Source organism: Pseudomonas pichavaramensis, assembly GCF_050473265.1.
Lineage (GTDB): Bacteria > Pseudomonadota > Gammaproteobacteria > Pseudomonadales > Pseudomonadaceae > Aquipseudomonas.
On sequence record NZ_JBJKFJ010000003.1, the window covers coordinates 56522 to 112278 of the forward strand.

Genomic DNA, 55757 nt, shown 5'->3' on the forward strand with positions numbered 1-55757 from the left:
GCCGGCTTGCGCGTGGTCGATGCCTCGATCATGCCGACCATCACCTCAGGCAACACCTGCTCACCGGTGCTGATGATCGCCGAGAAGGCTGCGCAGATGATTGTCGAGGATGCGCTGCGTCCTGTGCTGCCGGCCGTGCAACTCGAGCGCGTATCCAATTGAGATGACGGCTGGCTGCGCAATTGCAGGTTCGCGGCGAGGCGCCGCTCCTACGGGATGCGTGAGCTGCTTTGTGTAGGAACCCCCGCCTCGGGGCGAAGCTGTTGGCTTTGTGCCGTCCTTGGCGCGGTGGCGTGCCAAGAACTGCACCGTTGATCCAGAGATCGCCGATTGATCAGCCTGAACGGGCTGCCAGCCCGTGTCGGCTCGGGTATAATCGCCGGCTTTTCCGTCCGATTTGCCGCGAGCGCTGACTACCATGGAAATCAATCCGATCCTCAACGCCATCAAGGACCTGTCCGAGCGAACCCAGTCAATTCGGGGGTATCTTTGACTACGATCACAAGCATGATCGTCTGGTCGAAGTAAACCGCGAGCTGGAAGACGCCAGCGTCTGGAACAAGCCCGAGTACGCCCAGGCCCTGGGCCGCGAGCGCGCCATGCTGGCGCAGATCGTCGAGACCATCGATGACCTCACCGGCAGCCTGGCCGACTCCAAGGACCTGCTGGACATGGCCGCCGAGGAGAACGACGAAGGCGCGGTGAACGACATCGTCGCCGAAGTCGAGCGCCTGCGCGAGATCCTCGAGAAGCTGGAATTCCGCCGCATGTTCAGTGGCGAGATGGACCCCAACAACTGCTACCTCGACATCCAGGCCGGCTCCGGCGGTACCGAGGCGCAGGACTGGGCCAACATCCTCCTGCGCATGTACCTGCGCTGGGCCGACAAGCGCGGCTTCAGTGCCGAAATCGTCGAGCTGTCCGAGGGTGAAGTCGCCGGCATCAAGGGCGCCACCGTGCACATCAAGGGCGAGTACGCCTTCGGCTGGCTGCGCACCGAGATCGGCGTGCACCGTCTGGTGCGCAAGAGCCCGTTCGACTCCGGCGCGCGTCGCCACACCTCGTTCTCGGCGGTGTTCGTCTCGCCCGAGATCGACGACAAGGTGGACATCGAGATCAACCCGTCCGACCTGCGCATCGACACCTACCGCTCCTCGGGTGCCGGTGGTCAGCACGTCAACACCACCGACTCGGCGGTGCGTATCACCCACGTGCCGACCAACACCGTGGTGGCCTGCCAGAACGAACGTTCGCAGCACGCCAACAAGGACACCGCCATGAAAATGCTGCGGGCCAAGTTGTACGAGCTGGAAATGCAGAAGCGCAACGCCGCCTCGCAGGCGCTGGAAGACAGCAAGTCGGACATCGGCTGGGGTCACCAGATCCGCTCCTACGTGCTCGATGACTCGCGCATCAAGGACCTGCGTACCGGCGTCGAGCGCAGCGACTGCCAGAAGGTCCTCGACGGCGACCTCGACGGCTACCTCGAAGCCAGCCTCAAGCAGGGCCTCTGACCTTGCCGCGCCGCGCATGCCCAGGCATGTGCGGCGCCGGACGAGCAGGCAGGCAAGCAATAATTATTGAAACAGGCGACCGATCGCCGACTCAGGAACCACCAAGATCATGAGCGACCAACAACTCGACCAGAACGAACTGCAACAGGAAGAAAACAAGCTGATTGCCCAGCGCAAGGAAAAGCTTGCTGCCGTCCGTGAGCAGGGCATTGCCTTCCCCAACGATTTCCGCCGCGACAGCCTGTGCGCCGACCTGCAGAAACAGTACGAGGGCAAGAGCAAGGAAGAGCTGGAGGCCGCGGCCATCCCGGTGAAGATCGCCGGGCGCATCATGCTCAACCGTGGCGCCTTCATGGTGCTGCAGGACACCTCCGGCCGTCTGCAGGTCTACGTCGACCGCAAGGGCCTGCCGGCCGAGACCCTGGAAGCGATCAAGACCTGGGACCTGGGCGACATCATCGCCGCCGAAGGTACCCTGGCCCGTTCCGGCAAGGGCGACCTGTACGTGCACATGAACAACGTGCGCCTGTTGACCAAGTCGCTGCGCCCGCTGCCGGACAAGCACCACGGCCTGACCGACACCGAGCAGCGCTACCGTCAGCGCTACGTCGACCTGATCGTCAACGACGAAGTGCGTGACACCTTCCGCGTGCGCTCGCAGGTGATCGCTCACATCCGTCGTTTCCTCAATGATCGCGGCTTCCTCGAAGTGGAAACCCCGATGCTGCAGACCATCCCCGGTGGTGCCGCGGCCAAGCCGTTCGAGACTCACCACAACGCACTGGACATGGCCATGTTCCTGCGTATCGCCCCGGAGCTGTACCTCAAGCGGCTTGTTGTTGGCGGCTTTGAGAAAGTGTTCGAGATCAACCGCAACTTCCGTAACGAGGGCGTGTCGACCCGCCACAACCCCGAGTTCACCATGCTCGAGTTCTACCAGGCCTACGCCGACTACCGCGACAACATGGACCTCACCGAGGAGCTGTTCCGCGAGCTGGCCCTGGCCGTGCTGGGCAGCACCGATGTGCCTTACGGCGACAAGGTGTTCCACTTCGGCGAGCCGTTCGTGCGCCTGTCGGTGTACGACTCGATCCTCAAGTACAACCCGGACATCACCGAGGCCGATCTCAACGACGTCGACAAGGCTCGCGCCATCGCCAAGAAAGCCGGCGCCAAGGTGCTCGGCCACGAAGGCCTGGGCAAGCTGCAGGTGATGATTTTCGAGGAGCTGGTGGAGAGCAAGCTGGAGCAGCCGCACTTCATCACCGAGTACCCCTTCGAGGTTTCGCCGCTGGCCCGTCGCAACGACCAGAACCCCAACGTCACCGACCGCTTCGAGCTGTTCATCGGTGGCCGCGAGATCGCCAATGCCTACTCCGAGCTCAACGACGCCGAAGACCAGGCCGAGCGCTTCCTCGCTCAGGTGGCCGAGAAGGACGCCGGTGACGACGAAGCCATGCACTACGACGCCGACTTCGTCCGCGCCCTGGAATACGGCATGCCGCCGACTGCCGGTGAAGGCATCGGCATCGACCGTCTGGTCATGCTGCTGACCAACTCGCCGTCGATCCGCGACGTGATCCTCTTCCCGCACATGCGCCCGCAGGCCTGATGCAGGAATCGAGAAGCCGCCTCCGGGCGGCTTCTTGCTATCCATTGCACGTCGGGTTCGTTCAAGCTGCGACAGGCTGAGGCATCAGCCCTGTTGGTCGGCCGGCGAACCCAGTACGCTGCCAGTCATAATCAGAACGTAGAGGTCCGCCCGCCGTGAGTCCTGTGCCTGCGCCCAAGAATGCCAGTCAGGCGGCCAACGCCGTTGTCGAAAGCGTCCAGTATCAGGGGCGCAAGGCCAGCCGACAGGGCAGCGAGCAGCGTCGCCAGGCCATTCTCGACGCCGCCATGCGCATCATCGTGCGCGAGGGGGTTCGCGCGGTGCGTCATCGCGCGGTAGCGGCCGAAGCCCAGGTGCCACTGTCTGCCACGACCTACTACTTCAAGGACATCGATGACCTGATCACCGATACCTTCGCTCAGTTCGTCGAGCGCAGTGCGGCGTACATGGCTGCGTTCTGGGCGGGTATCCAGGGCACGCTGCAGGAGATGGTCGGCCGTCTGGATGGCAGCGAGGCTGCCCGCCGTCGATTGGCCGACGAGATCGCCGAGCTGGCGCTGCAGTACGTTCAGCGTCAGTTGCGTGATAGCCGAGATCATCTGATCGCCGAGCAGGCGTTCCAGCAGGAAGCGTTGCTCAATCCTCGGCTCAGCGAGCTGGTGCGGGCTCATCGGCAGATCCTGCAGCAGGGCGTGACTCAGTTTTTCGAGGTGCTTGGTTCACGTCAGCCGGAGCAGGACGCGGTGTTGTTGACGGCCACCATCGTGCGGATGGAGTATCAGGGTTTGCTGGACGGCGTCGAGCATCTGGACAGCCAAGGAATGCTGGCCATCCTTAAACGCTACATGAACCTGGTTCTGGGGTTGTAAGTCTTCGATCTCGCGATCGAGCGGTTTTTCACAAGGAGAGCGAAATGAAAGCCTGGCGCGCACTGGTCGCCCTGTCCTTCCTGCTGTTGAGTGGTTGCCTGGTTACTTTCAAGGATCCGATCCCGGCCAACGAGGCAGCGCCCATCCCGCTGCTCGGGGAGTGGAGCCGCGAAGACGAGTGGGGCGATCAGCTGTTTCTGGAAATCACCCGCGCCGGCTCCAACCTCTACGAGGCGCGCATCTATGAAGGCAGCCCAGACAACGAGGACAGCTTCGAGGAGTTCGGCTTCACCGTCGCCCATCACGGCCGTCGCTGGTACGTCTCGGCCGGGTTGCCGAAAAGCCTGGGCGCCAATTTCGCCATCGCCGGTTTCGAGCTGACCCGGGACAACGAACTGGTGGTGTACAACCTCGATACCGACCGTATTCTTCAGGACATGGACAAAGGCCTGCTTGAAGGCCAGACGGTCTCCATGCCCGAAGCCGATGGGGCATTGATCACCAGCCCGCTGGACAAGGTGTTCGCCTATCTCGATGATCCGGCCAATGCCGACCTGTTCGTCGAGATTGCACGTTATCAGCGGGTTGCCGAGTAGGGAGCGTAATGAACAGCCAGCAGAAACTGGATGACTATCAACTCTGTATCCGCGCCCTGAGCGACCGTATCGTCGAGGCGCAGACACCGATCCGCGTGCTCGACGCGGTGAAATGGGACGACGGCATTCGCGACGGTTTTCTCAAGGCCAAGGGCAAGCAGCCGCCGGCCATCGACCGCGCCTACTACCAGGGCCGTCCGCTGGGCTTCGATGCTGCGGCCAAGCGCCTGGAGTTCCAGAACATCGAGCGTGATATCACCCGCCAGCTGGGCCAGTTCAGCCCGGTGGGACAGATCATGCGCCGTATGTGCCGCGAGTACCGCATGGTCATCCGCATGCTCGAGGCGCGTGGTACCGAGGATTTCGGCCTGATCAGCCAGGAGCTATACGGCTCGGCCTCGGACGCCTTCCACGCCGGCGACCCGACCCTGGCCGACCTCGGCCTGATGCTCTCCGATTACCTGAACAACATCGATGCCCGTGGCGATCTCGAAGACGAGGCCAAGACCCTCGGCGCCGGCGATGCGGTGAACATCCTCCAGCAGCGCCTGGCCCAGGTGTTCGGTGACGATACGGTACGCGTGCTGGAATCCGACGGTATCCTCGCCGATGCCGCCGCTGGTGCCGACTACATCAAGATCCGCAGTGATGCGCGCTTCAACGAGCGCGACGTCAAGGCGCTGGAGGTGCACGAAGGATTGGTGCATGTGGGCACCACCCTCAACGGCCTCAATCAGCCGATCTGCACCTTCCTGGCCAAGGGCCCGCCTTCGTCGACGGTGACCCAGGAAGGCCTGGCGATCCTCATGGAGGTGATCGCGTTCGCCTCCTACCCGACCCGTTTGCGCAAGCTGACCAACCGCACCCGCGCCATTCATATGGCCGAGGAGGGCGCAGATTTCCTTCAGGTATTCGAGTTCTTCCGTGAGCAGGGTTATGGCCTCGAAGGCAGCTACAGCAACGCCAGCCGGGTGTTTCGCGGCTCCCTGCCGAGCGGTCTGCCATTTACCAAGGACCTGTCCTACCTGAAGGGCTTTATCCTTATCTACAACTACATCCAGTTGGCGGTGCGCAAAGGCAAGCTGGAGCAGATTCCGCTGCTGTTCTGCGGCAAGACCACCCTGGAAGACATGCGCACCCTGCGCAAGCTGGTGGACGAAGGCCTGGTGCTGCCGCCCAAGTACCTGCCGCAGCAGTTCCAGGACATGAACGCGTTGTCGGCGTGGATGTGCTTCTCCAACTTCCTCAACCACCTGAGCCTGGACCGCATTGAAGCGGACTACGCCAACATCCTCTAGCAGGCGGTTGAAAAACTACCTGCGTTGCCATTGCTGCGTTATAAACAGGCTGGAACGCCAGCCCGGTCAAAATGCTCATTCACAGCTCGTAAACTCCACTTTTTCGCCTGTTTTTGCCTTGCACTGGCTGCCTCGGATACGTTTCAACGGCCTGCTAGTGCCTGCGGCCGCCTGCCAGTGGGCGGCCGTTGCTACCTGCCCACTCAAGGAATCCCCATGGCCAGCCATCAACTCGACTACGAAATCCTCGGCAGCTCGGCGCAGTCGGTGGAAATCATCCTCGACCCCGGTGAGACGGTGATCGCCGAAGCCGGGGCGATGAACTACATGACCGAGGGCGTACGCTTCGACACGCGCATGGGCGACGGCTCTTCCAGTGGCGTGCTGGGCAAGCTGTGGAGCGCCGGCAAGCGCATGCTCACCGGTGAGTCGTTGTTCATGACCCACTTCAGCAACACCGGCAAGGGCCAGGCGCGGGTCGCTTTCGCCGCGCCCTATCCCGGCACTGTGGTGCCGATCGAGCTGAGCCGGATCGGCGGCAAGCTGATCTGTCAGAAGGACGCCTTCCTCTGTGCGGCGCATGGCACCCGCATCGGTATCAGCTTCAGCAAGCGCATCGGCGCCGGCTTCTTCGGCGGCGAGGGCTTTATCCTGCAGAAGCTCGAGGGCGACGGGCTGGCTTTCGTTCATGCTGGCGGTACGGTGATTCGCAAGGAGCTGAACAACGAGACGCTGCGACTGGATACCGGCTGCCTGGTGGCTTTCAGCGACGGTATCGACTACGACATCGCCTTGGCCGGTGGCCTCAAGAGCATGCTGTTCGGCGGTGAGGGGCTGCTGCTGACCACGCTCAAGGGCACCGGCAGTGTATGGATTCAGAGCCTGCCATTCTCGCGCCTGGCCGAGCGTGTCTACATGGCGACCGTACAAGCCCGAGAGGAGGTTCGCGCCGGTGGTAAATAGGCTGCGAACCTGGGGCTTGCTGCTGGCCAGTCTGTGGCTGGCCGGTTGCAGCGGTTTGCTGTTCTATCCCGAGCCTGGGCTGCCGATCACGCCCGAGCGCGCTGGCCTGGCTTATCGCGACATTGAACTGCAGGCCGCCGATGGTACCCGTCTGCACGCCTGGTGGTTGCCGGTCAAGGCAGGCACGCCGGTCAAGGGTACGGTGCTGCATCTGCATGGCAACGGCGGCAATCTGGCCTGGCATCTGGGTGGCGTGCACTGGCTGCCGGAGCAGGGCTACCAGGTGCTGATGCTGGACTATCGCGGCTACGGGCTTTCCGCAGGCAAGCCGCGCTTGCCTGAGGTGTATCAGGATATAGACGCTGCATTCGCCTGGCTCGAACAGGCGCCAGAGGTCCAGGGTCAGCCACTGTTCCTGCTGGGGCAGAGCCTCGGCGGCGCCTTGGCCACGCACTACCTGGCCGAGCATCCCGAGCGCCGTGCAGCCTTGCGGGCCATGGCTCTGGATGGTGTGCCGGCGAGCTATCGCGATGTCGCGCAACATGCGCTGAGCACGTCCTGGCTGACCTGGCCGTTGCAGGTGCCGCTGTCCTGGCTGGTGCCGGATGGTGACAGTGCCATTCGCAGCATCGACAAACTCGAGGGCTTGCCGCTGCTGATCTATCACAGTGTTGACGACACGATCGTGCCGCTTTCCAATGGCCAGCGTTTGTATCAAGCTGCGCCCCCGCCACGTGCTTTCCAGACAACCCGCGGCGCACACGTGCAAACCTTCGCCGAACCCATCTGGCGCGAATCGTTGCTGGCGTTCTTCAAAGCGCCGCACGCTTTCCTCGAGCGCCCGGACCCGGCTACCGAATCTGCAATAGAGAGTCCGCAATGACCGAACGCAATCCCATTCCTCTGATTCTCACCGCCATCGGCAGTGTCGTTGGCACCGTTGGCGTGCTCTGGTACTACGGCTACGTGCATTTCGCCAAACCCGAAGATGCCTTGCTGCTGTCCGATTTCACCATGCTCAAGACCATTCCCGGTGAGGACTACAAGGTCTCGCTGAAACCGGCCAATCAGGTCGCTCAATGCGTCGACGGGGTGCTGGTGCTGTTCGATCTGGAGCAGAAGGGCCTGACCGGCGTGCTGGTCGACAGCAAGAAACAGGCGGTGCGCTGCATGGGCCAGGAGACCCCGGCGCTGGAGCAGTAAGAGCAAAGCCCAAAAAGAAACCCGCCATCAGGCGGGTTTCTTCATTGCAACGCTGCTGTCAGGCGCCGGTAGAGGCGCGCGGAGCCACGGGTTGGTTGTCGTTGGAGATGGTCACCTCCACGCGACGATTCTGTGCACGGCCAGAGTCGGTGGAGTTGTCCGCCACCGGATACTCCTTACCGTAGCCCTGGGCGACGATGCGCGACGGCGACACGCCAGCGCGAATCAGCGCGCGGCGTACCGACTCGGCACGACGCTCGGACAAGCCCTGGTTATACGTGGCGGAACCGACGCTGTCGGTATAGCCCTCGACGATCACCTGGCGTTCCGGGTTTTCCTGAAGGAAGCGCGCCAGTTGGGTGACGCTGGGCAGGGCGCTGCTCTTCAGCTCGGCTCTGTTGAAGTCGAACAGCACATCACCGAAGGTCACCAGCGTGCCGCGCTCGGTCTGCTTGGCGTTGAGGCTTTCCTGCAGTTTGCGAATCTGCGCATCGCGAGCATCCAGCAGTGCCTGAGCGCGTTGTGCCGATGCGTTTTTCAGCTCGTCTTCGGCACTACGCAAAACGATGGTCTGCTTCGCGACCTCGACGCGCTGATTGGTCAGGTAAGCCAGTTGGTCGACCTTTTTCTCATCCGCGTCGTTCATGTAGGCCTTGTCGGCCTTGTCCAGCCACTCCTTGGCTTCTTTGGTTTCCAGTGCTGCCAGCTTGGTGGCTTGCGGGTCGCTCTGCAGGGTGGAAAAGTTGCTGCGGGCCGACTCCAGGTTGGCGTTGGGCTGGTGCGAGCAGGCAGCCAGGCCGACACTCAGAGCCAGTAGGGCGGGGATCATCACGTGTTTACGCATGGCGATTCATCCTTATATCTGTCAGCGAATTGGGGAGGTGAGGGCGGCTCACTGTGCGTTGCGCATGCCTTCTTCACGCAGGTCCTGAACACCCTGACGGGCGTCCTGCAGCGCGCGTTCGGCCTTGGCAGCCTCGGCCTTGCGTTCGGCGAGGCGGGCATCCCATTCGGCTTGTTCAGCCAGGCGGCGAGCTTTCTCGTATTCCTCCTCGTGCATGGCGAATTCCGCTTCTTTCAGCTTGTCTTGCGCGGCTTTCATCTCCACCGGAGCAAATTCGGTTCCGCCGGCGCTGATCGCCGAATTCACGGCAGACTCGGTCACGGCGTATTGCTCACTGGGGGGATTGCCCGCGCAGCCGGCGAGCACGAGGCTGCTGGTCAGAGCCAGAGCAGCCAGTTTCAAGCCATGCAGGCGAGTGTGCGGGGTCTTCTCGGTACGGGTCTTCATGGCGGCTAACTCCATTTGAAACACTCCTATGAATGACGATATCCGTGGAAAACGGTGCATCGAGCAGTAGCCCCGTTCGAGGCTGGCATGCCGCGACGACCTGCAGTTGGGACCCGTATGCATCCTCAATGGTTCAGAAAAAAGAACAGGCTGCTTGCTATCTGAGTTCTGCAAGGGGCATCAGCTGGGCGAGTCGTGTCAGTAAGAATGACGCGTAGAAAAGCGAGTGGTGACGCTGAGGTGCCCACTTTTAGAGGGTTATAGGAATATGGTCGGGCTGGGATTGAGAGGGGCAAGGTAGCTAGACCTGCTGTTGCCCCTGTCATCCGCCGCAGAAGTGGCTCGCAAAGAGTCCTATGGTGTGACGAAAATAATGATCGCTGTTCGATATGCTGAACGATCAGTTGCTGGGTCAGGCCTGTTGGCTAACTCGCTCGTCATCTGTCGTGATTTCGCGCAGATATTTGCGTGACAGCGCCAGGAAGCGCGGCGTAGGTCCGACGTCCTCGTAGAGAGGGTCGCCCTGTTCATCCACCGCCACCACCTTGTTGCCCTGTACGTAAGGCAGGCTGGCTTCCAGTTCCTCCAGTGCTGCGCCGATCAATTCGCCCAGCAGTTCTTCGCTGTGATGCTTGGGATACATCTCCGTGAGCGCAGCCAGTCGAGCAGCCGCTTCCACGTCCAGATGAATCTGATAGCGGGTCGATGTCAGGCGTCCCTTGGCATTCTGTTCCCAGTGTTGTGCCAGCTCTCGAATTCTCATGCTGTATCTCCTCGCAGTTGACGCAAGCAGGGGCAAGCCCTGCAACAAGCCTAGACCCAGCGCATCTGTCCGCCGTGGTGCGCGTCGCACCCTTGTAAGAAGTTGGCGCGCTGGGCACTCTGTTGACATCGGTAAGGAGGAGGAGTGCGACATGGCAGAAATTGATGTGCGCCTGCGTGAAGAAGTGCACCTGCTTGGCGAGTTGCTGGGCAAGACCATCAGCACCCAGTTGGGCGATGAGTTCCTCGACAAGATCGAGCGCATTCGCAAGGACGCCAAGGCGGGGCGGCGTGGCTCGGCTACCGACACGGGGCAACTGGCCAGTACGCTGGGCCAGTTGGAGGATGAAGAGCTATTGCCAGTGGCGCGCGCCTTCAACCAGTTTCTCAACCTGGCCAATATCGCCGAACAGCAGCATCGTGTGCGACGTCGCCGTGCAGATGAGCCAGAACCCTTCGAGCTGAGTGTGCTCGATGAACTGCTCGAGCGCCTGCTCGCCGCAGGCCAGGGCCCGGAGGAGCTGGCGCGTCAGCTTGGTCGTCTGGATATCGAGCTGGTACTCACGGCACATCCCACCGAGGTGGCGCGGCGTACCCTGATCCAGAAGTACGACGCCATTGCCGCCCAGCTGACCGCACTGGACCACAGCGATCTGCTGCCCACGGAGCGCGAGCACATCGTCGAGCGTTTGCAGCGGCTGATCGCTGAGGCCTGGCATACCGAGGAGATCCGCCGCAGTCGTCCCAGTCCGGTGGACGAGGCCAAATGGGGCTTCGCCGTTATCGAACATTCGCTGTGGCACGCCGTGCCGCAGTTTTTGCGTCGTGCCGACAGGAGTTTGCAGACCGCCACCGGTCTGCGCCTGCCGCTGGAGGCTGCGCCGATTCGCTTCGCTTCCTGGATGGGCGGCGACCGTGACGGCAACCCCAATGTCACTGCGCGGGTAACGCGCGAGGTGCTGCTGCTGGCACGCTGGATGGCCGCCGATCTCTATCTGCGCGACATCGACCAGTTGGCCGCCGAGCTGTCCATGCAGCAGGCCAGCGCCGAGCTGCGCGCTCAGGTCGGTGACAGCGCAGAACCCTATCGTGCACTGCTCAAGCAGTTGCGCGAGCGCCTGCGTGAGACGCGCCGCTGGGCGCAGCAGTCGCTCGACAGCGACATCGCACCGAGCAGCGCAGTGCTGCGCGACAACCATGATCTGCTGGCGCCGCTGCAGCTGTGCTACCAGTCGCTGCATGCCTGCGGCATGGGCGTGATCGCGGACGGTCCGCTGCTTGACTGCCTGCGCCGTGCGGCCACCTTCGGCCTGTTCCTGGTGCGCCTGGACGTGCGCCAGGACGCTGCCCGCCATGCTGCGGCACTGTCGGAAATCACCGACTACCTGGGGTTGGGAAAATACGCCGAATGGGATGAAGAGACGCGGCTGGGATTTCTCCAGCGCGAGCTGGAGAATCGCCGGCCGCTGTTGCCCGTCGACTATCGTCCCTCGGCAGACACTGCCGAAGTGCTGGCGACCTGTCGTGAAGTGGCGGCGGCCCCGGCGGCATCGCTGGGGTCTTACGTGATCTCCATGGCCGGCGCTGCCTCCGATGTATTAGCGGTGCAACTGCTGTTGAAGGAGGCCGGGTTGCGCCGGCCGATGCGTGTGGTGCCACTTTTCGAAACCCTGGCCGATCTCGACCACGCCGGCCCGGTGATCGATCGTTTGCTCGGCCTGCCGGGCTATCGTGCGCGTTTGCATGGACCACAGGAGGTGATGATCGGTTACTCCGATTCGGCCAAGGATGCCGGTACCACCGCAGCGGCCTGGGCGCAGTATCGCGCCCAGGAGGAGCTGGTGCGGCTGAGCCAGGCGCATCAGGTTGAACTGCTGCTGTTTCACGGCCGTGGTGGTACCGTGGGGCGTGGCGGTGGTCCGGCGCATGCGGCCATTCTGTCGCAACCGCCCGGCTCGGTGGCAGGACGTTTCCGTACCACCGAACAAGGGGAAATGATCCGCTTCAAGTTCGGCCTGCCGGATATCGCTGAGCAGAACCTCAACCTCTATCTCGCCGCGGTTCTGGAGGCTACGCTGCTACCGCCGCCAGCACCGCAACCGAGCTGGCGGGCGATGATGGATCGTCTTGCCGATGTTGGCGTGAAGGCTTATCGCGGCGTGGTGCGTGAGCATCCACAATTCGTCGAATACTTCCGCCAGGCCACGCCGGAGCAGGAGCTGGGGCGCCTGCCGCTGGGCAGCCGTCCAGCCAAGCGACGTGAAGGTGGCGTGGAGAGCCTGCGGGCGATTCCGTGGATCTTCGCCTGGACCCAGACACGTCTGATGTTGCCGGCCTGGCTGGGCTGGGAGCAGGCTCTGGGCCAGGCATTGGCGGGCGGCGATGGTGAGCTGCTGAAAGAAATGCGTGAAGGCTGGCCGTTCTTCCGCACGCGCATCGACATGCTGGAGATGGTACTGACCAAGGCAGACGCCAGTATTGCTGCACTCTACGATGAGCGCCTGGTCGAGTCGGGGCTGCAACCGTTGGGGGCACAATTACGCGACCTATTGTCGCAGGCCTGCTCCGCCGTACTGGAACTGACCGGTCAGTCTCGCCTGCTTGCGCACAACCCGGAAACGCTGGAATCGATTGGTGTGCGCAACACCTATCTCGATCCTCTGCACCTGTTGCAGGCCGAGTTGCTGGCCCGCTGCCGGCGGCGCGAGCAGGCGCCGGAGAGCCCTCTCGAACAGGCGCTGCTGGTCAGTGTGGCAGGTATCGCAGCAGGCTTGCGCAATACCGGCTGAGGCTCCGGAGCAGCCGGGAGACGCATGCTGCGGCAGTGCTGCCGGTTGCTGCAGCTGCGTCGAGCGGAGGGTTTTTATCCGACTTTAGGCGGCTTGTGCGGCTGGGGTGCGCTGTGTATCTTGAGCAGCCTTTTGGCCGCTACAGCTGCCGCACACCTTTCAAGAGATTGGCCCCATGAGGCGAGTCCGACCGATTACTAGATAAATCTTGAGGAGCACATCGATGCGCGTGATTCTGCTGGGGGCGCCCGGTGCCGGCAAAGGTACCCAGGCTCGCTACATCACCGAGAAATTCGGCATTCCGCAAATCTCCACCGGCGACATGCTGCGTGCTGCAGTCAAGGCCGGCACCGAGCTGGGCCTCAAGGCCAAGAGCGTGATGGATGCTGGTGGTCTGGTCTCCGATGACCTGATCATCAATCTGGTCAAGGAGCGCATCGCGCAGGCCGATTGCGCCAATGGCTTCCTGTTCGACGGTTTCCCGCGCACCATTCCGCAGGCCGAAGCCCTGCGTGACGCTGGTGTCGCGCTGGACCACGTGGTGGAAATCGCCGTGGACGACGAAGAAATCGTCAAGCGTCTGTCCGGTCGTCGCGTACACCCGGCTTCCGGCCGCGTCTACCACACCGAGTACAACCCGCCGAAAGAAGCCGGCAAGGACGACGTGACCGGCGAAGAGCTGGTGCAGCGTGAGGACGACAAGGAAGAGACCGTACGTCACCGCCTGTCCGTCTACCACTCGCAGACCAAGCCGCTGGTGGATTTCTACCAGAAGCTTTCCGCCGAGACCGGCACGCCGAAGTGCACGCACATTCCGGGTGTTGGCAGCGTGGAAGAGATTACCGCCAAGACGCTGGCAGCTCTGAACTGAGCAACCTGCTTTGAGCAACAAGGGCCCCTGATGGGGCCCTTGTCGTTTCTGCAGCCTGCATATGCCAGTGAAGGGCGGTCCCTTTTGGCAGGTGGTTTTTTAACTGCCTGTTAGTATCGGTGGGTCAAGCCATATGGAAGAGGGTATTCGATGATCGAGAAACGTATCTGCCTGGGTCTTGCTGCCACGTTGCTGGCTGCGCCGCTGGCATTGGCCGAACCCACTGCACCGGGCAAGGCCGACTGTTCTGTCGCCGAGTTCACCATGGGCCTGCGCTTTCAGCAGCAATCGGCGGAAGTCCAGGCGCTGCAACTGCAGGCTTACAACATCGCCACGGAAAAGCTCGACAAGGCGGTGGCCGCCGCGCAGGACCCAGCCAAGCTGGCCATCGTCACCGACCTCGATGAAACGGTGATCGATAACAGCGCCTTGCTGGCCCGCGACCTGGCCAACTGTCATCAGTTCGATGCCTGGGATACCTGGCTGCCTTGGGAGCGTGAGGGAACCCCGACGCTGATCCCCGGAGCCAAGCAGTTCCTCGAGCATGCCGACAAGCTGGGGGTGACCATTCGCTATATTTCCGATCGCGCCGATGAGCAGAAGAAGTACACCCTGGCCACCCTGAGCAAGCTCGGCCTACCGCAGGTCTCGGAGGAGAGCGTGCTGCTGCTCGGCCCGCCCAAGGTCGAGCGCCGCGCCATCGTCAGTGCCGATCAGCAGATCGTGTTGTTGCTCGGCGATACCCTGCATGATTTCGACGCACGTTTTCGCAAGACCCCGCTCGATGCCCAGCGCCAGACCGTCGCCGACGAGGCGGGTAAATGGGGCACCGAGTGGATCGTTTTCCCCAACGCCGGCTACGGCACCTGGTCCAAGGCGCCGCTCAAGGGCTGGGACGCCGAGCCGGTCATCGAGCCCTGGTAAGGCACCCACCGGTCGCCCGGCGCGGGCCGGGCACCGTCATGGAGCTGGAAAAAAAATCCTCGAGCCGGTCTAATGCCGGCTCTTTTTCTTCAGCTGTCCGAATGCAATGACCACTCTCCTGGCCCTGGATACCGCCACCGAAGCCTGCTCCGTCGCCCTGCTGCATGACGGCCGCGTGCTCAGTCACTACGAAGTCGCTCCGCGCCTGCATGCTCAGCGCCTGCTGCCGATGATCCAGCAACTGCTGGGCGATGCCGGCATCAACGCTTCGGCGCTGGACGCCATCGCCTTCGGCCGTGGCCCCGGCGCGTTTACCGGTGTGCGCATCGCCATTGGTGTGGTGCAGGGCCTGGCCTTCGCTCTGGAGCGCCCGGTGCTGCCGATTTCCAATCTGGCTGTGCTGGCTCAGCGCGCGCTGCGTGAGCAGGCTGCCACTCAGGTTGCGGCAGCCATCGACGCGCGTATGGACGAGGTCTACTGGGGGTGCTATCAGGCCGAGCAAGGCGAGATGCGTTTGCTGGGGCAGGAGGCCGTGCTGCCGCCGGAACAGGCCGAGGCACCGCGCGGCGCGAGCAGCGAGTGGTTCGGTGCTGGCACCGGCTGGGGCACCTTCGCAGCGCGCATCGCACTGCAACCGACAGCGATGGACGGCAGCCTGCTACCGCATGCCGAGGATCTGCTCAGCCTGGCACGCTTTGCCTGGGATCGTGGTGAAGCGCTGCCTGCCGATCAGGCGCAACCGGTTTACCTGCGCGATCAGGTCGCCACACCCAAGGCGCCAGCCGTATGACAGTCGGTCGGATGTAGGCCGTCGACAGGCAGATGATATTTGCCAAGGGCGATACGCACCGCTACATTGCCAGCACCATTTCATATTCAGCCGAGCCTACCGAGCAGTCCTAGATGCGGATCGACGGTTACCTACCTTCCTACTCGCCAGATCGCGGCCCTCGTTCGGGGACTGCGGTCACGCCCTATCGCGAGGCGCAGCGGGAAGTCGAGGCTCAGCGTGAACAGCCGGCCGCTCCGGCCAGCAGCCAAGGGCTGGAACAGACCCCGCAGATTCGTCGGGTCCAGGCCAGCAGCAGTAACAGCGACAGCCTGCCCACGCGTACCCAAGACCTGGGTTATCAACAACCGGCGTTGAGCGGCCGTGCTGCTCAGGCGCTGGCCAGCTACAGCACCACCGCCGCCTACGCGAGCGAGTCCGACGCGCAAGAAGTCCTCGGTCTCGACCTCTACGCGTAACTCCGTTTCACCGCGCTTATCCGCGTCTCTGCCAAGTTGGTTGTATCGACCGATGACTGCTGCGCTTCCCTATTACCTCGGTTGTCCATCCTGGAGCGAAGCTGCCTGGCGCGGCACGCTCTACCCCGACGACACGCGCGCGGCCGACTTTCTCGGCCGCTACGTCCAAGTGTTCAACGTGGTCGAGGGCAATACCACCTTCTATGCCAGGCCCAGCGAACAGACGGTGGCGCGTTGGGCGCAGCAGATGCCGGAGCACTTTCGTTTTTGTGCCAAGCTGCCGCGCGACATCAGCCACAGCGACGATCTCTGCCAGCAGCTGGATGAGGTGGTGCAGTTTCGTCAGCTGCTGGCACCGCTCGGTGCTCGGGTAACACCCTACTGGTTGCAGCTGCCGGCCAGCTTCGGCCCGTCCCGTCTGGCGGAGCTGGCTGCGTTCGTCGAACAGTGGGGCGACATGCCGCTGGCTGTCGAGGTGCGCCATCCGCAGTTCTTCGCCAAGGACGATGCTGAGCGGGCCCTCAATCGCCTGCTGCATGAGCGTGGCATCGAGCGCATCTGCCTGGATTCCCGCGCGTTGTTCAGTTGCGATTCGCAAGCGCCCGCCGTGCTGCATGCGCAAGCCAAGAAGCCGCGTTTGCCGACCCGGCCCACAGCCTTCAGCCAGAGCCCGCAGCTGCGTTTTATTGGCCACCCCGAGTTGCTGGCCAATGACCCGTTCATGAGCCCCTGGCTGGACAAGGTCGCCGGCTGGATCGAGCAGGGACTGCGTCCCTACGTCTTTGCCCATACCTCGGACAACCGCCTGGCGCCCGAGCTGGCCCGGCGTTTTCATCAGCAGTTGATGCAACGCCTGCCGGGGTTGCCGGAACTAGCCGTGTTACAAATCGAGCCGGAACTGGAGCAGCTCGGTTTGCTCTGATAGGACATGAATATGCTGCTACGGATGGTCGGCCGTTTGCTGCTGCTGAGCCTGCTGCTCGGCATGGCGCTGCTGCTTGCGCTGTGGCGCGGCTGGCTGGATGTGCCGCCACGCTACAACCCTTGGGCCACGCTGGACGTGCGTGATGCTCCGAACCTGCTGACCGCTTTCAAGCTCTGGCGCCTGCGCGAGGATCGCACGCTGTGCGATCAGGCCCTGGCGACCACCGACCTGCGTTTCACCCGCCTGCCCGACAGCACGCCGCATCCTGGGTGCCCACTGGAGAATGCAGTGCGCATCCAGGGCGCCAACGTCGGTTTGAGCAGCAGCTTCATGGCCACCTGCCCGCTGGCGGTGAGTTTCGCCCTGTTCGAACGGCATGGCTTGCAGCCGGCGGCGCAAGCGGTGTTCGGCCAACCGGTGAGCCGAGTCGAGCATGTCGGCAGCTACGCCTGCCGCAGCATTGCCGGCAGTCAGCGGCCGAGCCAGCATTCCTACGCCAATGCTCTGGATATGGTCGGCTTTCGCCTGCAAGACGGTCGCCATATCAGCGTGCTGCGCGACTGGCCGGGAGAGGGCGACAAGGCGCGCTTTCTGCGCCTGGTGCAGCAGGCGTCCTGCGACAGCTTCAACATCACCCTGGGACCCGATTACAACGCCGCGCACCGTGATCACTTTCACGTGGACATGGGCGGCTGGCGGATGTGTCGCTGAGGCGCTTGCGATCCGCAGGGCGGACGGCGCAGCCTGCCCGGATGCCGATGTGGCGCGGCTAGCGCTTGGCCAACAGCAGATCGGCCGCTTGTCCGCTGCGCCCGTCGCTGAACTCGAACTGCCCCAGCTGCGCGATCTGATCGTAAGCGCCCAATGCGATGCTGACGTCGCGCGCCTGCAACTCGATGGCACTGACGCCGGCCTGATCGAGCGTCTGCAGTTGCTGGCGGCCCTGAGCGTCGAAGCGCAGCAGGCGTAACTGGTCGAATACCGCGTCGGCGGCATTGATGCGGCCGTCGCCGTTGTCGTCGAAGCGGGCCAGCTCGGCGAAGCCGTTGGCGGCACCATGCTGGTCGCCGAACAGTTCGCGGCCATCGTCGATGTGGCCGTTACCGTTGCGGTCCAGTGCCAGCAACGCATCGTCGCCGGTGGGCACACTGATCGAATCCATGCGCCCATCGGCGTCCAGATCGAAACGCACGGGGCGGCTCAGACCGCTGGTGGAGAAGCCGTTGCCGGCCAGATCGAGCACCAGTGGGTCGACCTGTTGCGGTCTTTGCCCGGCGCTGACGTTGACTTCCAGCGAGCGCTGCTCGACCACGGCCTGGCTGACCACTGCCGCGCCGCTGGCAACCGCAGGCTGTTCAGTCACGTCGTTGAGCTTGCGCGCTATCTCGCCGGGCTGTTGTTGCTCTTCTAGGCCTAGGGTGCGGCGCAGGAGCTGGTAATTCAGGGGTTCGCGCGCCGTGCGGTCCAGGTCGCTGTCGATTGGCTGCGACCGTGCAGGGCTGCTGAGCGGGCGTGGAGCGGAAAGGGCGTCGAACATGTTCACACTCGATGCGGCTGTAAGCGGCCGGGTCTGGCAGAATGCCGCTTCTTCGATATCGGCCGGCAGGTCGATGATTTGAGTGATTCTTGAGCAGATAGAGCCAATGACCGACGAGCGGCATAAAGCCAGTATCCACATGCAAGCCTTGCATCCCCAGTACGCCGAAGCGGCAGCCCAATGGGCGGCGCGCCTGGGACTACCGTTGGGCGGGGAGACCGAGTTCGCCTTGCAGCTGGGTGATGACGGGCTGCAACTGGTCGAGTTGGGCGACAAGGCGCCAGGGCCGGTGCGGGTGGATTTCGTCGAGGGTGCGGCGGCTCATCGCCGTCAGTTCGGTGGCGGTAGCGGGCAGATGATCGCCAAGGCAGTCGGCGTGCAGTCGGGGATTCGCCCGCGGATTCTCGATGCCACCGCAGGCCTGGGTCGCGATGCCTTCGTACTCGCCAGCCTGGGCTGCGAGATGACCCTGATCGAGCGGCAGCCACTGGTCGCGGCGCTGCTGGAAGATGGCTTGCAGCGCGCAGCGCTGGATCTGGATGTGGCACCTATCGCCGCGCGCATGCGCCTGCTCAACGGTAATGCCATCGAGTTGATGCAGAGCTGGCAGGGCGAGGTGCCGCAGGTGATCTACCTCGACCCGATGTTCCCGCATCGCGACAAGAGCGCGCTGGTGAAGAAGGAAATGCGCCTGTTTCGTCCCTTCGTCGGCGATGACTTGGACGCACCGGCGCTACTCGCCGCGGCACTGGCGCTGGCCAGTCATCGCGTGGTGGTCAAGCGTCCGCGCAAGGCGCCGGCCATCGAGGGCAGCAAGCCGGGCTACGTGCTGGAAGGCAAATCCAGCCGCTACGACATCTACCCGAAGAAGAAGCTGGAAGCCTGAGGCATTCAGGATTCTGATGGGCTGCTCCAGCGGCGCTCGATCAGTCCGGCTGAAGCTCGTGACTAATCAGGTTCAGGATTTGCGGTTGGCCGGGCCATAGGCGCGCAGGAACAACTGCACCGCATCCTGTACGTGATGCTCCGCTTCAGTGCCCTGCAACGGTTCACCGCAGCCGATCAGCAGGCGGAAATGCGCGCCGCCCTTGATCAGGCTGAAGAAGTGATCGGCGACCACTCGCGGGTCGTCCAGCGCCAGCAGGCCGCGCTCAGCGGCCTTGTGCAACAGTACCTCCATCTCCTCCTGCACCCGTTTCGGGCCAGCTTCGTAGAATAGCTGCGACAGCTTCGAGCCCTGACTGGCCAGGCTGATCATCATGCGGTGCATTTCCACCGACTCCCGGCTGTTGACCAGGGCCAGAAAGCCCCTGGCGATGCCCAGCAACCGGCTCTCGAATGGCACGTCGTCCGGCAGCTCGAACAGCAACTCGGGCAGTTGCTCCTCGCACTTGGCCTTGATCGCTGCAGAGAACAGCGTCTCTTTGTCGGTGAAGTGGCTGTACACCGTGAGCTTGGACACGCCGGCCTCGGCGGCGATGGCGTCCATGCTGCTGCCGTCGTAGCCGTTGCGCAGGAACAGGTTCTTGGCCGCGTCGAGTATGGCGCGGCGTTTGGCGGGATCCTTGGGGCGGCCGGGGCCGGAAGGTTGTAACAACTTGTCAGGCATTGGCGGATTTTAATACTGGACTGGTGAGTTTGCTATTTTTACTATACCCGGCAGTACAAATATTCCAAAGGGTTCCTCCAGCAGCGTCGGCGTGACAGTCAGCGCAGGACGGAAACAGGCGCAGAAGCTGTTTTGAACCAGCTTCTGGCACTGTCTCCGATGCAGCGGTGACAGCGCAGGCGGCTCTTGCAGGCAGTCCTGAAACCTTCTTCGAAAGGTCTTGCACATGTCTCGCCATCTCCTTCCCCTCGCTACCTCGTTGAGTCTCGTCCTGTTTCTGTCTGCCTGCGGTAATGGCGAGCAGGTCGAGCAGTCGGCTCGCCCTGCCATGGTCGTGCAACCGCAACCGGCGACTGCTCTGGTCGACAGCTACCCGGGCGAGGTGCGAGCGCGCTATGAACCGGAGCTGGCCTTTCGCATCGCCGGCAAGGTGGCCAAGCGTATGGTCGACGTTGGTGATCGGGTGAAGCAGGATCAGGCCCTGGCCGAGCTCGATCCGCAGGACGTGCGCCTGCAACTGGAGGCAACCCGCGCTCAGGTGGTGGCGGCCGAAGCCAATCTGCAGACCGTGCGTGCCGAGCGCGAGCGCTACAAGGCGTTGCTCGAGCGCAACCTGGTCAGCCGTTCGCAGTTCGACAACATCGAAAACCAGTACCGTGCGGGTGCCGCGCGTCTGAAGCAGGTCAAGGCCGAGTACGATGTGGCCCGTAACCAGACCGACTATGCGGTGCTGCGCGCCACGCAAGATGGCGTGATCGCGCGGCGTTCGGTCGAGGTGGGGCAGGTGGTCGCCGCCGGTCAGACGGTCTTCACCCTGGCCGCCGATGGCGAGCGCGAGGTGTCCATCAGTCTGCCGGAGCAGAGCTTCGGTCGTTTCGAGATTGGTCAGGCGGTGGAGGTGGAGCTCTGGTCGCAACCTGATCAACGCTTCCCCGGGCGTATCCGCGAGATGGCGCCGGCTGCCGATCCGCAGTCGCGCACCTTCGCTGCGCGTGTGGCGTTCGTCGAGGGCAAGGTGCCAGCTGAGTTGGGGCAGAGTGCACGGGTCTTCATCGCCAGTAATGGCGTGGTACCGCTGTCGGTGCCGTTGTCGGCGCTCAGCGCCGAGCAGGGCCAACCGTTCGTCTGGGTCGTCGATCCGCAGGAGCACAAGCTGCAGCGCCGTGCCGTGCGCATCGGGGCCTACGGGGACGAGCGGGTACCGGTGCTGGAGGGTTTGAGCGCGTCCGACTGGATCGTCGCCGCCGGTGTACAGGTATTGCGCGAGGGCCTGACGGTACGCCCAGTGGACCGTGACAACCGCAACGTCGAACTGGCCGCCAAGGAGTAAGCCGCATGAGCTTCAACCTGTCGGCCTGGGCGCTGCGCCATCGTCAGATCGTCCTCTACATCATGTTGCTGTTCGCCATCGTCGGCGCGCTGTCCTATACCAAGCTGGGGCAGAGCGAGGACCCTCCCTTCACCTTCAAGGCCATGGTGATCCGCACCAACTGGCCAGGCGCCACGGCGGAAGAGGTGTCGCGGCAGGTCACCGAACGCATCGAGAAGAAGCTGATGGAGACCGGTGAATACGAACGCATCACCAGCTTCTCCCGCCCAGGCGAGTCGCAGGTCACCTTCATGGCTCGCGATTCCATGCACAGCGCGGAGATCCCGGAGCTGTGGTACCAGGTGCGCAAGAAGGTCAGCGACATCCGCCATACGCTGCCGCCCGGCATCCAGGGGCCGTTCTTCAACGATGAGTTCGGCACCACGTTCGGCAACATCTATGCACTGACCGGCAGCGGTTTCGATTACGCCGTGCTCAAGGACTACGCCGACCGCATTCAGCTGCAGCTGCAGCGGGTCAAGGACGTCGGCAAGGTCGAGCTGGTTGGGCTGCAGGACGAGAAGATCTGGATCGAGCTGTCCAATACCAAGCTGGCGACGCTCGGCCTGCCGCTGGCGGCGGTGCAGCAGGCGCTCGAAGCGCAGAATGCGGTGACCGCCGCCGGCTTCTTCGAGACTGCCAGCGAACGCATCCAGTTGCGGGTGACTGGGCGTTTCGAGTCAGTAGAAGAGATTCGCGACTTTCCCATTCGCGTCGCTGACCGCACCTTCCGTATTGCCGATGTGGCCGAAGTCAAACGTGGCTTCAACGACCCGCCCGCGCCGCGCATGCGTTTCATGGGCGAGGACGCCCTTGGCATTGCGGTGTCGATGAAGGACGGCGGCGATATCCTGGTGCTGGGCAAGGCTCTGGAAGGCGAGTTCGCCCGCCTGCAGCAGACCCTGCCGTTGGGCATGGAGCTGCGCAAGGTGTCGGACCAGCCAGCGGCGGTAAAGACTGGCGTCGGTGAATTCGTCAAGGTGCTGGTAGAGGCGCTGGTCATCGTGCTGGCGGTGAGTTTCTTCTCCCTGGGCCTGCGTACCGGCCTGGTGGTGGCGCTGGTGATCCCACTGGTGCTGGCGATGACCTTCGCCGCCATGTATTACTTGGGCATCGGCCTGCACAAGATTTCCCTCGGCGCGCTGGTGCTGGGCCTGGGCCTGCTGGTGGACGACGCGATCATTGCGGTGGAGATGATGGCGATCAAGATGGAGCAGGGCTTCGACCGCTTCAAGGCCGCCAGTTTCGCCTGGACCAGCACGGCGTTTCCGATGCTCACCGGCACGCTGATCACCGCAGCCGGCTTCCTGCCGATTGCCACCGCGCAGTCCGGTACCGGCGAGTACACCCGTTCGATCTTCCAGGTGGTGGCCATCTCGCTGATCGCCTCGTGGATCGCCGCCGTGATGTTCGTGCCGTACCTGGGCGACAAGCTGTTGCCGGATCTGGCCAAGCTGCATGCGGCGAAACATGGTGGCAGCGATGCCGGCCACGACCCCTATGCGACGCCGTTCTATCGGCGGGTGCGGGCGGCGGTGGAGTGGTGCGTACGGCATCGCGTCACGGTGATCCTGTTGACCATCGCCCTGTTCATTGGCTCGGTGGTGGTGTTTCGCTTCGTGCCACAGCAGTTCTTCCCGGCTTCCGGGCGTCTGGAGCTGATGGTCGATATCAAGCTGGAGGAGGGGGCGTCGCTCAGCGCCACCGAGGCCGAAGTGCATCGCCTGGAAAAGCTGCTCAAGGAGCAGAGCGGTATCGACAACTACGTCGCCTACGTGGGTACCGGTTCGCCGCGTTTCTATCTGCCGCTGGATCAGCAGCTGCCGGCGGCGAGCTTTGCCCAGTTCGTCGTGCTGGCCTCGAACATCGAGGAGCGTGAACGTCTGCGCACCTGGCTGATTCAGGTGATGAACGACGAGTTTCCAACCTTGCGCAGCCGCGTCAGCCGTCTGGAGAACGGCCCGCCCGTAGGCTACCCGGTGCAGTTCCGCGTTAGCGGCGAGCATATCGACGAAGTACGTGCTCTGGCGCGTCAGGTGGCCGAGAAGGTGCGCGAGAACCCGCATGTGGTCAATGTGCACCTGGACTGGGAGGAGCCGAGCAAGGTGGTGATCCTCAATATCGATCAGGACCGCGCGCGGGCACTGGGGGTCAATACCGCCGAGCTGTCGCGTTTTCTGCAGGGCTCGCTATCCGGTACCAGTGTCAGTCAATACCGTGAAGGTAACGAGCTGATCGAGATTCTGCAGCGAGGTACGCCGCAGGAGCGCAAGGCGCTGAGCCTGCTGCCGAGCCTGGCTGTACCCACCGACAGCGGCCGTAGCGTAGCGCTGTCGCAGGTCGCCACCCTGGAGTACGGCTTCGAGGAAGGCATCATCTGGCACCGCAACCGCCTGCCCAACGTCACTGTACGTGCCGACATCTATGGCAAGCAGCAACCGGCGACCCTGACTCAGCAGATTCTGCCGACCCTGGAGCCGATCCGTGCCGAGCTGCCTGACGGTTACCTGCTGGAGGTCGGCGGTACGGTGGAGGATTCGCAACGCGGACAGCGCTCGGTGAACGCCGGTGTGCCGCTGTTCATCGTCGTGGTGCTGACCCTGCTGATGCTGCAACTGAAGAGTTTCTCGCGCTCGGCGATGGTGTTTCTTACCGCACCGCTGGGGCTGATCGGGGTGACCCTGTTCCTGCTGATCTTCCAGCAGCCGTTCGGCTTCGTTGCCATGCTCGGCACCATCGCTCTGGCCGGGATGATCATGCGCAACTCGGTGATTCTGGTGGACCAGATCGAGCAGGACGTCGAGCACGGCCTGGATCGCTGGCACGCCATCATCGAAGCGACGGTCAGGCGTTTCCGCCCCATCGTGTTGACGGCCCTGGCGGCGGTCCTGGCAATGATTCCGCTGTCACGCAGCGTGTTCTTCGGGCCGATGGCTGTGGCCATCATGGGCGGTCTGGTGGTGGCCACCGCCTTGACCCTGCTGTTCCTGCCGGCACTCTACGCGGCGTGGTTCCGGGTCAGGGAGAGCGAGGGCAGCTAAAGACTGACCAGGCATCTAGCGGGCATGGCAAGACAACCGGCGGGTGTGGATAATGCGCCGCCGCGGCGTCCCTCACGCCGTGCCCTCTGCCCGGAGTCATCATGTTCAGCCCGCTTGTCACCTTTCCTGCGCTGTATTGCGCCACCTTGCTCATGCTTGCCGGCTCGGGCCTGTTCAGCACTTACATGGGCTTGCGCCTGACCGAGCAAGGGGCCGGTGAAGCCTGGGTGGGTGGCCTGATGGCCGCTTACTATTTCGGCCTGGTGTGTGGCGGCAAATTTGGCCACAGGCTGATTGCCAGCGTCGGCCACATCCGCTCCTATGTGGCCTGCGCCGGTTTGGCCACGGTGATCGTGCTGCTGCATGTGCTGATCGAACGCCTCGAAGTCTGGCTGGTACTGCGCTTCGTCATGGGCGCGGTGATGATGAACCAGTACATGGTCATCGAGAGCTGGCTCAACGAGCAGTCGGAGAACCACATGCGCGGCAAGGTGTTTGCCGGCTATATGGTGGCTGTCGACCTGGGGCTTGTGCTGGGGCAGGGGCTGCTGGCGATGAGCCCGACGCTGGATTACAAACCACTGGTACTGGTGGCGATCTGTTTTGCCTCTTGCCTGATACCGCTGGCAGTCACTCGCCGTGTGCATCCGGCCAAGCTGGTCGCGGCACCGTTGGAAATCGGCTTTTTCTTCAAGCGGGTGCCGCAGGCGCTGGGCAGTATCTTCGTCGCCGGTCTGATGGTCGGCGCGTTCTACGGCCTGGCGCCGGTCTACGCCAGTCGTAACGGCCTCGATACGGCGCAGGCCAGCATGTTCGTGGGGGTTTCCATCATTGCCGGCTTCTGTGCGCAGTGGCCGCTTGGCTGGTTGTCCGATCGCTTCGATCGCAGTCGGCTGATTCGCGGCAATGCCTTGTTGTTGTGCCTGGCGGCGCTGCCGATGTGGGGACTGTTCAGCCTGCCTTACTGGTTGCTGCTGGGTAACGGTTTTCTGGTCGGCATGTTGCTGTTCACCCTGTATCCCCTGGCCGTGGCGCTGGGCAATGATCACGTCGAGCCCTCGCGGCGTGTGGCTTTGTCGGCGATGTTGCTGACCACCTACGGCATTGGCGCCTGTATCGGACCACTGCTTGCCGGCTTGATGATGCAGAACTTCGGTCCGGGAATGTTCTACATGCTGGTGTCGATCTATTCCGCGGTGCTGATTCTCTGGGTGCAGCCCAAGCGGGTGACCGGCTTGCACCGTGTCGAGGAGGCACCGCTCGGCCATGTGCCGATGCCCGATACGGTGAGCCCGATGGCGGCTGCGCTCGACCCGCGTGTCGAGGAAGTGCCGGAAGAGCTGCTGGTCGACGCACCCGCAACGATAGGGCGTTCCGATGGCCAGCCGGACGAGCCGACACAGGTGAAGTGATCTCACTCTGGCTGGCGGGCCAGGCATAAAAAACGGGAGCCGAGGCTCCCGTTTTTGTTGTTGCAGGTACGGCTTATTCGTCCATCTGCGACTGCAGGTAGTTCTGCAGGCCGACGGCTTCGATCAGGCTCAGTTGGGTTTCCAGCCAGTCGATGTGATCTTCCTCGGAGCAGAGGATTTCTTCCAGCAGCTCGCGGCTGGCGTAGTCGCCGATGCTTTCGCAGTAAGCGATGGCGGCCTTGAGATCGCCGTGCGCCTTGTGCTCGATCTTCAGGTCGCACTCGAGCATTTCCTTGGTGTTCTCACCGATCAGGATCTTGCCCAGGTCCTGCAGGTTGGGAATGCCTTCGAGGAACAGAATGCGCTTGATCAGCTTGTCGGCGTGCTTCATCTCGTCGATGGACTCGTGGTACTCGTGCTCGCCGAGTTTCTTCAAGCCCCAGTCTTCATACATGCGGGCATGCAGGAAGTACTGGTTGATGGCGACCAGTTCGTTACCAAGAATCTTGTTCAGGTGTTGAATGACCTTCTTGTCGCCTTTCATGTCTGCTCCTGCTGTTTCAATGACCGTGACAGCGCTGAATTTTCTGCCTCGTTTTAGCGCATGTCAAACCTAAGTTCTTGAAACATAAGTAAAAATTAAACTGAATAAGAATGTTTTTATTCCGCATCATGGCGCCAAGTTATTGAATTAACGCAATAAAAAATTTGCCCTAAGTTCCTTTGCAGTTATTTAGCGCAAGCAAGAGACTGCAATATTTTTTCGGCCCATATGAAAAAGCCCCGCAGAGCGGGGCATCGGGCACGCGAAATATCAGGCGGCGTTGGCTGAATTAGGGCTGCGGCTGTTCAGGTAGTCCTGCAAACGTGTCCGTTGTGCCGGTGTCATGAACAGGCCGAGCTTGCTCCGCCGCCAGAGGATATCGGCGCTGCTGCGCGCCCACTCTTCGCGGCGCAGGTAGTCCACCTCAAGCGCGTACAGCCCGGCTCCGAGGTGTTCGCCGAGGTCGGTCAGGTTGTACACGCCATCGAGCAGGCGCCAGGTGCGGCTGCCATAGCTGCTGGCCCAACGTCTGGCCAGGCTGGTCGGGAGCCAGCCATAGCGTTCGCAGAGTGCTTCGACAAGCGTGCCGAGGTCGTCCAGTTGTTCGCCACCAGGCAGCGGTGCGCTGGCGGTCCAGGCGGGGCCAATACTGCTGAAATAGGGCGCCAGTTGTTGCATGGCGGATTCCGCCAGCTTGCGATAGGTGGTCAGCTTGCCGCCGAATACCGAGAGCAAGGGGGCTTCGCCCGGTGCCGCGGACAGCGACAGGGTGTAATCGCGAGTGATGGCCGATGGCTCATCGGATTCGTCATCGCACAGCGGGCGCACGCCGGCGAAGCTGTGCAGAACATCGTCACGACTCAGTTGCTGCTTGAAGTGGTCGTTGACCACCTTGAGCAGGTAGTCGGTTTCCTCGGCGGTGATCGCAACCTGGGCAGGGTCGCCCTGGTATTCGCGGTCGGTGGTGCCGATCAGGGTGAAGCGCTCCAGATAGGGGATGGCAAAGACGATGCGGCGATCCTCGTTCTGCAGGATGTAAGCCTGCTCGCCGTCATAGAGCTTCGGCACGACGATATGGCTGCCTTGAATCAGGCGGATGCCATAGGGCGACTGCTGCTTGAGGTCTTCGCGGATGAAGCGGGCGACCCACGGGCCGGCGGCATTGACCAGGCCGCGCGCGCGAATCGAGAACAGGCTGCCGTCGGCGCGCTCCAGATGGATATGCCACAGCCCCTTGCTGCGTCTGGCACTGACGCAGCGTGTGCGTGGGTGAATGTGCGCACCGTTCTCCCGCGCGGCCATGGCGTTGAGTACCACCAGACGCGCGTCATCCACCCAGCAGTCGGAGTATTCGAAACCGCGGGCAATGTCCTGTTTCAGCGGACTGCCGGCGCCGAAGCGCAGGCCGCGCGAGCCCGGCAGGCGTTCGCGCTTGCCCAGGTGGTCGTAGAGAAACAGGCCGGCGCGGATCATCCAGGCCGGGCGCAGGTGCGGGCGATGCGGCAGGATGAAGCGCATCGGCTTGACGATATGCGGCGCCTTGGCCAGCAGCACTTCGCGCTCGGCCAGCGCTTCGCGCACCAGGCGGAATTCATGGTGTTCCAGATAACGCAGGCCGCCATGGATCAGCTTGCTGCTGGCCGAGGAGGTGTGGCTGGCCAGGTCATCCTTTTCGCAAAGGAACACCGACAGACCACGACCGGCCGCGTCGGCGGCGATACCCACGCCATTGATACCGCCACCAACGACGGCGAGGTCATAGACTTCTGCAACGGGGCTGGCGAACTGATCGTGGGGCATGGGGCACGCTCGGCTATTGAATTCGAATGTGTGTATGTTCACTTTCGAAAATATGCTAGACGAACATGCGCGACTTCGCTACCCCGACACGCGCTGATGCGCCGAGTGGTCGACTCATGGAAAGTGGAGGTCTGACTGTCGGGTGTCAGACCAGGTCGAGCTGAACTTTGTGGCTGTGCAACAGGCGGGCTATGGCGGCAGAAGGGGCGCTGTCGGTGAAGACGCGATTGACCAGCGCGAGCGAGCCAAGGCGTACCACGGCATTGCGACCGAACTTGCTCGAGTCGGCGGCGAGGAACACCTGGCGGGCGTTGTCGATGATGGCCTGGGAGACACGGACTTCCTGGTAGTCGAAGTCGAGCAGGCTACCGTCATCGTCGATGCCGCTGATGCCGACGATGGCGTAGTCGACCTTGAACTGCTGGATGAAATCCACCGCAGCCTGGCCGACGATACCGCCATCGCTGCGTACGGTGCCGCCGGCCACCAATACCTCGAAGTCGGCCTTGGCGCTGAGCAGGGCGGCAACGTGCAGGTTGTTGGTGATGATCTTCAGGCCCTTGTGATTCTGCAGTTCGCGTGCGATGGCCTCGGTGGTGGTGCCGATGTTGATGAACAATGAAGCGTGGTCTGGTATCTGCGCGGCCACGGCTTCGGCAATCCGTTGCTTCTCCTCGCGCATCTGGCCGGCGCGCATGCCATAGGCGGTGTTCTGGATGCTCGACGATTCACAGGCAGCGCCACCATGGGTGCGGCGCAGCAGGCCGTGTTCGGCCAGTTGGTTGATATCGCGGCGAATGGTCTGCGGGGTCACGGCGAACGCCTGGGCCAGTTCGTCGATGCTGACGTAGCCGCGTTCACGGGCAAGGTTGAGGATGTCGTGCTGGCGGGGAGCGAGATTCATGAGCGCTTCCTGTGATGGTCACTCATTATAGGCTGTAGCTAGCGGGGATTTGAGCCTGCTAATGTAAGGCATCTTTCATTGCGTTTTCACATTCGAACATGACCCCAGCGATCGATCTGTTGAAAAAGGCCAAGGCCGAGCATCATGTGCATAGCTATCAGCATGACCCCAAGTCTGCGTCTTACGGGCTGGAGGCGGCAGAGAAGCTTGGCCTCGAACCCGAGCGGGTGTTCAAGACGTTGTTGGCGGCTACCGAGAAGGGAGAATTGTTGGTGGCGGTCGTTCCGGTAGCCGGTAGTCTCGATCTCAAGGCATTGGCCGCGGCGGCAGGCGCGAAGAAGGCCGATATGGCCGATCCGGCGGCCGCACAGCGCGCCACAGGCTACCTGGTCGGTGGCATCAGCCCGCTGGGGCAGAAGAAACGCCTGCGGACCTTCATCGACGAGTCGGCCCGTCAGCATGCCACCATTCACGTCAGTGGCGGCCGGCGCGGTCTGGAGCTGGAGCTCTCGGCCGATACCCTGGCGCGGCATACTCAGGGACATTTCGCCGCTATCGGCAAAGCCTGACGCGCCTTGCCGCCAGGCCATGAACACAAGGTGCGGTTGCGCGGTCAACCGCTGCGAATTTCAGCGATAACAACAAGGAACCGCCCATGTCTCAATACCTGCTCGCCATCGACCAAGGCACCACCAGTTCTCGTGCGATCATTTTCAGTGCCGAGGGCGTGCCGGTTGCACGTGCCCAGCAGGAGTTCAGGCAGTACTTCCCTCAGGATGGTTGGGTCGAGCACGACGGCGAGGAAATCTGGTCATCGACGCTCGAGGTTTGTCGCAAGGCCATCGCCGAGAGTGACCTGGGCAGTGAGCAGATTGCCGCTATCGGTATCACCAATCAGCGTGAAACCACGCTGGTGTGGGAAGCCGAGACGGGCAAGCCGATTTACCCGGCCATCGTCTGGCAGGACCGCCGTACCGCCGACTATTGTGCCGGCCTCAAGGATGAGGGGCGCGAAGCGATGGTGTCGGCCAGGACAGGCCTGCTGATCGATCCCTATTTCTCCGCCACCAAGCTGCGCTGGATTCTGCAGAACGTGCCGGGGGCACAGGAGCGGGCTGCGCGCGGTGAGCTGCGTTTCGGCACGGTCGACAGCTTCCTGCTGTGGCATCTGACTGGCGGCAAGGTGCACCGCACCGATGCCAGCAACGCCTCGCGCACGCTGATGTTCAATATTCATGAGCAATGCTGGGACGAGCAACTGCTGGAGCTGTTCGGCATTCCTGCCAGCATGCTGCCGGAGGTGCTCGACTGTGCGGCGGACTTCGGCCACACCGAGGCTGAACTGCTCGGTAGCAGCATTCCGGTATTGGGCATGGCCGGTGACCAGCAGGCGGCACTGATCGGTCAGGCCTGCTTCGAGCCCGGCATGGTCAAGAGCACCTATGGCACCGGCTGCTTCATGATCCAGAACACTGGCGAGCAGCCGGTCAGCTCGAAGAATCGTCTGCTCACCACCGTCGGCTACCGCCTCGATGGCAAGGTGACCTATGCGGTAGAGGGCAGCATCTTCGTCGCCGGTGCCGCTGTGCAGTGGTTGCGCGACGGCATCAAGCTGATCAGTCATGCGCGTGACAGCGAAGCCCTGGCCGAGGCTACCGGTGATGCCTGCGGCGTCTATCTGGTGCCGGCCTTCACCGGGTTGGGTGCGCCGTACTGGGACCCCAAGGCGCGTGGCGCTATCTTCGGTCTGACCCGGGATACCGGGATCAAGGAGATCGTCACCGCTGGCCTGCAGTCGGTGTGCTACCAGACCTGCGACCTGCTCGAAGCCATGCGTCAGGATGGCGCTGCAGCGCCCAGTGCGTTGCGTGTCGACGGTGGCATGGTGGAGAACAACTGGGTCATGCAGTTTCTCGCCGATATTCTCGGTGTCAGTGTCGAGCGTCCCGAGGTCACCGAAACCACTGCGCTCGGTGTCGCTTACCTGGCTGGCCTGAAACTCGGCATTTACAGCGACCTGAAGGCGATCGCCAGCCACTGGCATCGCCAGCAGCGCTTCGAGCCGCGCATGAGTGAAGAGCAGCGTGAGCGACTCTACGCCGGCTGGCTGGATGCGGTGAAGCGCGTGCGCAGCGAGCCCTGACGCTTTCCAGAATCGTAGGAGCGACTTCAGCCGCGAATAACCTTGGCTTCGCGGTTGAAGCGCAATGCCGCTCAGCCGTTCCTGCGGACAGGGAACGATCATCTGGAAAACAGCAACTGTATCTGTTGCCGCTTGCTTGGCGAAGGCATGCTGGCGGCTCTCATCTGCCCAGGAATGCAGCATGCCTCTCGAGTTCCATCAAGTCGATGCCTTTACCGATCAGCCTTTCGCCGGTAACCCGGCCATCGTCTACCGCCTCGATACCTGGCTCGATGAAGAGCTGATGCAGCGCATCGCCGCCGAGCACAACCTGGCGGAAACCGCTTTCATGGTCAAAGAAGGGGAGGCCTGGCACATTCGCTGGTTCACGCCAACCAGCGAGGTGCCGCTCTGCGGTCACGCCACGCTGGCTGCTGCCAAAGTGCTGTTCGATATCTATCGGGAGCCCGCCGAGGCCCTGCACTTCACCTGCATTTCCGGTGCCTTGCAGGTTTCCAGGCTGGGCGAGCGTCTGCAGCTGGACTTTCCCGTGCGCCGCGCTGAGAGCGTGACGCAGGACCTGCATGATCAGGCGCGCACTGCCCTCGGGGTCGAGTTGGAGCAGGTGTTGGCACTACGCAACGTCGATGGCAGCGTGCAGGAGCTGATGGTGGTGCTGGGCGGTGAACGCGACGTGCGCAATCTGCAGCCTGACCTGGCCGCGCTGGCCACATTGCCGGGGCTCGGCGTACTGGTTACTGGCGCCGGGCAGCAGCATGATTTCGTTTCGCGCTACTTCGCGCCGAGTATCGGTATCGATGAGGATCCGGTTACCGGGTCGACGCACTGTATCCTCATGCCTTACTGGGTCGAGCGCCTTGGACGTGTGACGCTGAGCGCCTTTCAGTGTTCGGCGCGGGGCGGAGAGCTGCTCTGCAGTCTGCAGGGCGAGCGGGTGAAGATTGCCGGCCATGCGCGGCATATCGCCACTGGCCAACTGATGACCTGATTCAGTCGCTGCTGACCCGACGGACGCCGGGGGAGTCGCTCAGTTGCAGCTGCGCCGCGACGCTGCCCAGGGCCGGGAACGCCACCAGGTGGTCGGCAGCGACGCGAATGCCCACCTCGTCGCCTTGCCGATGGTCGGCGTGGCTGGGAAAGATCGACTCCAGCTGGCTGCCGGTTGGCAGTTGCAGACGGTAGAGCGTCGCGGCGCCAAGGAAGGTCTTGCCGACGATGCGTGCTTTCAGCGCGCTGTCCTCGTCCGGCACGATATCGTCCGGGCGCAGCAGCACGTCGACTGCGCTGCCTTGAGCCCAGGTATAGGCACGGTTGCCGCGGATCAGCCCTAGTTCGGTCTGCACGGCGTCCGGGCTGAGCAACTGGCCGCGGATGAAGTAGCCCTGGCCGATGAAGCTGGCGACGAAAGGCGTCAGCGGCTCATGGTAGAGGTTGAAGGGCGTGTCCCATTGCTCCAAACGACCATCCTTGAATACGCCGACATGGTCGCTGACGGCGAAGGCCTCTTCCTGATCGTGGGTGACCAGAATGGCGCTGGTGCCGCGTGCCTTGAGAATCTCGCGCACCTCATGGCTGAGGCGTCTGCGCAGTTCGCCATCGAGGTTGGAGAACGGCTCGTCGAGCAGCAGCAACTGCGGCTCAGGTGCCAGTGCGCGGGCCAGGGCGACGCGCTGCTGCTGACCGCCGGACAGTTCGTGCGGGTAGCGCTTGGCGAGGTGGCCGAGCTTGACCAGCGCCAGCAATTCTTGGGTGACGCGCTCGGCGTTGGGCTGCTTGCGAATGCCGAAGGCGACGTTTTCCGCCACGCTCAGATGGGGGAACAGGGCATAGTCTTGGAACACCATGCCGATACGGCGTTTCTCCGGTGCCAGGGTGAAGCCGGCGCGCGAGATCAGCTTCCCCGCCAGTTCTATTTCACCTTCGAGTACCGGTTCGAAACCGGCGATGGCGCGCAGGGTCGTGGTCTTGCCGCAGCCGGACGGGCCGAGCAGGCAACCGATATCACCGGCGTTGAGGTGCAGGTCGAGATCCTGCACCACCTTGTGCGAGTGGTAGCCGCAGTTCAGTCCGCGTAGCTGCAGCAGAGGCTGGTTCATGCGTGGTGATAGGCCGGCTCGACCAGCATTTCCAGCAGCGCTTTCTGTGCGTGCAGGCGGTTTTCGGCCTGGTCCCAGGCAACCGAACGTTTGTCGTCGAGCATGTCGAGGCTGATCTCTTCACCACGGTGAGCCGGCAGGCAGTGCATGAACAGCACATCTTCGGCCGAGCCGGCGAGCAGTTCCGGGGTAACCTGATAGGGGCGGAACAACGCCATGCGTTGTTCGGCTTCGTCTTCCTGGCCCATCGAAGCCCATACATCGGTACTCACCAGGTGGGCGCCGGCCACGGCTTCACGTGGGTCACGCACGACCTGCACGCGATCGCCTGCCAGGGCGAGGAAGCGGGCGTCAGGCTCGTAACCCTGCGGGCAGGCGACCTTCAACTGGAAGTCGAACTGGATCGCCGCCTCGATGTAGGAGTTGCACATGTTGTTGCCGTCGCCAATCCAGGCCACCGTCTTGCCGGCAATACTGCCGCGGTGCTCGAGGTAGGTCTGCATGTCGGCGAGCAGTTGGCAGGGGTGCAGGTCATCGGACAGGCCGTTGATCACCGGCACCTTCGACTTGGCCGCGAATTCGGTGAGGTTGCTGTGGGCGAAGGTCCGAATCATCACCGCATCGAGCATGCTCGACATGACGATGGCGGCATCGCCGATCGGCTCACCGCGACCGAGCTGGGTGTCGCGCGGCGAGAGAAAGATGGCCTGGCCGCCAAGCTGGATCATGCCGGCTTCGAACGACAGGCGGGTACGGGTCGAGGCTTTCTCGAAGATCATGCCGAGGACGCGATTCTTCAGCGGCTCGAACAGTACGCCGCGATTGCGCAGGTCCTTCAGCTCGATGCCTCGGCGGATCAGGCCCACCAGTTCGGCCGGTGTGTAATCCATCATCGAGAGGAAGTGTCTGACGCTCATCGTTAACTACCTTTATCACTACAGTTCGCAAGCCTGTGCGCGGTGACAAAACCGACAAAAACAGCAGAGCTTGCGGCGGGAGGCCGCAGGATGCGACGAAACAGGGGAAGGCGCGATCCTATAAGGAAATGACGAGACGGCGCAAGTTGCCACCTGTGCCGGCGCAGAATCATGTTTTACAAGCCTTTTTTGCCAAAGTTCTGACGCCAGTGATATCCGCGGCAGCAGCGCCTGAGTCTTCGAGTGCTCCGCAACTGAATCGGCAGGCATGATGCTGGTCGATTCACGGGACGAACGCTGCTGGCGCTGCTCCCGTGCCCGGCCCATAGTGCTGCTCTGCGACCTGACCGGTCGTCTCGGATCAGAACAAGAGGCCAGGCCATGACCAAGTCCCTCCATTACCGTGCATGCCACCTGTGCGAGGCCATCTGCGGCCTCGCCATCGAAACCGAAACTCAGCCTGACGGCAGCATGCAGATTCGCTCGATCAAGGGCGATGCTCAGGACAGCTTCAGCCGTGGCCATATCTGCCCCAAGGCCGTGGCCTTGCAGGATATTCAGAACGACCCGGACCGCATTCGTCAGCCCATGCGCCGTATCGGCGAGCAGTGGCAGGCCATCGCCTGGGACGAAGCGTTCGAACTGGTTGCCGAACGTTTGAGCGCCATCCAGGCCGAGCACGGGCAGAACGCCGTGGCCGTGTATCAGGGCAATCCCAGCGTGCACAACTACGGCCTGATGACCCACAGCAACTACTTCCTCGGGTTGCTGAAAACCCGCAACCGCTTCTCCGCCACGTCGGTCGATCAGTTGCCTCATCACCTGACCAGCCATCTGATGTATGGCCATGGTCTGCTGATCCCCATTCCGGATATCGATCATACCGATTTCATGCTGATTCTCGGCGGCAACCCGCTGGCGTCCAACGGCAGCATCATGACCGTGCCGGATGTGGAAAAGCGCCTGAAGGCGGTCCAGGCACGTGGCGGCAAACTGGTGGTGGTCGATCCGCGGCGTAGCGAGACTGCGGCGATCGCCGATCAGCACCTGTTCGTGCGCCCCGGCAGTGATGCCGCGCTGTTGCTGGCGTTGCTCAATACCCTGTTCGAGGAGGGGCTGACGCGTGGCAGTCATCTGCCGGTCGAGGGGCTGGAGCAGGTGCGTGCAGCCATCGCCGCTTTCGATGCCGAGCGTATGAGTGCCCGCTGCGGGGTGCCGGCGTCAACCATTCGCCAACTGGCACGTGACTTCGCCTCTGCCGAGCGCGCCGTCTGCTACGGCCGCATGGGCGTGTCGACGCAGGCGTTCGGAACGCTCTGTCAGTGGCTGGTGCAGCTGATCAATCTGGTTACCGGCAACCTCGATCAGGTGGGCGGCGCGCTCTGTACCACGCCTGCCGTGGACCTGGTGGCGAGCACCTCCGGCGGCCATTTCAATCGTTGGCGCAGCCGCGTTTCCGGGCTTCCCGAATATGGCGGCGAGCTACCTGTTTCGGCGCTGGCCGAGGAGATGCTCACCGAGGGGGAAGGGCAAATTCGCGCACTGGTGACCGTGGCCGGTAATCCCGTGTTGTCCACGCCGAATGGCCGGCAGCTGGAGCAGGCCCTCGACGGGCTGGATTTCATGCTCGCCGTGGATTTATACATTAATGAGACCACGCGCTACGCCGACCTGATTCTGCCGCCCACTGCGCCGCTGGAGCACGATCACTACGACACCACCTTCAATGTATTCGCTGTACGCAACGTCACGCGCTTCAACGAGGCGATCCTGGCCAAGCCGGAGGGCGCCTTGCACGACTGGGAAATCTTTGTCGGCCTGGCCAGGGCCTTCGCCGCGCGCAATACCGTGGAGCTGAAGCCGACCCTGGCTCCTGAGCAGATGATCGACATGGGGCTGCGTTTCGGTCCGTACGGTGAACGTAGCGAGCAGAAGCTCGATCTGGGCACGTTGCGCAAGCATCCCCACGGGCTGGATCTGGGAGCGCTGCGGCCGAACCTGGCAGCGCGCCTGAAAACGCCTGAAAAGCGTGTGCAGGCCGCACCTGATGTGCTGCTGGCGGATCTGCAACGTTTCGCCGGGGAGCAAGCCTCTGCTCATGAACTGCTGCTGATCGGCCGGCGCCATGTGCGCAGCAACAATTCCTGGATGCACAACTACCATCGCCTGGTGAAGGGCAAACCGCGTCATCAGTTGTTGATGAACCCGCAGGACCTGGCCAGTCGTGGCCTGGCAGACGGTCAGCGGGTGCAGGTGCGCTCGCGCGTCGGCAGCATCGTAGTGGAGGTGGCTGCGAGTGACGAGGTCATGGCCGGTGTGGTCAGTCTGCCGCATGGCTGGGGCCATGCGCGGCCAGGGGTGCAGATGGACATTGCCCGTGCCCAGCCGGGGGCCAGTGCCAACGACTTGACCGACGAGCGCCAGCTCGACGCGCTGTCGGGCAATGCCGTGCTCAATGGTGTACCAGTAGAGGTGGTGGCCGCGTAGCTGAATGCGATATCGGGTCGTATTGAGGCAATGTGGCGACGGCAAGGCCGAGCATTATGCTCGGTTTTTCGCTACAATCGCGCCACCGTGGCGACCGTCGGGTCGCAAAGTCTATGCTGAGGTGCCCCATGGATATCATCGAAACCATCAAAGAGCAGATCGCCAACAACACCGTTCTGCTGTACATGAAAGGCTCGCCCAATGCCCCGCAGTGTGGCTTCTCCGCCCGCGCTTCGCAGGTGGTGATGGGTTGCGGCGAGAAGTTCGCCTACGTCGACATCCTGCAGAACCCGGAAATCCGCGCCAATCTGCCGAAGTACGCCAACTGGCCGACTTTCCCGCAGCTGTGGGTGGGCGGCGAGCTGGTCGGCGGTAGCGACATCCTCACCGAGATGTTCGAGAAGGGCGAGCTGCAGACCCTGATCAAGGACGCCGTGACCAAAGCCGGCGCCTGATCGCTACAACTGCAGACAAAAAAGAACCCGCCTCGGCGGGTTCTTTGCGTTTTGGCCTCTGTCGGGCGCTTTCTACTTCTGCACCCACTGGCCGCCGAGCTGGATGAATTGGCCTTTGGGTGTGCGGTCGATGGCCTTCTTGCCGGCGATGGCTTCCACATCGCTCAGGCTGATGCCATTGTCCTGCGCCACTTTCTGGTACTCGGCGCGGCGCGCTTGATTGATCAGGCGGGCAATCTCGTCGGCCTGGCCGGCGGACTTGACCACGCCGAGATAGCCATTGGGCTGCTCGCCCAGCTGGCCGCTGGCCTTGGCGTCGCCCAGGGCGCTCATCGCCTGATTGAGGGTCAGGGCGTAGGCCGGCAGGCTCAGGGTCAATGCCAGCAGCAGGGTCGAAAGGTATCGAATCATCATGTATCTCCTTGCGCAAGCGCCGTTGTACCGGGAGCTCCGCGTAGTCGGCAATTCAGGTGCTACGGCAGTAGCGAAACATCCTCAGAACAGACCGCTGTCCTCGTTGAAGACATTGTCCAGTGCCTTGTCCACCTTGATATAGATTTCGTGCTCGACCTTGACGTTCAGGTTGATGTTGATCGGCTCGTTGGGCATGGCCAGTTGCACCGTCGGCGTGCAAGCCTGGCACAGCAGTCCAATACTCAGGACGGCGAGGAGGCGATATACGTGCATGGCGCTACTCCTGGGGCTTCTGTGGGACACGCTGACGCATCCACTGCTGAATTCGTTGCTGGATAATGTCACTGACCTTGTCGGTCAGCTGCAAACTGGCCAGCAGACTGGGAATGTCTTCCTGCAGATTGATGTTGAAGTTGATGGGGCGGCCCTGTTCGATGGCCGGATTCTGCCCGTGCAGGCGCAGGCCCAGCTGCAGTGTGCCGGACGCGTTGTAGTCGACGCTACCGTCCAGCAGATCGTAATGGAAGTCTTCCAGCGCGTCGGTGACCAGTTTCATCCCCGGATTGGCCTGACCCATGGCGCGAATGCGTGGCGAGTGAAAGCGTAACTGCCCTCCCGGGGAGCGGGCTTCGATATGTCCCTGCTCGATGCTGATGCTCTGGCCGACGCGCAGTGGCAGGTTGCCGTCGATCAGACCATTGCCTTCGAGACCCTCGGCCGGATAGGTGCGAAACAGTTCCTGCAGATCCAGGCCACTGAGTCGCAGTGGCAGCAACTGGCTGGGCCGCTGCAGTTCCCAGGTTGCTGGCGCCAGGCTCAGACTGCCGCCCAGGATGCCCAGCTCGGCATGTCGATGCACCAGGGTGCCTGTCGTCGGCTGTGCAAGGCTGGCGCTGTAGCTGCCCTGCAGCTCTAACGGGCCGAGGGGGATGCCAGGGTCGATCTGCCTGGCGCTCAGATTGGGCAGCTCCAGGCTCAGACGGTCGCCGTTGACTCGTAACTGTACTTCGCCCTCGATACCGCTCAGTGTGCTGCGGTCATAGATGCCGGCCAGGTTGCGCCCGCTCAGATTGGCTTGCAGCGTCATGGGTTTGCCTCTGGGCAGACGCATCTGTGCGCTGCCCTGCATGCGGCCGTTATCCAGAGTGAGCAGGGCGGGCCAGCTCGATAGAAGCTGCCGCAGCGGGTTGCCGGCACGCAGGAACAGTTCGTCCAGCGTGGCGTCGACGCGCAACTCATCGAGCGTGTTGTCCAGATTTAGTGCCATGCTCAGGCCCGAGTCCGCCAGCACTGCGCCTTCGAGCGCCTGCCTGCTTTCATTGGCCTGCAGCTGGCCCTGCCATTGCCAGCCTTGTGGTAGCAATTGTGGGTGTTGCAGGCGTTGGGCACGTAACGTCAGTAGCCCGGATAACTGTGGTGACGCTGGCGCGCCGCTGAGCTCCATATCGGCGAGGCTGGCCTGGATGCGCTGCAGCTCCAGCTCATCTGCCCGCAGGCGCCGGACGTCCAGCCGGGAGTCTTTACCGAGGCGGAGCTGCAGCTGCTGCGCCGTCGCGTTGCCGGTTAGCGAGAGAGCCAGCTGCAAATCGTCGACCCGGTTGCTGGCGAGATCCAGGCGCTTGCTGTGAGCCTGTAATTGCAACTGTGCGACTTCGAGCGCCCAGTCGGGGTATTGGCGCAGGCCAAGCTCGGCGTTGGCCTGCAGTTCGAGTGGCCCTTGTGTGCTGAGCTTCAGCTCGAGAGCGAGCTCGTTTTCGGCTGCGTCTGGCAGAGGTGCAATCTCCAACCTCACCTGTTCTGGCTGCAAGCCGGCGGGAAGAGCCTGTAGCCAGGACGTGTTTTGGGGCGTGAGGAGCAGTTCACCTTGAGCCTGTCGAGCCTGCCAGCGAGTGTTGTCGTTGCGCAGTTCGAGTGTCAGGTCGCCGCTGATCAGGCCAAGGCCAGGCAGCGGCCAGGGGCTTGGCAGGTGCGCGTCGATATTCAGCCAGCCAGGAGCGCTCATCATTTCAGCGAGCTGCCGGGTCGTGCGCGGCAGGTGCAGCTGCCACTGCGTATTCACGCCGGCTTGCTGCGGCGTTGCGGGCAAGTCCTGGGGGGCGAGTGGTAGCCACTCACTGAGCCAATTGCTGACCCAGGCAATGTCCGGGAGGGGAGCGATTTGCAGATTGCCACTCCATTGCAGGGCCTCGTTGCGCGGCGACAGATCGCTGTGCAGTTCCAGTTGCTGTTGATCGTCCAGCTGCACGGCAGCGTGTAGCTGGCGCACGCTGTCCAGTGTGGTGCCGAGTCCATTCAGTCGAGCCTGGAGGCTGGCATGGTGGGTATCACGTAGCAGTTGCAGACGCACCTGCAGGGCATCGTCCAAGTGTTGCGCGAGGAGATCGCCACTGAGGATGCATTGGCCGCTCGCGCAGGGGAGGTGTGCTGTGGCGCTGCGCACTTCGATCTGCCGCGGTAGCCAGGGCAGTGCGGCTGCCAGGCTTTGCAGGGCATCGCCCGGGCCATTGTCATGCGGCTGCGTTTCGTTTGTTTGCGCGGGTTGCCAGTTCAGCTGCAAGCCTTGCGCGAGCGCGCGATAACGCGGTGTTTCGCTGGCCAGCCAATAGAGCTGCAGTTGCTCGCTCTGTAGGTGCAGCTCGCCCTCGAGGCGTTGCGTCAGGCTCACGTCGTGCAGCAGTACGCCTCGCCAGGACAGGCTCAGGGAGCGCCAGTCCAGCTCGATCCGCTGTTCCTCAAGCAGTTGCTGCAGCCGGTAGCCGCTAAAGCAGATCAGCAACGACAGCAGCATCAGTAGCGCTACGCAGATGCTCAGCCAGAAACGCCGGCGGCTCATGAGTTCTCCCAGCTCGATGCCCAGCAATGGACGGTAACCCATGCTTTCGCGAGTGCCAAGCAGCATTCCGTGCTATTGTTTGTTTACAGCTTTTAATATTCATTTTGTTTGAAAAGAGCTGAGGTGATCTTGATGAGTGCACTGATTCACAGCCAGCCTGAGGCCGATGCGGTGCTGGCCAAGGCGTTGCTCAACACCCGCGAGCAACTCGGGCTGACGCAACAGGAACTGGCGGATATCGTCGGCGTGCATCGCAGCGCCATCAGTCGTTGGGGCGAGCAGGGCGGTTTGCGTCCGCAGAGCAAGACCGGCGAGCTGGCGCTGCTGCTGATTCGCGCCTACCGTGCGCTGTTCGCCCTGTTTGGCGGCAATCTGCAGGACATGCGCCACTTCCTGCGCACCGAAAATCGTCACCTGGCTGGCGTGCCTCTGCAGCAGATGAGTCAGGTGCAGGGGTTGGTGAGGGTGGTCGAGTATCTGGACGCCATTCGCGGCAAGGTCTGAGAGCCCACTCAAAGCCTGCTGCGTTAAAACAGGCTCTAGCTCGCGATGCTTTGAGCAGGCTCTACGCTTTAGGAGTGATCGCCATGGACATCTGGCAACAATGCGCGGGCGAACGGCAGATTCGCCCGTTACACGGCAAGTTGCTACGCATGGTGGAAAGCCAGGCGCAGGTGGCGACCTCGCAACTGGTGGACAATCTGGCAGAGCAGGCGTTGCTCGAAGAGCTGCTGGAAGCAAGTAAACCGCCGTTGCCCGACGCCGCTGAACCACTGCATTACCTGCTCAAGACGCCATTTCGCTATCCGCCGCTGCGCTGGGGTTCGCGTTTCGGCACGGTGCATGAGCCGAGTCTGTTCTATGCCGCGCTGCGGCTGGAAACCGCGATGGCCGAAGCGGCCTATTATCGCTTCGTCTTGTGGAACGGCATGCTCAGCCCGCCGCCCAGCGGGCGAATACTCTCTGAACACTCCACCTTCGAGGCACGTTATCGCGTCGAGCGCGGTATCCAGCTGCAGTTGCCGCCATTCGATCAGTTTATGGCGTTGCTGGCTCATCCCAGTGATTACAGCGAGCCTCAGGCGCTGGGGGCGGCCATGCGTGCAGCGGACATCCAGGCATTCGAATATCGCTCGGCGCGTTGTCCTGAAGGCGGGCGCAATGTCGCCCTCTACGTGCCGCAGGCGTTCGCCGAGAAACGGCCGCGTAACCTCACCGCCTGGCTGTGCGAAACCACAGGTGATTACGTTGCCTTCAAGCCTGCTCAGGTGCCTGGGCAGCCGCGACTGTTTCGCTGGGAGCAATTTCTGGTGCAAGGACAGTTGCCGCACCCCGCATGAATGCTGTTGCGCTACTGCCGATGCCCCGAAACAGAGCGCTGCGCGGATATGTCGCACAGAGTTGTGCACAATGCTGAAGCAGTCTGTTATCTCACTGTCAGAATCGCCGCTAAACGTTTGATTTTTCGTGGTTGATTTTTAAGTCAATGAAAAATATGAAATTTTTTCATTGGTGAAAAAATCGTCAGTTTGACTGAGGCGCCCATGGTATCTGGCCTGACGCCTCTTGCGCCCAAGTTGTTCACGGAGTTATCCACAGGATCTGTGGATTGTGTGCCGGCCTATGCGCGGCGCCTCGATGCAATCGCCTGGCGGGGCTTTACCTCGGCAAAAAAAGGAGTAGAGTGGCGCGCCCCGGCAGTTACCCCCGTTTTTCTTATGCCTCGCGCTCTACCGTCGTCATCCTCCACCGCCCGTCCAAGCTCTTCTCGTCTGCCCATGCGCGTCGCGCTGTGGCTGCTCGACAATCCACGCCTGGGCAAGACGCCGAGCGTCAAGCGTATCGCCGGCAATCTGCTCAAGCAGCCTGCGCGCAAGGGCTGTGTGCAGGCGCAGAGTCGCCTCGGGCAACTGCTCTGCCGCGACTGCGGCAACACCCGCGACCGCCGTATCGGCTATGAATTGCTGCGCCAGGCTGCCCGCGCGGGCGACCGGGGTGCTCAGCAGGAGCTGGCGCGTCTGTCGCGCTGACTGCGTACTGGCCCCGTGTGAATCGTCGGCTGGGTATACTGCTCGGCGGTCAAACATGGAGCGTCTATGCCAATCGATCCCCTCTCTCTTGCCATCGGTGCTGCCGCTGCGTTGGTGCCACTGCTGGCTGGCGTCTGGTCGTTGCAGCGCCGGTTGGCGCGCGAGCAGAGCGAACAGGCCTTGTTGCAGGAGCGCCTGGAGCACGCCCAACTGAGCCAGGCCGGTGTGCTCGCGCAGCTCGATGCCTGCCGCGCCGAGTTGGCTGAGGTCAGTGAGATCAAGGTCGATCAGCAGACTGAGCTCGCCGGTCTGCGCCGTGAGAACGAATTACTGCAGCAGGAACGGCAGATTGCCCGTGAGGCTGCACAATCCTGGAACCTGCAGCGCGAACGCAACGAGGCCGAACTGCGCCGGCTGACCGCCGAGTGTGCGGCGCTGGCCGCCGAACTGCAGGAGAATCGCGACAACCAGCAGCAGCGCCTCGATGACTTGCAGGGCGCGCGCAATGAGCTGCGCGCGCAGTTCGCCGAACTGGCTTCATCGATATTCGATGAGCGCGAGCAGCGTTTTGCCGAGACCAGCCAGCAGCGCCTGGGGCAGTTGCTCGATCCGCTCAAGGAGCGCATTCAGGCGTTCGAAAAGCGTGTGGACGAGAGCTATCAGCAGGAGGCGCGCGAGCGTTTTTCCCTGAGCAAGGAGCTCGAGCGCCTGCAGCAACTCAATCAACGCCTGGGCGATGAGGCGACCAACCTGACACGTGCGCTGAAAGGTCAGAAGACCCAGGGCAACTGGGGCGAGCTGGTGCTCGAGCGGGTGCTTGAGCATGCCGGCCTGGAAAAGGGGCGCGAATATCAGACTCAGGTCAGTCTCAAGGGCGCTGGTGGCGAGCGCTTCCAGCCCGATGTGTTGATCCGTCTGCCTGGTGACAAGCAGGTGATCGTCGATGCCAAGGTCAGCCTCAGTGCTTACCAGCAATACGTTTCGGCCGCAGACGAGGTGCTCCGTCAGCAAGCGCTCAAGCAACACCTGGTTTCCTTGCGCAGCCACTTGAAAGGGCTGTCGGGCAAGAACTATCAGCGCCTCGAAGGCTTGCACAGCTTGGACTTCGTCCTGCTCTTCGTGCCGATCGAAGCGGCTTTTGCGGCGGCACTGCAGGCTGAGCCCGATCTGTTTCAGGAGGCGTTCGAGCAGCAGGTGGTGATCGTCAGCCCGACCACATTGCTGGCCACCTTGCGCGTCATCGACAGTCTCTGGCGCCAGGAGCGCCAGGGCCAGAATGCCCGGGAGATCGCCGAGCGTGCTGGCCAGCTTTACGACAAGTTCGTCGCGTTCATTGCCGATCTGGATGAGATGGGCAACCGTCTGCAGCAACTGGACAAGGCCTACGCCAGTGCCCGCAACAAGCTGGTCGACGGGCGTGGCAATCTGGTCGGCAGGGTGGAGAACCTCAAGCTGCTGGGCGCGCGGGCGAGCAAGAGTCTGCCGACCGAGTTGCTCGAACGCTCCGCCGATCTGCCGGCGCTGGATGAGCTTGGCGAGTGAGCCTCATCCCGGTTCTCGATTGGCAACGATGCTCAGCCAAGCGGGTAGCCCGGATGAAGTTCGGGAACGATTGCGCGGCATAGCAAACCGCCCCGGATTTCATCCGGGCTGCAGGATTGCTCCAGCGGCGTTCGATCAGTCCGGCTGAAGCTCATTACTAATCAGGTCCCGGTTTGTAGCCATGGAGCGCCGCTTAGCCTGGCAGCCGCCGGGGCATTCAGATAACGCCGGGCTCCATCAATGTGGCCTTGCATGGCTGCGGTGGGTGATTGGCGGCTTCGCCCGCGCCAGTTCCAGCTGGTTCACGTAATCGCGCAGCCAGTCCGCCAGCATGCTGGGCTTGGCCAATAGCTGCCAGTGGCTTGCGCGTGTTTCGCGTCGGGTCAGCAGTGGTGCCCACTGCTGCAAATCATCGAACAGCTGCGGCCGCACGAAGCGGTCGTTCAGCGGCACGACCAGTTGCAAGGGCACGCGTGTCGTGCGCGCACGCGGGCGCAGCAGGCTACGCATGAAGTTGGCGCGATACAGTTGCACACCACGCACGCCGTCGCTGCGTTGCGTGCGGCTTGGCGGTGTGTGGTGTACGCCTTCGAGACGGCGCAGCAACCAGGGCCAGGCGCGATCCAGGCCCAGGCGCCAGCACAGTTCCGGCAACAGCGGGATATGGAAGAAGGCGATATACCAGGAGCTGAGCAGTTGACCGAGCGCCTGCAGCAGTGCCTGTGGGCGACGCAATGTCAGGTGTTGGCGCAGCCAGTGGCCGACATGGTCGAGGCAGGGGCCGGAGATGCTGGTATAGGACGCCAGCAGCGGCTGGATACGCGGCTCGGTCACCGCCTCCCAGCTCTGGATCGAGCCCCAGTCGTGGGCGATCAGGTGCACCGGGCCACCTGCACGGGTGGCATGGATGACCGCTTCGAGGTCACGAGCCAGTTGTTCCAGACGGTAGTCCTGCAGCCGTCCAGGCACCTGCGAGGCGCCACAGCCGCGTACGTCATAGGCGACGATACGATAGTCGCCAGCCAGTTCAGCAATCAGCGGTAGCCATATATCGTGGTTATCCGGATAGCCATGTACCAGTAGCAAGGTCGGGGCTTCGGCCTTGTCCCAGATGTAGGCGCGCAGGCGCAGACCATCACTGTCTACGTCCAACTGCTGCGGCTGCAGCTCGTGGTGTAGTGCTGGCGCGTTCATCGGCCAAGGCCGAGGTGTTGGTGCGGCAGGGGCATGGCAGGCTCCGGATAACGACGATTCAGGCGTTTGATGTCATCGTCATTGTTGGGGGCCGGGCTGCCGTTGCCTAGGCATTGGGCGTATTCACGCCAGCTGGCGTTACGGCGTTACCTGGCCCGCCTGGAGCGCTCTGCAATGGGCTGGCGAGCCTGTTTCAGCGTTCTGACGGCGGCTCAGCGCCGGGCAAGTCCAGCCATTGGTTGGGGCCGAACTTGCGCTAGCCGTCCTTGGTGATGTCACCCACGCAGTGCCAGATGGCGGCTGAGCAGGGCACGCAGCGCGGCGGGTTTGACCGGTTTGGGCAGGTAGTCGAGGCCGGCGGCATGCACGGCGGCTACCAGCTCGGGGCGGCCGTCGGCACTGATCACCACGCCGGGCACGGGTTCGCCCAGGCGCGTGCGCAGCCAGGCCATCAGCTCGGTGCCGGTCTCGCCCTCGTCCAGGTGATAGTCGACCAGGGCCAGCTGCGGATGGACCTCCTCGCTGAGTAGGTGCTCGCACTCCAGGCGGTTGCGCGCCGTCCACACCTGGCAGCCCCAGCGCGACAGCAGGCTGTACATGCCGGTGAGGATGCTGTCCTCGTTGTCGATACAGATCACCTGAATACCCTGTAGCGGCTGGCCGTCCACTGTTGCCACGACAGGGCCCTGGGGTTTCGGCGCGGGCTTTCTGGCCAGTGGCACGCTGACGCTGAACACGCTGCCCTTGCCGGGCCAGGAGCGCACCTCCAGGCGATGGGCGAGTACCCGGCAGAGCCCGTCGGCGATTGCCAGGCCCAGCCCCAGGCCTTTTTCGGCGCGAGTCTGGTGGCTGTCGAGGCGCTTGAACTCCTCGAAGATCACCTTGCGCTTGTCCTCCGGAATGCCTGCGCCGCGATCCCAGACCTCCAGGCGCAGTTGCCCGCCTTCGCGGCGCACGCCCAGCACCACGCGACCCTTGGCGTAGCGGAAGGCGTTGGTCAGGAAGTTCTGCAACACCCGGCGCAGCAGCTTGATGTCGCTGTCGACCCATTCGCGGCTGCCGTGTACGCGCAGGTCGATACCCTGTTCCGCAGCCAGCACTCCGAACTCCGCAGCAAGGGTGTCGAACAGGTTGGACAGGGCAAACGGATGGCGATCCGGGGTGATGCGGCCGTTTTCCAGGCGCGAGATATCCAGCAGGTCGGTGATCAGGTCCTCGGCCGAACGCAGCGAGCTGTCCAGGTGCCTGACCAGTTCCTGGGCTTCGCTGGGCAGTGCATCGTCCTGGTGCGCCAGTGCTGCGGAGAACAGGCGTGCGGCATTGAGCGGCTGCATCAGGTCGTGACTGACGGCGGCGAGGAAGCGCGTCTTCGACTGGTTGGCGGCCTCGGCGTGAGCTTTGGCCTCGGTCAGCGCCAGGTTCAGTTTCGACAGCTCGTGGGTCCGCTCGGCGACGCGGCGCTCAAGGCTCTCGTTGGCATCCTTGAGTGCACGCTCGGCTTCGCGGAACTCGGTGATGTCGGTGAAGCTCATGACGAAGCCGCCGCCCGGCATGGGGTTGCCGATCAGCTCGATCACCCGGCCGTTGGGGAACACCCGCTCGTAGCTGTGCGCCGTACCCTGGCGCATCCAGTACAGACGCTTGGCGACGTTCTCTTCGACATCACCGCTACCGAGCATGCCGCGCTGGGCGTTGAAACGGATGATCTCGGCAATCGGCCGGCCGACGTAGATCAGGCCTTCGGGATACTCGAACAGCTCCAGGTAGCGATGGTTCCAGGCCACCAGGCGCAGGTTCTGATCGACCACGCTGATGCCCTGGGTGATGTTCTCGATTGCCCCTTGCAGCAGGGCGCGGTTGAACTGCAATACCTCGCTGGCTTCGTCGACGATACGCACCACATCTTCGACCTGCATTTCGCGGCCTTCGATGGCGGCCTTGACCACCGCCCGGGTCGAGGAGGCGCCCAGTACACCGGCGAGCAGGCGTTCGGTATGGGCGATCCATTCGCTGTTGGCCGGCTGGTTGGGGTCGAAGTCCCTGCCTTTGCCCTGACGCATGGCAAAACGGGCGAAGCTTTGCCGTGCCCGTTCCTCGCCGACGAAGCGACTGGACAGCATCAGCAGATCCGCTACCTGCACTGCCAGCAGGCTACGGCCGCTGGGTTTGGTGCCAAGGTCGTGACCGATGAAACGACCGGCTTGCCAGTGTTCGGAGACGCGCGTGCGGGAGAACCAGGAGACCCAGGCGAACAGCAACATGTTGCCGGCCAGTGACAGCACCACGCCACGTGTCAGTGGGTCGACCTGCAGGCCGATCGGGGCGTAGAGCAGAGTGGTCAGCCCAGGGAAGCTTTCCAGTGACCAGCCCATGCCACGGGCTGCCAGCGGCAGGACGAGGGTATAGAACCACAGCAGGGCGCCGACGATCAGGCCGGCGAAAACGCCACGGCGGTTGGCCTGCTTCCACACCAGGGCGCCGAACATGGCCGGCGCCAGCTGGCCGATGGCGGCGAACGACACCTGGCCGATGGTGGCCAGGCTGGTGCCTTCGCCGAGCAGGCGATAGCAGACGTAGGCCAGCAGCAGGATCAGTACAATGCTGACCCGGCGGGCAGTGAGCATCCAGTGGCGGAAGGCTTCGAACGGCCGCTCGGTACTCTGCCGGCGCAGCAGCCAGGGCAGCAGCATGTCGTTGGAGATCATGGTCGACAGGGCCACGGAGGCGACGATCACCATGCCGGTGGCCGCCGACGCGCCGCCGATGAAGGCCAGCACCGCCAAGCCTGGATGGGCCTCGGCCAGCGGCAGGCTGATGACGAAGGAGTCGGGCGTGACACCGGCCGGCAACAGCATTTGTCCGGCCAGGGCAATGGGCACGACGAACAGCACGGCGAGCACCAGGTAGGCTGGAAATACCCAACGGGCCAGGCGCAGGTCCTTGGGTTCGATGTTTTCCACCACGGTGACATGGAATTGCCGTGGCAGGCAGACGATGGCGATCATCGCCATGCCGGTCTGCACCAGCATGGCCGGCCAGTTCACCGCCTCGTTCCAGAAGCTGTCCAGCTCGGCGGTGTTGTGCGCCTGGGCGAGCAGGTCATTGAAACCGTTGTACAGGCCGAAGGTGACGAAGGCGCCTACTGCGAGGAAGGCCAGCAGCTTGACCAATGACTCGAAGGCGATCGCCAGTACCATGCCGCGGTGGTGCTCGGTGACGTCGAGGTTGCGCGTGCCGAACAGAATGGTGAACAGGGCCAGCGCCAGTGACACGATTAGTGCGGTGTCCTGGGCACTGGTGCCGGTATCCAGTGCATGTTCACCAATCAGCAGGTTGACCCCGAGCACGATGCCCTTGAGTTGCAGAGCGATATACGGCAGTACGCCCACCAGGCAGATCAGCGCCACGACGATGGCCAGCGACTGCGATTTGCCATAGCGCGCCGCGATGAAGTCGGCAATCGAGGTGATGTTCTCCTGTTTGCTGATCATCACCATCTTCTGCAGCACCCAGGGCATGGTCAGCATCAGGATGATAGGCCCGAGGTAGATGGGCAGGAACGACCACAGCTGCTCCGCCGCCTGGCCCACTGCACCGAAGAAGGTCCAGCTGGTGCAGTACACGGCCAGTGACAGCGAGTAGACCCAGGCGCGAATCTTCGGCGGCATGGGCGCGCTGCGGCGGTCTCCATAGAAGGCGATGGAGAACAGGATGGCCATGTAGAGGAGGGCGACCGCGGCGATCAGCCCGGGGGACAGCGACATGCAGGCTCCGGAATGCAGAGTGAGATGGAGTGAGCCTGGCCGCCAGAGGCGAGGCTGATGTTGATCAGTGTTGCACAAAGCTGCAGTCCGTCGGCTGCGACCAAGGTAGCAGGCCGCCGGGCGTACTTTGCGACAGGACTCGATTGTGCCGCAGGCAGTGGCCTGATAGCGTGGCCTGTTTGCGATTCTGCCCAAGGAAGGACCCTGAGGAAGCACCTATGTTCAAGCCGCAACTGGTGACGTTGCAACGTGGCGCCTTACGCCTGGAACCCATGTCCGACGCGGACATACCGGCGCTGGTCGCGTTGGCCGAAAGCAATCGCGACGAGCTGCTGTACATGAGTGGCACCCAACGCCTGGACTGGTACCGCAGTGCGTTGGCCGATCAACGCGAGCAACGTGCATTACCGTTCGTTATCCGCCTCGGCGATGAGCTGGTCGGCACTACTCGCTTTGCCGATTTCATGAATACCTTGCCGGCCTGCGAGATCGGCTGGACCTGGCTCGACCGCGGTCAGCACGGCAGCGGACTGAACAGCACGATGAAGTACCTGATGCTCAAGCATGCCTTCGACAACTGGGGCATGGTACGTGTGCAACTGAAGACTGCCGGCAGCAATCTGCGCTCGCAGCGTGCCATCGAGAAGCTCGGCGCCCAGCGTGAAGGGTTGCTGCGCAACCACCGCCGTTTGGCCGATGGCCGTCTCGACGACACCGTGCTGTACAGCATCACCGATCTGGAATGGCCGGCGGTGCGCGAGGGGCTGGAGACGCGCTTCGGTGCTTGAGCCCTGATGCAGAGTCGCGAGCAGACCCGTTTCTGGCAGGCCTCAGGGTTAGGTGGCGTCGAGCTGCTGCAGGCGCGCTATCTTAAGCAACGGTTTGCCCCCCATGTGCATGAGGGCTTCGTCTTTACCGTGATCGAGCATGGCGCTCAGCGTTTTCGCCATCGCGGTAGCGACCATCTTGCGCCGCAGGGCAGCATGGTGCTGATCAATCCGGACGAGGTGCACACCGGCTCCAAGGCGCATGACGATGGCTGGCGCTATCGTGGTTTCTACCCCGACAACGCCCGGGTGCTGGGCGCGCTGCAGGAGCTGGGGCTGGCCAGATCCGGCATGCCGTCATTTGCCGTCAGCGTGCTGCATGACCCGCGTCTGCACGCGGCTTTCCTGCAGTTGCATCGCTTGCTCGAGGATGGTGCCGAGGCCCTGCAACAGCAGTTGGCCTGGCGTGAGGCGGTGCTGCTGCTGTTCCAGTGCCATGGCCGCATCGGTGAAGCGCCCTCGCCAGGGCGTGAGCCCTGGGCGGTGTCCTGCGCCAAGCAGATGCTCGCCGAGCAGTTGGTCGAACCGCCCTCGCTGGAGACGCTGGCTGCAGCGGTCAATCTTTCTCCCTTCCACTTCGCCCGGGTGTTCCGTCGCGCGACTGGCCTGCCGCCCCATACCTGGCTCAAGCAGCGCCGCCTCGAGCAGGCGCGGGCGTTGCTCAAGAGCGGCTGCTCGGCGATCGCTGTGGCCACGCAACTGGGCTTCGCCGACCAGAGCCATCTGTCGCGCCAGTTCAAACAGGTCTATGGCGTCAGCCCAGGCGAATACCGCAGCGCGGTGGCCCGGAGCTGACAGCAGGTATAAAAGAGCTCTTCGCATTTTCGCGGGGAGGATACCGTGACACCGGCCTGGCAAGTTTGTGTGCGTATCGCTTACTGACTTAGCACTATCCATTACCGCGTGCGCTGAACGTTTGGGTTGCGCCCCTTACGGGCGCCACACCTTTCTTGGGCAAGCAAGAGAAAGTGACTCGCCCGTAAGGGGCGAAACCCATCAAGCCAGGCGACGTGTTAATGGATAGTGCCAAGTCAACGACAGCTAACAGGTAATTGCCAGTCCGGTGTCAGTCCGCATCTTCACCAAACTATGCGAAGAGCCCAAAAAAAACCGGCGCTCCTTGCGGAGGCGCCGGTTCTGCAACTCAGGGCGTCGATCAGAATTCGTGATCGGCGGTGTCCGGGTTCAGGTCGCTGATGCCCAGTTTGCCGGCTGCCTGCTCGATGGCGCCTGTCTGCTTGACCAGGGCGGCGATGGCGTCACGCACCAGTTGCTGACCTTCGGCATTGTCGGCAGCGATCAGCTGGTCGAAGTGCACGTTGTTCTTCTCGGCGCTGTCGACCAGAGCCTGCAGCTTGGCTTCGGTGTCCTGCAGGTCGGCTTTCAGCGTCGTGTCGGCTTCGGCGTCTGCTTTGGCAACCAGCTCGGACAGGCTCGGGCCGGTCAGGGTGCTGCCGTCGACCTTCTTGTATTCGCCGAGGTAGACGTTGCGAATGCCCTTGCCGTTGTAGAAGTGCGAGTTGTGCGTGTTGTCGCTGAAGCAATCGTGCTCGTCTTCGGTGGAGTTGGCTTCCAGCGCGACTTTCATGCGCTCGCCAGCCAGTTCGCCGAGCGACAGGCTGCCCATGCCGAACAGCATCTTGCGCAGGCCATTCTCACCCGAGTCGGCCAGCAGCTCACTGCGGTAGTTGCCTTCGACACCGTCTTTCCACTGCTCGACCATATCGTTCAGGTCGCTGACCAGCAGGTCGCTGGCGGCCTTGAGGAAGGCGCGGCGGCGCTCGTTGTGGCCACCAGTGGCGCCGTCGCCAACCAGGTAGTCGGTGTGGGGACGCTCGCCAGCGCCGGGATTGGTGCCATTGAGGTCCTGGCCCCAGAGCAGGAACTCGATGGCGTGGTAGCCGGTAGCGACGTTGGCTTCGGAGCCGCCCAGTTCGTTCAGGCTGGCCAGCAGCTCACCATTGATTTCGGTGACGTCGATCTTGTCTTCGCCGACCTGAATTTCGGTGTTGGCGATGATGTTGGCTTGCGCGCCCGGGTTGCCCAGCGCGTGCTGGTAGTCTTCGGCGACATAGTCGATCAGGCCTTCGTCCAGCGGCCAGGCATTGAGCTGACCTTCCCACTCATCGACCACCGGGTTGCCGAAACGGAACACTTCGGTCTGCATGTAAGGCACGCGAGCGGCCAGCCAGGCTTCACGCGCTGCCTGCAGGGTCGCTTCGCTCGGATCGGCGAGCAGTGCATCCACTGCGCTCTGCAGCGCCTTGCCAGTGCTGGCAGCGTCGCTGAATACAGCGAAGGCCAGGTCGGCATAGTGGCTGACCACCGCCTTCGCAGCCGCCTCGTCGACCTTCGCGGTGGTCGCCGGAGCCGCACTCTCGGTTGCAGCAGCGGGGGCAGCAGCCTGAGTGGCGGGAGCTTTGTCTTCGCCACAGCCGGCGAGAGAGATGGCGATGGCCAGCAGGCTGGCGGAGGCCAGGGGCATACGAATCATGGCGGGGTCCTTTGCGTTTACGAAAATGGGTCTGATACTCGGCGGTATCTGAAAAACCGCAACATAATGCAAATGTTTCCCATTATGTGTAAAGGCCATTATTCGTTGCTGTGCGGGATATCGCTGCTGGACGTCGCACCTGCAGTTAGAATGCCAGCACCTGATTCGCAGTTCTGCATGGAGAAAACTGCATGAGCCTGACCGCCGTGATCGTAATCGTCGTCCTCGTTTTGCTCGGCGCCTATGCGGTGTCGCTGTACAACGGCCTGGTGCGCCTCAAACATGGGGTGAGCAAGGCCTGGTCGAACATCGACGTATTGCTCAAGCAGCGTCATGACGAATTGCCCAAGCTGGTCGAGACCTGCAAGCAGTACATGCAATACGAAGGCGCCACGCTGGAGCGGGTGATCGCCGCGCGCAGCGCGGTTGCCAGCGCCCGCGAGCAGCAGGATGTCAGCGCCCTGGGCAAGGCCGAGAGTGGTTTGCGTGCGGGCCTCGGCCAGCTTTTCGCCCTGGCCGAGAACTACCCCGAACTCAAGGCCAATGACAGCTTCCAGCACCTGCAGCAGCGTATCAGTGGTCTGGAGAACGGCATCGCCGATCGCCGCGAGCTGTATAACGAGGCGGCCAATCTCAACAACGTGCGCATCGAGCAGTTTCCGGACGTGATCATCGCGCGCATGTTCAATTTCCCGGCGGCCGACTTGCTGGTGTTCAGCGAGGCGGAGAAGGCCGACGTCGATATGAAGTCGCTATTCAACTGAGTACCTGCCGATGATGCAGGCTGATCCGCTGGGCTTCTTCGTAACCCTGGCCTTTACCCTGAGTGCTTGTCTGGGCGGCGCCTGGTGGTGCCTGCGGCGCTGGTCGCAGGCGCGCCATCTGCTCGATACTCCTACTTCGAAGATCCGCTCCGCAGCCCAGGGTTATGTCGAGCTCTACGGTGTGCTCGAAGAACTGCCGGACATGCAGATTCGTGGCCCGCTGACTGGCAAGCCGTGTCTGTGGTGGCGCTTTCGCATCGAGGAATACCGCTCCAGTGGCAAGAAACGCAGTTGGCGGGTGATCGAGAGCGGTGCCAGTGACACCTGGCTGCGTTTGGCCGACGGTACCGGCGAGTGTCTGATAGACCCGCGCGGTGCGGAGGTTCGCACGGCGGTGCGCGAAGTCTGGGAGGGTAATCTGCGTCACCCGATGGGACCGGCCAAAACTGGGTTGCTTGGCTTTCTTAGCAGTGGTCAGCGCTATCGCTATTGCGAGGAGCGTTTCCATGTCGGGCAGCCGCTGTATGCCATTGGCGATTTCCGCACTGAGGGCGCGGCGCAGCAGGGGTTCGACAGGCAATCTGCGCAAGGTGAGGTGATTCGCGAGTGGAAGGGCGACTACGCCGGCCTGCTGCAACGCTTCGACAGCGACGGCAACGGTCAGCTCGATGAACAGGAGTGGAATCGCGTGCGTCTGGCTGCGCAGCTGGAGGCAGAAGATCGTCATCGACTCAAGGCCGCGCAGCCAGCACAAAACAAGATGGCCAGACCCGCTGAGCGTCAGCCATTCATTCTTTCCAACAGCGGAGAGGACGAATTGGCCCGGGGGTTCTATTGGCAGGCGGCTGCAGGTGCGCTGCTGTGCCTGGTCGGATCGCTGGCGACGGCCTGGCTGTTTGGTGTGCAGAGCTGGTAAAGCACGTCCCGCCTGATCATCTCTGCAGGCTGAAATGAAAACGCCGCGTCCCGTGCAGGGGCGCGGCGTTTTCTTTTGGCAATTGCAGTCAGAGTGTGGCGGCTGAGCTCAGGCGTCTGGCCTGCTTGAGGAACAAGGTCAGATCGCGTGCCGGCAGCGGCTTGCTGTACAGGTAGCCCTGACCTTCATGACAACCCTGGGCGATGATGTAGGCCTCCTGCTCGGCGGTTTCCACACCCTCGGCGATGACCTGCATGCCCAGGCTCTTGCCGAGCTGGATGATGGCGCGAACGATGGTGGCGTCGTCCTCGTCTTCCAGCAGATCCTGGACGAAGCTCTTGTCGATCTTGATCTTGTCCAGCGGCAGGCTCTTGAGATAGCTCAGCGAAGAGTAGCCGGTACCGAAGTCGTCGATGGCGATCAGCGCACCGGAGCGGCGCAGGCTGAGCAGGTGCTGGGCGGCGGTGCTGATGTCTTCCATCAGGCCGGTCTCGGTGACTTCCAGCTCAAGGCTCTTCGGTGGCAGGCGGTAGACCTGCATCAGGTTGTTGACCACCCGCGGCAGCTCGGCATGGTGCAACTGCACGGTGGACAGGTTGATGGCCATGCGCAGGTCACTGAATCCCTGGTCGTGCCATTCGCGTAGCTGGCGGCAGGTCTGATCGAGAATCCATTCGCCGATGGCAATGATGGTGCCGTTCTGTTCGGCCAGCGGGATGAACAGATCAGGAGGGACGAAACCATGTTGCGGATGTTGCCAGCGCAGCAGCGCTTCGACGCCGACCACGCGGTGATCGCGATAGTCCACCTGTGGCTGGTAGACCAGATGTAGCTGGTTCTGCGCCAGTGCGTCGCGCAGGTCCTTTTCCAGCTCGCGGCGGCGACGCATTTCGCTGTCGACGCTGGCGATGTAGAACTGGTAACGGTTACGTGAGCGGCTCTTGGCCAGGGTCATGGTCTGTTCGGCTTTCTGCAGCAGCTTTTCGGTGCTGTCGCCATCTTCGGGGAACAGGGTGATGCCGATGGTGGCGCGTAGGCGCACTTCGTGCTGGTCGAGCAGGAAGGGCAGCTCCAGGTCGTCGAGCACGCTCTGCGCCAGCTCGGCGGCTTCGTAAGGCTGCTCGATATCGGCTTGCACCAGGGCGAACTGGTCACCGCCCAGACGCGCCAGCGCACCGAGGCGGCCGCTGTGGCTACGTAGACGGTCGGAGAGTGCGAGCAGCAACTGATCGCCACTCTGGTAGCTGAACTGTTCGTTGATACCCTTGAAGTCGTCCAGGCCGACGCAGAGGACAGCGACGCGACGCTGCAGGCGGCCGGCATCCTCGAGAATCTGGTCGAGCTGTTGCTGCAGTTGCTGGCGGTTGGGCAGGCCGGTGAGGAAGTCGTACTGGGCCATGCGCAGCAGGCTGTTCTCGGCTTCGCGGCGCAGGTGGGTGTTACGTTCGATCGAGGCCAGTAACTGGTTGGCGGTGTTGATCCACAGGCCCAGTTCGTTCTTCTCGTTGCCCTTGAGCATGGGCAGCTTGTGTTCGCTGGGGCGATCAGGGTTGATGTTGGTCAGGTGTTCGATGATCTTCGACAGCGGCTTGGTCAGCAGCCAGTGATATACGAGATAGAGCACCAGCCCCATGGCCATGGCGCGTAATACGCCGGAGATGAAGATGATTACCGAATTGGTGACGAAGCTTTCGCCGTAGGGGGCGGTGTCGAGGGTGATGTTGAGATCACCGTAATACTCGCTGTATGGGCCGCGGCCCACCAGTTTGGTGGAGAACTTCTGCTCCTGACCGAGGATCG

The 55757-nt window shown here is 62.8% G+C and carries 50 protein-coding genes (2 of these 50 running past the window's edge); 33 read left to right on the forward strand and 17 right to left on the reverse strand.

The window, feature by feature from the left end; all coding sequences use genetic code 11:
* The 9 genes from ACJRW5_RS05995 to ACJRW5_RS06035 all read left to right on the forward strand — a co-directional run.
* Positions 1–162, forward strand: the final stretch of a protein-coding gene (locus ACJRW5_RS05995; RefSeq protein WP_484569620.1) for a GMC family oxidoreductase. Its footprint begins 1491 nt before the window's first position; 162 of the gene's 1653 nt are visible here — the last part of the coding sequence; the start codon falls outside the window, past its left edge; its stop codon occupies positions 160–162.
* A 256-nt stretch (positions 163–418) separates the two neighbouring features.
* Positions 419–1514, forward strand: a protein-coding gene (gene prfB, locus ACJRW5_RS06000) for a peptide chain release factor 2 (protein WP_484569621.1) whose coding sequence is annotated in 2 segments (ribosomal slippage) — positions 419–490 and positions 492–1514 — 1095 coding nt in all. Because the reading frame shifts where the segments join, the coding sequence is not laid out codon by codon here.
* A gap of 109 nt (positions 1515–1623) precedes the next feature.
* Positions 1624–3126, forward strand: a complete 1503-nt coding sequence (gene lysS, locus ACJRW5_RS06005; RefSeq protein WP_484569622.1) for a lysine--tRNA ligase — start codon at positions 1624–1626, stop codon at positions 3124–3126.
* A gap of 155 nt (positions 3127–3281) precedes the next feature.
* Complete coding sequence (locus ACJRW5_RS06010; protein ID WP_484569623.1) at positions 3282–3995, forward strand: TetR/AcrR family transcriptional regulator; 714 nt, start codon at positions 3282–3284, stop codon at positions 3993–3995.
* Between the two features lie 44 nt (positions 3996–4039).
* Positions 4040–4591, forward strand: a complete 552-nt coding sequence (locus ACJRW5_RS06015) for a hypothetical protein (protein ID WP_484569624.1) — start codon at positions 4040–4042, stop codon at positions 4589–4591.
* 8 nt (positions 4592–4599) lie between these two features.
* Entirely contained in the window at positions 4600–5889 is a 1290-nt protein-coding gene (locus ACJRW5_RS06020; protein WP_484569625.1) for a flavohemoglobin expression-modulating QEGLA motif protein, read from the forward strand.
* A 216-nt stretch (positions 5890–6105) separates the two neighbouring features.
* Complete coding sequence (locus tag ACJRW5_RS06025) at positions 6106–6852, forward strand: TIGR00266 family protein (RefSeq protein ID WP_484569626.1); 747 nt, start codon at positions 6106–6108, stop codon at positions 6850–6852.
* A complete protein-coding gene (locus ACJRW5_RS06030; protein ID WP_484569627.1) occupies positions 6842–7735 on the forward strand; it encodes an alpha/beta hydrolase in 894 nt (297 codons plus the stop codon). The genes ACJRW5_RS06025 and ACJRW5_RS06030 overlap by 11 nt, the downstream gene beginning before the upstream one ends.
* Positions 7732–8055, forward strand: a complete 324-nt coding sequence (locus ACJRW5_RS06035; protein ID WP_484569628.1) for a PA3694 family proteiin — start codon at positions 7732–7734, stop codon at positions 8053–8055. The genes ACJRW5_RS06030 and ACJRW5_RS06035 overlap by 4 nt, the downstream gene beginning before the upstream one ends.
* Positions 8056–8113: 58 nt before the next feature.
* On the opposite strand, the gene lptF is transcribed toward ACJRW5_RS06035, so the two are convergent.
* The 3 genes from lptF to ACJRW5_RS06050 form a co-directional block, all read right to left on the reverse strand.
* The gene (lptF, locus tag ACJRW5_RS06040) at positions 8114–8899 is read right to left on the reverse strand and encodes a lipotoxin F family OmpA-related lipoprotein LptF (protein WP_484569629.1); all 786 of its coding nucleotides are present in this window, start codon (positions 8897–8899) and stop codon (positions 8114–8116) included.
* Between the two features lie 48 nt (positions 8900–8947).
* Positions 8948–9361: a DUF4398 domain-containing protein gene (locus tag ACJRW5_RS06045; RefSeq protein ID WP_484569630.1), complete on the reverse strand. Its 414-nt coding sequence runs from the start codon at positions 9359–9361 to the stop codon at positions 8948–8950.
* A gap of 397 nt (positions 9362–9758) precedes the next feature.
* Positions 9759–10109, reverse strand: coding sequence for a pilin assembly protein (locus ACJRW5_RS06050; protein ID WP_484569631.1), 351 nt, complete (start codon positions 10107–10109; stop codon positions 9759–9761).
* Positions 10110–10260: 151 nt separating this feature from the next.
* Between ACJRW5_RS06050 and ppc the strand changes: the two genes are divergently transcribed.
* The 7 genes from ppc (at position 10261) to ACJRW5_RS06085 (ending at position 17576) form a co-directional block, all read left to right on the forward strand.
* The gene (ppc, locus tag ACJRW5_RS06055) at positions 10261–12897 is read left to right on the forward strand and encodes a phosphoenolpyruvate carboxylase (RefSeq protein ID WP_484569632.1); all 2637 of its coding nucleotides are present in this window, start codon (positions 10261–10263) and stop codon (positions 12895–12897) included.
* A 223-nt stretch (positions 12898–13120) separates the two neighbouring features.
* On the forward strand, positions 13121–13768 hold the full coding sequence (gene adk, locus ACJRW5_RS06060; protein WP_484569633.1) for an adenylate kinase: 648 nt from the start codon (positions 13121–13123) through the stop codon (positions 13766–13768).
* 150 nt (positions 13769–13918) lie between these two features.
* On the forward strand, positions 13919–14692 hold the full coding sequence (locus ACJRW5_RS06065; protein WP_484569634.1) for a 5'-nucleotidase, lipoprotein e(P4) family: 774 nt from the start codon (positions 13919–13921) through the stop codon (positions 14690–14692).
* Between the two features lie 106 nt (positions 14693–14798).
* Complete coding sequence (tsaB, locus tag ACJRW5_RS06070; protein WP_484569635.1) at positions 14799–15482, forward strand: tRNA (adenosine(37)-N6)-threonylcarbamoyltransferase complex dimerization subunit type 1 TsaB; 684 nt, start codon at positions 14799–14801, stop codon at positions 15480–15482.
* Positions 15483–15595: 113 nt separating this feature from the next.
* On the forward strand, positions 15596–15940 hold the full coding sequence (locus ACJRW5_RS06075) for a hypothetical protein (protein ID WP_484569636.1): 345 nt from the start codon (positions 15596–15598) through the stop codon (positions 15938–15940).
* 52 nt (positions 15941–15992) lie between these two features.
* Positions 15993–16862, forward strand: coding sequence for a DUF72 domain-containing protein (locus ACJRW5_RS06080; protein ID WP_484569637.1), 870 nt, complete (start codon positions 15993–15995; stop codon positions 16860–16862).
* Between the two features lie 12 nt (positions 16863–16874).
* On the forward strand, positions 16875–17576 hold the full coding sequence (locus tag ACJRW5_RS06085) for an extensin-like domain-containing protein (RefSeq protein WP_484569926.1): 702 nt from the start codon (positions 16875–16877) through the stop codon (positions 17574–17576).
* Between the two features lie 58 nt (positions 17577–17634).
* Here ACJRW5_RS06085 and ACJRW5_RS06090 read toward each other — a convergent pair whose 3' ends face one another.
* On the reverse strand, positions 17635–18402 hold the full coding sequence (locus ACJRW5_RS06090) for a hypothetical protein (protein ID WP_484569638.1): 768 nt from the start codon (positions 18400–18402) through the stop codon (positions 17635–17637).
* Between the two features lie 106 nt (positions 18403–18508).
* Here ACJRW5_RS06090 and ACJRW5_RS06095 point away from each other — a divergent pair, with 106 nt between their 5' ends.
* A complete protein-coding gene (locus ACJRW5_RS06095) occupies positions 18509–19288 on the forward strand; it encodes a class I SAM-dependent methyltransferase (RefSeq protein WP_484569639.1) in 780 nt (259 codons plus the stop codon).
* Between the two features lie 72 nt (positions 19289–19360).
* On the opposite strand, the gene ACJRW5_RS06100 is transcribed toward ACJRW5_RS06095, so the two are convergent.
* Positions 19361–20011 carry a TetR/AcrR family transcriptional regulator gene (locus ACJRW5_RS06100; protein WP_484569640.1) on the reverse strand — a complete coding sequence of 217 codons (651 nt, stop codon included), beginning with the start codon at positions 20009–20011 and terminating at the stop codon, positions 19361–19363.
* A gap of 226 nt (positions 20012–20237) precedes the next feature.
* Here ACJRW5_RS06100 and ACJRW5_RS06105 point away from each other — a divergent pair, with 226 nt between their 5' ends.
* From ACJRW5_RS06105 to ACJRW5_RS06115, 3 genes are all read left to right on the forward strand, one after another.
* Positions 20238–21341 (forward strand): efflux RND transporter periplasmic adaptor subunit, encoded by a 1104-nt coding sequence (locus ACJRW5_RS06105; RefSeq protein WP_484569641.1) that lies wholly within the window; start codon positions 20238–20240, stop codon positions 21339–21341.
* A 5-nt stretch (positions 21342–21346) separates the two neighbouring features.
* Entirely contained in the window at positions 21347–24421 is a 3075-nt protein-coding gene (locus tag ACJRW5_RS06110; protein WP_484569642.1) for an efflux RND transporter permease subunit, read from the forward strand.
* Between the two features lie 101 nt (positions 24422–24522).
* Positions 24523–25833, forward strand: coding sequence for an MFS transporter (locus ACJRW5_RS06115; RefSeq protein WP_484569643.1), 1311 nt, complete (start codon positions 24523–24525; stop codon positions 25831–25833).
* A gap of 73 nt (positions 25834–25906) precedes the next feature.
* Here the strand turns inward: ACJRW5_RS06115 and bfr are convergent, their stop codons facing one another.
* The 3 genes from bfr to ACJRW5_RS06130 form a co-directional block, all read right to left on the reverse strand.
* Positions 25907–26377 (reverse strand): bacterioferritin, encoded by a 471-nt coding sequence (gene bfr, locus ACJRW5_RS06120; RefSeq protein WP_003462607.1) that lies wholly within the window; start codon positions 26375–26377, stop codon positions 25907–25909.
* A 270-nt stretch (positions 26378–26647) separates the two neighbouring features.
* Positions 26648–28177 carry a glycerol-3-phosphate dehydrogenase gene (glpD, locus tag ACJRW5_RS06125; RefSeq protein WP_484569644.1) on the reverse strand — a complete coding sequence of 510 codons (1530 nt, stop codon included), beginning with the start codon at positions 28175–28177 and terminating at the stop codon, positions 26648–26650.
* 145 nt (positions 28178–28322) lie between these two features.
* Positions 28323–29081, reverse strand: coding sequence for a DeoR/GlpR family DNA-binding transcription regulator (locus tag ACJRW5_RS06130; RefSeq protein WP_484569645.1), 759 nt, complete (start codon positions 29079–29081; stop codon positions 28323–28325).
* A 98-nt stretch (positions 29082–29179) separates the two neighbouring features.
* Here ACJRW5_RS06130 and ybaK point away from each other — a divergent pair, with 98 nt between their 5' ends.
* The 3 genes from ybaK to ACJRW5_RS06145 all read left to right on the forward strand — a co-directional run bounded on the left by ybaK (position 29180) and on the right by ACJRW5_RS06145 (position 32212).
* Positions 29180–29650, forward strand: a complete 471-nt coding sequence (ybaK, locus tag ACJRW5_RS06135) for a Cys-tRNA(Pro) deacylase (protein WP_484569646.1) — start codon at positions 29180–29182, stop codon at positions 29648–29650.
* Positions 29651–29736: 86 nt separating this feature from the next.
* On the forward strand, positions 29737–31224 hold the full coding sequence (gene glpK, locus ACJRW5_RS06140) for a glycerol kinase GlpK (protein WP_484569647.1): 1488 nt from the start codon (positions 29737–29739) through the stop codon (positions 31222–31224).
* A 181-nt stretch (positions 31225–31405) separates the two neighbouring features.
* Positions 31406–32212, forward strand: a complete 807-nt coding sequence (locus ACJRW5_RS06145; protein WP_484569648.1) for a PhzF family phenazine biosynthesis protein — start codon at positions 31406–31408, stop codon at positions 32210–32212.
* A gap of 1 nt (position 32213) precedes the next feature.
* On the opposite strand, the gene ACJRW5_RS06150 is transcribed toward ACJRW5_RS06145, so the two are convergent.
* Both ACJRW5_RS06150 and argF read right to left on the reverse strand, forming a co-directional pair.
* Positions 32214–33320, reverse strand: coding sequence for an ABC transporter ATP-binding protein (locus ACJRW5_RS06150; RefSeq protein ID WP_484569649.1), 1107 nt, complete (start codon positions 33318–33320; stop codon positions 32214–32216).
* Positions 33317–34237: an ornithine carbamoyltransferase gene (gene argF, locus ACJRW5_RS06155; protein ID WP_484569650.1), complete on the reverse strand. Its 921-nt coding sequence runs from the start codon at positions 34235–34237 to the stop codon at positions 33317–33319. The genes ACJRW5_RS06150 and argF overlap by 4 nt, the downstream gene beginning before the upstream one ends.
* A gap of 381 nt (positions 34238–34618) precedes the next feature.
* Here argF and ACJRW5_RS06160 point away from each other — a divergent pair, with 381 nt between their 5' ends.
* Both ACJRW5_RS06160 and grxD read left to right on the forward strand, forming a co-directional pair.
* Positions 34619–36724: a molybdopterin oxidoreductase family protein gene (locus ACJRW5_RS06160; protein WP_484569651.1), complete on the forward strand. Its 2106-nt coding sequence runs from the start codon at positions 34619–34621 to the stop codon at positions 36722–36724.
* Between the two features lie 128 nt (positions 36725–36852).
* Complete coding sequence (gene grxD, locus ACJRW5_RS06165) at positions 36853–37179, forward strand: Grx4 family monothiol glutaredoxin (RefSeq protein WP_484569652.1); 327 nt, start codon at positions 36853–36855, stop codon at positions 37177–37179.
* Between the two features lie 72 nt (positions 37180–37251).
* On the opposite strand, the gene ACJRW5_RS06170 is transcribed toward grxD, so the two are convergent.
* The 3 genes from ACJRW5_RS06170 to ACJRW5_RS06180 form a co-directional block, all read right to left on the reverse strand.
* The gene (locus ACJRW5_RS06170) at positions 37252–37590 is read right to left on the reverse strand and encodes a YdbL family probable chaperone protein (RefSeq protein WP_484569653.1); all 339 of its coding nucleotides are present in this window, start codon (positions 37588–37590) and stop codon (positions 37252–37254) included.
* Positions 37591–37674: 84 nt separating this feature from the next.
* Positions 37675–37866, reverse strand: a complete 192-nt coding sequence (locus ACJRW5_RS06175) for a YnbE family lipoprotein (protein ID WP_484569654.1) — start codon at positions 37864–37866, stop codon at positions 37675–37677.
* 4 nt (positions 37867–37870) lie between these two features.
* Entirely contained in the window at positions 37871–40492 is a 2622-nt protein-coding gene (locus tag ACJRW5_RS06180) for an intermembrane phospholipid transport YdbH family protein (protein ID WP_484569655.1), read from the reverse strand.
* Positions 40493–40558: 66 nt separating this feature from the next.
* Between ACJRW5_RS06180 and ACJRW5_RS06185 the strand changes: the two genes are divergently transcribed.
* The 4 genes from ACJRW5_RS06185 (at position 40559) to ACJRW5_RS06200 (ending at position 43998) form a co-directional block, all read left to right on the forward strand.
* Positions 40559–40930: an antitoxin Xre/MbcA/ParS toxin-binding domain-containing protein gene (locus ACJRW5_RS06185; protein WP_484569656.1), complete on the forward strand. Its 372-nt coding sequence runs from the start codon at positions 40559–40561 to the stop codon at positions 40928–40930.
* Between the two features lie 83 nt (positions 40931–41013).
* Positions 41014–41766: an RES family NAD+ phosphorylase gene (locus tag ACJRW5_RS06190; protein WP_484569657.1), complete on the forward strand. Its 753-nt coding sequence runs from the start codon at positions 41014–41016 to the stop codon at positions 41764–41766.
* 438 nt (positions 41767–42204) lie between these two features.
* On the forward strand, positions 42205–42456 hold the full coding sequence (locus tag ACJRW5_RS06195; RefSeq protein ID WP_484569658.1) for a sel1 repeat family protein: 252 nt from the start codon (positions 42205–42207) through the stop codon (positions 42454–42456).
* Between the two features lie 180 nt (positions 42457–42636).
* A complete protein-coding gene (locus ACJRW5_RS06200; protein ID WP_484569927.1) occupies positions 42637–43998 on the forward strand; it encodes a DNA recombination protein RmuC in 1362 nt (453 codons plus the stop codon).
* Positions 43999–44235: 237 nt separating this feature from the next.
* On the opposite strand, the gene ACJRW5_RS06205 is transcribed toward ACJRW5_RS06200, so the two are convergent.
* On the reverse strand, positions 44236–45192 hold the full coding sequence (locus tag ACJRW5_RS06205) for an alpha/beta fold hydrolase (RefSeq protein WP_484569659.1): 957 nt from the start codon (positions 45190–45192) through the stop codon (positions 44236–44238).
* A 275-nt stretch (positions 45193–45467) separates the two neighbouring features.
* Complete coding sequence (locus tag ACJRW5_RS06210) at positions 45468–48956, reverse strand: hybrid sensor histidine kinase/response regulator (RefSeq protein ID WP_484569660.1); 3489 nt, start codon at positions 48954–48956, stop codon at positions 45468–45470.
* A 218-nt stretch (positions 48957–49174) separates the two neighbouring features.
* Here ACJRW5_RS06210 and ACJRW5_RS06215 point away from each other — a divergent pair, with 218 nt between their 5' ends.
* Together ACJRW5_RS06215 and ACJRW5_RS06220 are read left to right on the forward strand one after the other, a co-directional pair.
* The gene (locus ACJRW5_RS06215) at positions 49175–49744 is read left to right on the forward strand and encodes a GNAT family N-acetyltransferase (protein ID WP_484569661.1); all 570 of its coding nucleotides are present in this window, start codon (positions 49175–49177) and stop codon (positions 49742–49744) included.
* 6 nt (positions 49745–49750) lie between these two features.
* On the forward strand, positions 49751–50578 hold the full coding sequence (locus ACJRW5_RS06220) for a helix-turn-helix transcriptional regulator (RefSeq protein ID WP_484569662.1): 828 nt from the start codon (positions 49751–49753) through the stop codon (positions 50576–50578).
* A 361-nt stretch (positions 50579–50939) separates the two neighbouring features.
* Here the strand turns inward: ACJRW5_RS06220 and ACJRW5_RS06225 are convergent, their stop codons facing one another.
* On the reverse strand, positions 50940–52277 hold the full coding sequence (locus ACJRW5_RS06225) for an imelysin family protein (RefSeq protein ID WP_484569663.1): 1338 nt from the start codon (positions 52275–52277) through the stop codon (positions 50940–50942).
* Positions 52278–52468: 191 nt separating this feature from the next.
* Here ACJRW5_RS06225 and ACJRW5_RS06230 point away from each other — a divergent pair, with 191 nt between their 5' ends.
* Positions 52469–53041, forward strand: a complete 573-nt coding sequence (locus ACJRW5_RS06230) for a LemA family protein (protein ID WP_484569664.1) — start codon at positions 52469–52471, stop codon at positions 53039–53041.
* Positions 53042–53051: 10 nt separating this feature from the next.
* Positions 53052–53957 carry a GIDE domain-containing protein gene (locus ACJRW5_RS06235; protein WP_484569665.1) on the forward strand — a complete coding sequence of 302 codons (906 nt, stop codon included), beginning with the start codon at positions 53052–53054 and terminating at the stop codon, positions 53955–53957.
* 88 nt (positions 53958–54045) lie between these two features.
* On the opposite strand, the gene ACJRW5_RS06240 is transcribed toward ACJRW5_RS06235, so the two are convergent.
* Positions 54046–55757: the 3' portion of a putative bifunctional diguanylate cyclase/phosphodiesterase gene (locus tag ACJRW5_RS06240; RefSeq protein ID WP_484569666.1), read on the reverse strand. 343 nt of this gene lie beyond the right edge of the window; only the last 1712 of its 2055 coding nucleotides appear in the window; its start codon lies beyond the right edge, outside the window; the stop codon is at positions 54046–54048.

What these genes read in the sequence shown, in the direction of transcription:
- ACJRW5_RS06190 (WP_484569657.1), top strand. Translation starts at nt 41,014, where the DNA reads ATGGACATCTGGCAACAATGCGCGGGCGAACGGCAGATTCGCCCGTTA.
- tsaB (WP_484569635.1), top strand. Translation starts at nt 14,799, where the DNA reads ATGACCACTCTCCTGGCCCTGGATACCGCCACCGAAGCCTGCTCCGTC.
- ACJRW5_RS06115 (WP_484569643.1), top strand. Translation starts at nt 24,523, where the DNA reads ATGTTCAGCCCGCTTGTCACCTTTCCTGCGCTGTATTGCGCCACCTTG.
- ACJRW5_RS06085 (WP_484569926.1), top strand. Translation starts at nt 16,875, where the DNA reads ATGCTGCTACGGATGGTCGGCCGTTTGCTGCTGCTGAGCCTGCTGCTC.
- argF (WP_484569650.1), bottom strand. Translation starts at nt 34,237, where the DNA reads ATGAGCGTCAGACACTTCCTCTCGATGATGGATTACACACCGGCCGAA.
- ACJRW5_RS06130 (WP_484569645.1), bottom strand. Translation starts at nt 29,081, where the DNA reads ATGAATCTCGCTCCCCGCCAGCACGACATCCTCAACCTTGCCCGTGAA.
- glpK (WP_484569647.1), top strand. Translation starts at nt 29,737, where the DNA reads ATGTCTCAATACCTGCTCGCCATCGACCAAGGCACCACCAGTTCTCGT.
- ACJRW5_RS06075 (WP_484569636.1), top strand. Translation starts at nt 15,596, where the DNA reads ATGCGGATCGACGGTTACCTACCTTCCTACTCGCCAGATCGCGGCCCT.
- ACJRW5_RS06090 (WP_484569638.1), bottom strand. Translation starts at nt 18,402, where the DNA reads ATGTTCGACGCCCTTTCCGCTCCACGCCCGCTCAGCAGCCCTGCACGG.
- adk (WP_484569633.1), top strand. Translation starts at nt 13,121, where the DNA reads ATGCGCGTGATTCTGCTGGGGGCGCCCGGTGCCGGCAAAGGTACCCAG.
- lptF (WP_484569629.1), bottom strand. Translation starts at nt 8,899, where the DNA reads ATGCGTAAACACGTGATGATCCCCGCCCTACTGGCTCTGAGTGTCGGC.
- ACJRW5_RS06225 (WP_484569663.1), bottom strand. Translation starts at nt 52,277, where the DNA reads ATGATTCGTATGCCCCTGGCCTCCGCCAGCCTGCTGGCCATCGCCATC.
- ACJRW5_RS06080 (WP_484569637.1), top strand. Translation starts at nt 15,993, where the DNA reads ATGACTGCTGCGCTTCCCTATTACCTCGGTTGTCCATCCTGGAGCGAA.
- ACJRW5_RS06160 (WP_484569651.1), top strand. Translation starts at nt 34,619, where the DNA reads ATGACCAAGTCCCTCCATTACCGTGCATGCCACCTGTGCGAGGCCATC.
- ppc (WP_484569632.1), top strand. Translation starts at nt 10,261, where the DNA reads ATGGCAGAAATTGATGTGCGCCTGCGTGAAGAAGTGCACCTGCTTGGC.
- ACJRW5_RS06105 (WP_484569641.1), top strand. Translation starts at nt 20,238, where the DNA reads ATGTCTCGCCATCTCCTTCCCCTCGCTACCTCGTTGAGTCTCGTCCTG.
- ACJRW5_RS06185 (WP_484569656.1), top strand. Translation starts at nt 40,559, where the DNA reads ATGAGTGCACTGATTCACAGCCAGCCTGAGGCCGATGCGGTGCTGGCC.
- ACJRW5_RS06180 (WP_484569655.1), bottom strand. Translation starts at nt 40,492, where the DNA reads ATGCTGCTTGGCACTCGCGAAAGCATGGGTTACCGTCCATTGCTGGGC.
- bfr (WP_003462607.1), bottom strand. Translation starts at nt 26,377, where the DNA reads ATGAAAGGCGACAAGAAGGTCATTCAACACCTGAACAAGATTCTTGGT.
- ACJRW5_RS06045 (WP_484569630.1), bottom strand. Translation starts at nt 9,361, where the DNA reads ATGGAGTTAGCCGCCATGAAGACCCGTACCGAGAAGACCCCGCACACT.
- ACJRW5_RS06025 (WP_484569626.1), top strand. Translation starts at nt 6,106, where the DNA reads ATGGCCAGCCATCAACTCGACTACGAAATCCTCGGCAGCTCGGCGCAG.
- lysS (WP_484569622.1), top strand. Translation starts at nt 1,624, where the DNA reads ATGAGCGACCAACAACTCGACCAGAACGAACTGCAACAGGAAGAAAAC.
- ACJRW5_RS06015 (WP_484569624.1), top strand. Translation starts at nt 4,040, where the DNA reads ATGAAAGCCTGGCGCGCACTGGTCGCCCTGTCCTTCCTGCTGTTGAGT.
- ACJRW5_RS06035 (WP_484569628.1), top strand. Translation starts at nt 7,732, where the DNA reads ATGACCGAACGCAATCCCATTCCTCTGATTCTCACCGCCATCGGCAGT.
- ACJRW5_RS06150 (WP_484569649.1), bottom strand. Translation starts at nt 33,320, where the DNA reads ATGAACCAGCCTCTGCTGCAGCTACGCGGACTGAACTGCGGCTACCAC.
- ACJRW5_RS06170 (WP_484569653.1), bottom strand. Translation starts at nt 37,590, where the DNA reads ATGATTCGATACCTTTCGACCCTGCTGCTGGCATTGACCCTGAGCCTG.
- ACJRW5_RS06215 (WP_484569661.1), top strand. Translation starts at nt 49,175, where the DNA reads ATGTTCAAGCCGCAACTGGTGACGTTGCAACGTGGCGCCTTACGCCTG.
- ACJRW5_RS06235 (WP_484569665.1), top strand. Translation starts at nt 53,052, where the DNA reads ATGATGCAGGCTGATCCGCTGGGCTTCTTCGTAACCCTGGCCTTTACC.
- ACJRW5_RS06230 (WP_484569664.1), top strand. Translation starts at nt 52,469, where the DNA reads ATGAGCCTGACCGCCGTGATCGTAATCGTCGTCCTCGTTTTGCTCGGC.
- ACJRW5_RS06210 (WP_484569660.1), bottom strand. Translation starts at nt 48,956, where the DNA reads ATGTCGCTGTCCCCCGGGCTGATCGCCGCGGTCGCCCTCCTCTACATG.
- ACJRW5_RS06205 (WP_484569659.1), bottom strand. Translation starts at nt 45,192, where the DNA reads ATGAACGCGCCAGCACTACACCACGAGCTGCAGCCGCAGCAGTTGGAC.
- ACJRW5_RS06065 (WP_484569634.1), top strand. Translation starts at nt 13,919, where the DNA reads ATGATCGAGAAACGTATCTGCCTGGGTCTTGCTGCCACGTTGCTGGCT.
- ACJRW5_RS06100 (WP_484569640.1), bottom strand. Translation starts at nt 20,011, where the DNA reads ATGCCTGACAAGTTGTTACAACCTTCCGGCCCCGGCCGCCCCAAGGAT.
- ACJRW5_RS06195 (WP_484569658.1), top strand. Translation starts at nt 42,205, where the DNA reads ATGCGCGTCGCGCTGTGGCTGCTCGACAATCCACGCCTGGGCAAGACG.
- glpD (WP_484569644.1), bottom strand. Translation starts at nt 28,177, where the DNA reads ATGCCCCACGATCAGTTCGCCAGCCCCGTTGCAGAAGTCTATGACCTC.
- ACJRW5_RS06110 (WP_484569642.1), top strand. Translation starts at nt 21,347, where the DNA reads ATGAGCTTCAACCTGTCGGCCTGGGCGCTGCGCCATCGTCAGATCGTC.
- grxD (WP_484569652.1), top strand. Translation starts at nt 36,853, where the DNA reads ATGGATATCATCGAAACCATCAAAGAGCAGATCGCCAACAACACCGTT.
- ybaK (WP_484569646.1), top strand. Translation starts at nt 29,180, where the DNA reads ATGACCCCAGCGATCGATCTGTTGAAAAAGGCCAAGGCCGAGCATCAT.
- ACJRW5_RS06050 (WP_484569631.1), bottom strand. Translation starts at nt 10,109, where the DNA reads ATGAGAATTCGAGAGCTGGCACAACACTGGGAACAGAATGCCAAGGGA.
- ACJRW5_RS06145 (WP_484569648.1), top strand. Translation starts at nt 31,406, where the DNA reads ATGCCTCTCGAGTTCCATCAAGTCGATGCCTTTACCGATCAGCCTTTC.
- ACJRW5_RS06020 (WP_484569625.1), top strand. Translation starts at nt 4,600, where the DNA reads ATGAACAGCCAGCAGAAACTGGATGACTATCAACTCTGTATCCGCGCC.
- ACJRW5_RS06220 (WP_484569662.1), top strand. Translation starts at nt 49,751, where the DNA reads ATGCAGAGTCGCGAGCAGACCCGTTTCTGGCAGGCCTCAGGGTTAGGT.
- ACJRW5_RS06175 (WP_484569654.1), bottom strand. Translation starts at nt 37,866, where the DNA reads ATGCACGTATATCGCCTCCTCGCCGTCCTGAGTATTGGACTGCTGTGC.
- ACJRW5_RS06095 (WP_484569639.1), top strand. Translation starts at nt 18,509, where the DNA reads ATGACCGACGAGCGGCATAAAGCCAGTATCCACATGCAAGCCTTGCAT.